Here is a 46398-nt window from a genome sequence, read left to right as displayed (position 1 = left end):
GCCGCGCCGCAACGCGCCCGCTAGCGCGCCCGCATGCCGCCCGCGCGCCCGCTAGCGGGCGCCGTCCTCGGGCATCTTCCACATGAAGGCAAGCCCCACGACGAACAGCACGGACACGGACAGCACGCCGATGGAGGGGTTGCCGGTGAGCTGGGTGAACAGGCTCACAAGGAAGGTTCCCATGACGGCCGCGTACTTGCCCAGGATGTCGAAGAAGCCGTAGTACTCGTTGGCGCGCTCCTTCGGGATGATCTTGCCGAACTCGCTGCGCGAGAGCGCCTGGATGCCGCCTTGGAACAGGCCCACGCACACCGCCAGGATCCAGAACTCCACCGCGCTGCGCAGGAAGAACGCCGCGAACAGCGTGATGCAGAAGTACGCGAACACGGCGATCATGAGCATGCGCCGCGTGCCGAAGCGCGCCGAGAGGCGCCCGTAGGCGATGGCTGACGGGAACGCCACGAACTGCGTCATCAGGAGCGCCAGCACGAGCTGCGTCGAGTCGATCCCCAGGTCGGTGCCGTAGCTCGTGGACATCTTGATGATGGTGTGCACGCCGTCGATGTAGAAGAAGTACGCCAGCATGAACAGAAGGATGCGCTTGTCGCGCGCGATGTCGCGCAGCGTGGCCAGAAGGCCCGAGAACGTCGCGCGCATCAGGTTCGGCACGCGCTCCTTGCAGTGCGTCTGGTGTACGTCGCGGATGATCGGCACCGAGAACGCCAGCCACCACGCCGCCGTGATGAGAAACGCGATCTTCATGCCGAGCATCATGTCGACGCCGATGCTCGGCCCGCCGAGCACCACCGCCAGACACGCGATGAACGGGATGCACGAGCCGATGTAGCCCCACGCGTAGCCCTGCGACGACACCTCGTCGAAGCGGTCCTCGGTGGTGGCGTCAACCAGGAACGCGTCGTAGAACACCATGGAGCCGTTGAGCATGACCGCCGAGATCACGTAGAGCACCAAGAACGCCAGCGCGTGGGTGGGCACGCCGAGCGCGGCGCACGCCACCACGCCCGTGCCGACGAACCCCACGAGGAACTTCTTCTTGTTGCCGCGCAGGTCAGCCAAGCTGCCGAGCACGGGCATGAGCAGAGCCAGGATGAGCGAGGCCACCGTCTCGGCATAGCCCCAGGCCACCACGACCGACGAGCCAGGCTCGGCGAGGGAGGCGAAGTAGATGGGGATGAGCGCCGTCGAGAGCATGACGAAGCCCGAGTTTCCCACGTCGTAGAGCACCCAGCTGCGTTCCTGCCTCGTCATCTTCTTGCGCCCCATGCGACCCCGTGCCCTTCCGTTTGCGGAAATTGAACGAAATTGATTTGATGCGCTGACTATTGTATATGATGTGACCCAGCACGCAGGTAAAGATACGGTCAGATGGGAGCCGCCATGCCCGCAATCATCACGCACGACACCTTCGGACACGAGATCTACTCGACGCTGTTCGAGTTCATCGGCGGCACTCGCGACGAGGCCGAGGCGTTCCTTCTGGGGAACCAGGGTCCCGACCCGCTGTTCTACTCCGTGGTGAACCCGCGCCTCGCGCCGGCTCATCGCCTGGGCTCGATCATGCACGACCAGATGCCCGCCGAGCTTCTGCTCGCGCTCAAGCGCTCGGTCGCCACGCTGCCGGAGGCCGACCGCTCCTGCGCCCGCGCCTACGCGCTGGGCTTTCTGTGCCACTACGAGCTCGACTCGGCGGCGCACCCCCTCGTGTTCTTCTGGCAGCACGCCCTCTGCGACGCCGGCGTCGAGGGGCTTGGCCGCGAGCACGGCTCCGACGTGCACGCGCTCATCGAGAGCGAGCTCGACGAGCTGGTGCTCACCACGCGGCGCGACGCCACCATCGCCACGTTCAACCCCTCGAAGGAGGTGCTGAAGGCGTCGCGGCACGTGCTCGACGTGGTCTCGACCATGTACGCCTACCTGGCACGCGACGTGTACGGCCTGGTGATCCCCGCCGACACGTTCAAGGCGAGCGTGCGGGCGTTCCGCAGCGTGCAGGCGCTATTCTACTCGCCGAGCGGGCTCAAGCACAACGTGATCGGGCGCGTGGAGACGCTCGTGCGCCCCCACTCGTTCTACCGCGCCATGAGCCACCGCAACCGCGCGCTCACCGCGTCGGCCTTCGACAACCGCGAGCACGCCGCCTGGGAGAACCCCTTCACGGGCGAGGAGTCGCGCGCGAGCTTCGTCGAGCTGTTCGAGGGCGCCCGCACCCGCGCGCTCGCCGACCTCGTCGCCTTCGACGCCCCCGCCCTCACCTTGGAGGGCGCGCGGAAGATCACCCGCGACCTCAACTTCTCCGGCCAGCCCGTGAACGCCCGGATCATAGCCGTGGAGGACGCACGGTAGCGGCGCCCTTGCGCGAAGCGGCCCGCGGCGCGCCCGCGCCCGCCGCGCCGCAAGAGCAAGCGAGGGGCGGCCCGGCGGGCCGCCCCTTCCCTTCGCATATCTGAGCTTGCCTGAGGGCCCCGCCGCGCAGGCGGGCCCGCGGCGCGCCTACATGTTCTTGAGCAGGATGGTGCTCACGATGTCGGCGGCATGCTCGGTGGCGTCGCAGCAGCGCTCCATGCGCTCGTAGACGCGCGACCACACGAGCACGTGCATGACGTCGTCGTTCTCCACGGTGTGGAGGCGGCGCATGGCGGCGCTGTAAAGGCCGTCGGCCTCTTCCTCGTAGTCGTTGATGTCGAGGATGAGCTGCTTGAACTTCTTCGACTTCTTGAAGTTGTGGAACTCGCCCATGGCGCGGTCGAGCGCCTTGCACGACTTCTTGATGAGATCGGCGAAGCGCAGGGCGTCCTCGGGCATGGTGCGGATGTCGTACATGTACATGTGCGTGACGACGTCCTCGATGTAGTCGAGCACGTTGTCGAGCGCATGCGCGAGCTCGACGATGTCCTCGCGGTCGATCGGCGGCATGAAGTCCGTCGCGGCGCTCGAGAACACGTCGTGGTTGATGCTGTCACCCTTGCGCTCGAGCTCGTGGACCGCGGGGATCACCTCGTTCAGGTCCTCCGAGCCCGCATAGCCGTCGAGCGCCTTGATCAGGAGGTCGGACTCCTCGACGGCGAGCGCCGTCAGCTTCTCATACGCCTTGAAGTAGTCGTACTTCTGCTTCTTTGCCATCTTCGTCTCCTATCGAAGAATCGACTTGCCTTAACACCCCTACAGGATGAAGAGGAACAGCTTCGCGCACGCGAACCCCAGGATGCCGCAGCCGGGGAAGGTCAGGACCCAGGTCTTCACCATGTCGATGGCGATGCTCCACTTCACGCCCTTGGGGTTCTTCGCCGCGCCCACGCCCATGATGGCCGTGGTGTTGGTGTGCGTGGTGGACACCGGCAGGCCGCCGAACGTGGCGAGCACGAGGCTCACGCACGTGGAGAGGCTTGCCGCGAAGCCCTGGAACGACTCGAGCTTCACCATGTCGACGCCGACGCTCTTGATGATGCGCTCGCCGCCGACCGCCGTGCCGAGGCCCATGTTCAACGCGCAGAACACCATGAGCCACACCGGCAGCACCATCGACTCGGCGCTCGTGCCCATGCCGAGCGCCAGCGAGATGGCCAGCACGAAGATCGACATGAACTTCTGGCCGTCCTGCGCGCCGTGCATGAACGCCACGCCCGCGCCCGCCGCGATCTGCGCCCAGCGGAAGAACTTGTTGGCGCTCCTGCGGTTCGCGTTGCGGAAGGCGCGGCTGATGATCTGGTAGAACAGCCAGCCCAGGCCGAAACCGAGAAGCGTGGAGAGCAGGATGCCGTAGATGACCTTGATCCACTCGGCGCCGTTGATGGCGTCGAAGCTGCCCTGCAGCGCGATGGCCGCGCCGGTGAGGCCCGCGATGAGCGAATGGCTCTGCGAGGTGGGGATGCCGAAGTACCAGGCCACCGTGCCCCACACGATGATGGCCACCATGGCGGCCATGAGCGCGATGAGCGACTGCTGGGCGTCGCCGCCGAAGTCGACCATGGAGAAGATGGTGTGGGCGACGGCCGACGTCACGAGCGAGACGAGCAGCAGCCCGAAGAAGTTGCAGATGGCAGCCATGACGATGGCGTGCTTGGGCTTCATGGCGCGCGTGGAGACCACCGTCGCGATGGCGTTGGGGGCGTCGGTCGCCCCGTTGACCACGATGACGCCTATGTTGAGCAGCGTGACCACCAGAAGAAGCGGGTTCTGCATGAGTTCAGAAAGGAAAAGGGTCCACTCGATGGTCACAGGCGTCCTTCCAACGGTTCGACTTCACGCAACAACTTTACGTGCAAGCAACTGAAGTTTAACAGTTACTTAACATTGTAAAGAAACAAACACCTCTGTTTTACGCAGACGGTGAGCCAGTTTCGTAAAGTTTAGGTAAAGTCAACCGAAAAGGACGTTCCGTTCGTTCCGCCAGGACGGGCGCCAAGAAGGATGCCAAGAATGGAAAGCCCGCTTGTCGTTCGTAACGTCAGCGAGAAGGGCTGAGGTGCCTGAGATAGCCCCGCCGCAGGGCCAAGTGGGCTCCGCCCACGCCGAGCCCTGCACAAGGGGCTAGGTCAGGTGCCGCAAGAAGCCGCAGCGTCGAGTAGTTCCGCCTGTCCCGCCAGGGCAAGCGGAACTACTCGGGCTCCCAGCCGAAGCGCGCGAAGATGCGGCGCCTCTCGGCCCCTATGGTGGTGAGGTCGTTGTGCCCGGGCAGCACCGCCACGTCGTCGGGGAGCTTCGCGAGCTTCCTCACGCTCGCCGCCATGTCGGACAAAGACCCGCCCGCGAAGTCGGTGCGCCCCACCGTGCCGGCGAACAGCGTGTCGCCCGAGACGAGCACGGGCAGCCCGTCGGCGTGGTTGCCGAACTGCGGCACCATGAACAGGCAGATCGAGCCCTTGGTGTGCCCCGGCGTGGAGATCACCTTCCACTTCATGCCGCCCACCTCGACCACGTCGCCGTTCCCCACGGTGCGGTCGACCTCGCACGGGACCGCCGTGTGCGAGGTGCCGGTGTCGTCGCGCGGCTGCTCCACCGACGGCGCGTCGACCGCCGACGCGATCACCGGCGCGCCCGTGAGCGCGCGCAGGTCGGCGGCGCCGTCGGTGTGGTCCCAGTGCGCGTGCGTGATGACGATGGCGTCGAGGCGCGCGCCGCCAAGGGCTTCCACGATGCGCTCGGCATCGCACGACGGGTCGACCACCATCGTGCCCCGCCCGTCCGAGATGATGTACACGTTGTTCTGGATGGGGCCCATCACCAGGTACCTCACGTCAACGCAGAGCCCTTGGACCTCATAGGTTCTCGCCATGGCGTCCTACTTCCTCTTCCCGATCGACTGCCCCGGCACCATGCGCCGCGCGTCGAACACGCCGTCTATCTCGCTCAGGCGCTTGAGGGCGTGCTCGATGCCCGACAGCGCCGACACCTGGAACAGAAAGCGCATCTCCACCATGCCGTCGCGGTGCGTGGTGGTGGTGCACGACAGCACGTTGGCCCCCACCTCCGACAGGGTGCGCGTCACGTCGAGCAGCAGGTTCATGCGGTCGAGCGCCTCGATGTAGATCTCCACCTGGAACGACGTGGCCGCCGAGGGCGTGCCCTCCCACGACACGTCGATGATGCGCTCGGGCTGCCTCTTGAGCTCGATGGCGTTGGGGCAGTCGGCCCGGTGCACCGACACGCCGCGCCCGCGGGTCACGAACCCCAGGATCTCGTCGCCCGGCACCGGGTTGCAGCAGCGCGACAGGCGCACGAGCACGTCGTCGACGCCCTTCACCACGATGCCGTTGGAGGAGTGCGTCTCGTGCTTCTTCGCGCGCTTCACGCTGGTGAGCATCGGCGGCATGATGCCCGTCGCGGAGGCGCTCATGCCGAAGCCCGGCTTCTCGGCGTCCTCGGTCCCCTTGTCGACGAGGATCTTCAGCAGGCGGTTCGCCACGTGCTGGGCGCTCTCCTTGCCCGTCCCGAGCTGCACGAACATGTCGTCGGGGTCGTTGAAGCCCATGGCCTCGGCCACCGACTTCAGCGCGCGCATCGACTGCGCGCTCGAGATGCCCAGGCCGTGCTTGCGCATCTCGCGCGTGAGCTTGTCGCGGCCGAGCTGCAGGTCGTCGGAGCGCGACACCTTGGAGAAGTACGAGCGGATCTTGCTGCGCGCCGACGGCGTCTTCACCATGGTGAGCCAGTCGCGCGAGGGCGTGGCGCTCTTCTGCGTGAGGATCTCCACGCGGTCGCCCACCTGCAGCTCGTAGCTCAGGGGCACGATGGAGCCGTTCACCTTCGCGCCCACGCAGTGGTTGCCCACCTCGGTGTGGATGGCGTAGGCGAAGTCGACCGGCGTGGCGCCGGCGCGCAAGCTCATGACCTCGCCCTTCGGCGTGAACACGAACACCTCGGAGTTGTCGAGGTCCATCTTGAGCGACTTGAGGAACTCGCGCGAGTCCTCCGTCTCGTCCTGCCAGTCCACCATCTCGCGCAGCCAGGCCAGCTGCTGGTCGAGCGCGTCGGCGCTCACCTTCCCGCCCGACTCCTTGTAGCGCCAGTGCGCCGCCACGCCGTACTCGCTCGCGCGGTGCATCTCCTCGGTGCGGATCTGCACCTCGAGCGGGCGGCCCGCCGGGCCCATCACCGTGGTGTGAAGCGACTGGTACATGTTGAACTTCGGCATGGCGATGTAGTCCTTGAAGCGCCCCGGCATCGGGTGCCACAGCGTGTGCACGGCGCCGAGCGCCGAGTAGCAGTCCTTCACCGACTTCACGATCACGCGCACGGCGATGAGGTCGTAGATCTCCGAGAAGCCCTTGCCCTTCTTCGTCATCTTCTGGTAGATGGAGTACAGGTGCTTGGGGCGCCCCATGATCTGCGCCTGGATGCCCACCTTCTCCATCTCCTCGTGGATGATGTCCACCACGCCCGCCAGGTACTCCTCCCGCTCGGAGCGGCTCTCCGTGACCATGCGGCTGACCTGCTTGTACTTGTTGGGCTCGAGGTAGAAGAACGACAGGTCCTCGAGCTCCCACTTGATGGAGTTGATGCCGAGGCGGTGCGCGATGGGCGCGTAGATCTCGAGCGTCTCGCGGCTCTTGAAGATGCGGCGGTCCTCCTTGAGCGCGGCGAGCGTGCGCATGTTGTGCAGGCGGTCGGCCAGCTTGATCACGATGACGCGGATGTCCTTGCTCATGGCCACGAACATCTTGCGGATGGTGGCCGCCTGCTCGTCGGAGAGGCTCTCCACCTCGATGCGCGTGATCTTCGTGACGCCCTCGACGAGCTGGCGCACCTGCGCGTTGAACTCGCGCTCCACGTCAGCAGCGGTGACCTCGGTGTCCTCCACGGTGTCGTGCAGAAGCGCCGCGCAGATGGTCTCGGCGTCCATGCGCAGGTCGGCGAGGATGATGCCCACCTCGATGGGGTGGATGATGAACGGCTCGCCGGACTTGCGGCACTGCCCCTTGTGCGCGGCGTTGGCGAACGCGAAGGCGTGCTCGAGCATGGCCTCCTCGTCGGCGGTCATGTACGGGCGCGTGAACTCCTGCAGCTCGGCGAAGCGCTCCTCGGGCGTGCGCGTGCGACGGTCCGCCTCGACGCCCGAGGCCATGGACCGCTCGGCAACGTAGGGCCGCCCCAGCATGAGGTCGACCGTCTGCCTGACGGCGACTCCCTTCCGAGCCCTGCCCAGCATCTCCTCGTTGTTGCCCTGCGCGCCCATAAGCGCCCCCTTCCGTACGTCAAGCTCAGCCGTCGCGGCGCGCAGGCGCGCCACGTGGCGGTAGGTTGTTTTTTCCCGCTAGTTTCCCCCGCGCCAGCCGCGCGGGACGATCGGGTGCGAGACCCTCACGATCAGGCCCTGCGAGTCCTGGGCCAGGGCCCAGTCGCGAAACGCGTCGAACACGCCGCGCTCGCCGAGCCCCTCGCGGTAGCGCACCGAGTCGGTGAGCTCCACCTTCGACGCGCCCTCGTTCACGCGGATCCAGCGCTCGGTCTGCCCCGCGTTGCATGATACACGCGTCTCGATGAGCCCGAGCTCGCGAAAGACCGCCACGCCGCAGGCGGCCGCCTCGGGCGCCACCACGTGCAGCTCGTCGGACGCGAGCGCGGCCAGGTCCCCGTTCTCCATGCAGAAGTAGCTGCCCGGGGTCTGGCGCTGCCGCGCGCGCAGGCGGCGGTACACCTGCGCCATCACGTCGTGGTCGGGCGTCATGTTCGCCAGGATGCGCTCGTTCAAGGCCACGTCCTGCCGCCCGTAGAGCAGATGGACGCACGCGGGCTTGCCGTCGCGGCCCGCCCGGCCCGCCATCTGGTTGAACTCCACCTCGTTGAACGGCAGGTGGTAGAGCACCACGTGGCGGATGTTGGGGATGTCGACCCCCTCGCCGAAGGCCGACGTGGCCACGAGCACCATGATCTCGTCGTTGCGGAACAGCTCCTCAACGCGCTTGCGCTCGGGGCGCGTGAGGCCCGCGTTGTAGAAGCCGATGAGCGGCGCGAGCTGCGGCACGCGGCGGCGCAGCAGGCGCGCCAGCGTGATGGACTGCTCGCGCGAGTTCACGTACACCACCGTCTTGCCGCCCGCCGCCACCAGGTTGGCCAGGTAGTCGTCGCGGTTGCGGATGTTGCGCTGGTCGTCGACGGAGAGGTTCTCGCGCGCCGTCTCGTCGATCACGCTGTCCTGGAGCGGGAGCGTGGCGTCGATGTCGGCGGCCACGCCGTCGGGCGCCGTGGCGGTGACGGCGAGCACCACGGGCGCGCCGAGCTGCGAGACGGCCATGCCGAGCTGCGTGTAGGCCACGCGCGAGCCCGCCTTCGCCAAGCCGATGTGGTGCGCCTCGTCGACCACCACGAACCCGATCCGCCCGCACGCGCCGATCTCGCCCACGTGGCGGATGAGGTACTCGGGCGTGGTGAGCACGATGTCCACCGTGCCCGCGGCCAGGCCCGCGCACACCCGCGCGCGCTCCTCCGCCGTGGACTCGCCGGTGAGGATGCAGCAGGAGAGCCCGAAGCGCTCGAACGCCGTCGTGAGGTGGAACGCCTGGTCGGCGATGAGCGCGCGCAGCGGGTACACGAACACGCTGGCCTCGCGGGCCAGAAGCGCCCGCAGCGCCGCGTGCACCTGGAAGGTGAGCGACTTGCCGCGCCCCGTGGCCATGACGGCCAGCGTGGAGGTGCCCGCGCGCAAACGGTCGAGGATCTCGCGCTGCGAGGGGTGCAGCGCGCTCGTCCCGATGATGGCGCGCACGATGGCCTCCTCGAGCGCGTCGGCGTCCTCGCGGGCGAGCGCCTCCCAGCGGGCGCGCGCCGCCGCGCGCTGCACGAGCGCGTCAGGCTCCTCGTCGGCCGTCGCGTCGGCCTGGGCGCAGAGCTCCTCGTCGCTCATGCCGAACAGGTCGTCGAAGAACGCGAGCGACGCGGGGTTCAGGCACGCCTTGAGCGCGCCGCACGAGCGCGCGGGCGAGAGCGTCTCGAGCATGGCCTTCACCGAGCGGCGGCCGCGCCACTCGTCGATCTGCACGGAGAACGCCGCGTCGACCACCGACTCGTTGTACAGCAGCGTGTCGATGTAGCCGCAGTGGAACATGATGCCGTTCACCGCGCAGCGCCCGTTGGTGAGCGTGCACGAGAAGTGGTTCTTCTCGGCGCCCACCGCGCGGCAGCGCTCGAGCGACACGTTGCGCGCGAGGAAGGTGGGCTGGGGGTTCTCCTGCCCGAACGGCGCGAGCATATCGAGCATGCCCACGGTCTCGAGCGTGAGCTCGTCGAGATCGACGCACGCGTCGATCTCGACCATGGGGTGGAAGTCGTCTTCGGGAAGCGCGTCCATGTACGCGCACAGGCGCCGCGCGAACGCCTCGAGGTTTGCCACGGGCAGCGTCACGCCCACGGCCGCCTCGTGGCCGCCGAAGCGCGTGACCAGGTCAGACGCGTTCTCCACCGCCGCGAACAGGTTCACCGAGCCCACGGAGCGCCCGCTGCCGCGCGCCTCGTCGCCGTCGACGGTGAACAGCAGCGCGGGCACGCCGTAGGTGTTCACCAGGCGGCTCGCCACGATGCCCTTCACGCCCTCGTGCCAGCCCGCGCCCGCCACCACGAGCGCCCGCTGACCGTGGTAGACCTCGGCGGCCTGCGCCTTGGCGATCTCGGAGAGCTCGGCCTCGATGGCGCGGCGCTGGTCGTTCACGCCCTCGAGCTTCTCCGCGAGCGCGCACGCCTCGCCGAAGTTGTCGCACATGAGCAGGTCGAGCGCGAGCTGCGCGTCGCCCATGCGGCCCGCCGCGTTGAGGCGCGGGATGAGCGAGAAGCTCAGCGAGGTGGCCGTGAGCGGCTTGCCCGCCGCGCCCGTGGTGCCCACGAGCGCCGCGACGCAGGGGCGTGGGTTGGCGTTCATGCGCGCGAGCCCGTCGGCCACGAGCGCGCGGTTCTCCCCGCGCATGGGCATGAGGTCGGCCACGGTCCCGAGCGTGGCGAAGTCGGTGTAGGAGCGCCACAGGTAGGGGTAGCCCATGCGCGCGCCGAGCATCTGCACGAGCTTGAGCGCCACGCCGACGCCCGCGAGGATGGAGCTCTCGCAAGCCGGGTCCATCTTGGGGTCGGCCACGGGCACGCCGCGCGGCACGAGGTCGGCCGCCTCGTGGTGGTCGGTGACGCACACGGGCACGCCGTCGGCCACGATGGCGGCCACCTCGTCCCTGCAGGCGATGCCGCAGTCGACCGTCACGATGAAGTCCGGCTCGAGCGCCTTCACGCGCGCGTACGCCGCCTGCGTGAGGCCGTAGCCCTCGTCGAAGCGGCGCGGGATGAAGGGCGTGGCCTTGCCGCCGAGCGCGCGCAGGCCGCGCGTGAGCACCGTGGTGGCCGAGATGCCGTCGAGGTCGAAGTCGCCGAACACCACCACGTGCAGGCGCCGGCGGATGGCGTCCTCGAGCGCGTCGGCCACCTCGGACAGGCCGGGGATGTCGTAGGGGTTGAGCCAGTCGCGCTCAAGCGAGGGCTGCAGGAACAGCCGCGCCGCATGCGGCGTGGCGACGCCGCGCGCAACCAGCGTTGCCGCGATGAACCGCGGGAGGCCGAGGTCCTGCATGAGGCGCGCGACCCTCGCCTTGTCGGCTGTGCGTATATTGAACTGCGCTGACATAACGGGTACCTAACAGGCTAAGCATGCTCTTCTTGTCTTGGAGCCTATTTTCGCACAAACCTCCCGCCCTGTCATGGCCCGCGCGGCGCCCGGACAATAGGCGAAGCGAAAGCAACGGGGGCCCGAAGCACCGACAACGCCCCTTTCTCATCCACAACTCGGGAAAGCCGGCTGGAAAACGCCCGTTATCGGCGATTCGAGCCCCGAGAACCACCGACAACGGGCCTTTCGCATCCACTTTTCCCAGGAAATCGCCGACAACGACCCCTTTCCATCCAGAATCACTTGGGAGGTGGATGAAAAAGCGCCGTTGTCGGTAACGTTGTCGGCTACGTTTTCGATAGCGCTGTCAGCAGCGTTGTCAGCTACGCCAGCGGCTACGCCGACGACGCATCCACGAACGCCATCCCCGGCTGAATTCGCGGCATGTTCGACCTGCGCTAACGCCCTCCTCTGCACGGTGCACTCCCCCTGTTTTGCAAATGTGCCATAATCAAAGCGCATGGCAAAGCCATGCGAGGCAACCTACTTGAGGAGGAGAAGATGGTTGACGCCAAGGTTATGGAAATGATTCAGACCCTCCGCGCCGGCGCGGACAAGATCGTCGAGAAGCTCGGCACCACGGGGGAGTACGCCCAGGTACCTGTGCGGTCAGGCCAGCGCCAGGTGGTCGTGTACAGGCCTGAGGACGCCGCCGAGGGCCCCCTGCCCGTCTTCATCAACGTTCACGGCGGCGGGTTCATCTACGGCCGCCCGGAGCTCGACGACGAGTTCTGCCGCAGGGTCGCCGACGAGCTGGGCGTCGTGGTCATCAGCCCGTCCTACCGCCTCGCCCCGGAGAGCATGTTCCCGGCCGACAAGGAGGACGTGTTCGACGTGGTCGAGTACGTCCACGACAACCCCGAGAAGTTCGGCGTCGACCCCGCTCGCATGGCCATAGGCGGCCACAGCGCCGGCGGGAACATCTCGACGGTGGTCGCGATGATGGCCAAGGAGACGGGCGCGTTCGAGCTGAAGTGCGTGATAATGGACTACCCGACGGTCGACCTCAACACCGACGCGCACGCCAAGCCGACCCCGGAGGGCTGCATCCCGCCCGACCTGGCCGCGGTATTCGACCTGTGCTACCGCGACCCCAAAGACGGCAAAAACCCGCACCTCTCGCCGCTGTTCGCCGAGCGGGACCAGCTGGTCGGCCTGCCCCCGCACCTCATCCTCACCGCCGAGGGCGACTCGCTCTGCTTCGAAGCGGAGGAGTACGCCAAGCACCTGATGGCAGCCGGTGTGACGACCACGGGCAAGCGGTTCTTCGGCGTCGGGCACGGCTACAGCATGCCCCGGTACGGGATGGGCAAGACCCCCGTCGCCGAGGCCGCTGCCGAGGAATGCCAGCTGATGATGATCGACGCCCTGCGCAAGTACCTGTAGCTGCCGAGCGCTGCGCTCCCCGTCGCACTCAACGGGGAGCGCAGCGAGACGCATGTGCGCCCGATCCACATGCAGGCACCTTCCCAGCCCCAACGCTGTTCCGCAGCTGCTCCGCCGCTCACCTGACGTCCCGCAGCCGCTCCACCGTCCTTCGGAGAAGGGTTGCCTTGATGCGCGACGACACTCCCAAGCATTCGGAATTATCAGCAGAGAAGCCTTCTCCCCCGCTCTCATCAGGCGTATCCTTAGAGCAGGCTCACGCGTCCCGCACGCGGAGCCAAGCATCAGCGAGCGAGAGGAGCTGAAATGGCGGAAGAGTCTTTCGTATACACCGCATGTCCTGGCTGGGGAGACCATGACTACTGCGCGCTCAAGACCATCGTGAAGGATGGCAAGATCGAGCGCATGGAGCGCATCGTCTACTCGGCCCCCGAGGAGCCCGACGGGCACATCTGCCAGAAAGGATGCCTTGCCGGGCGCCAGCCGTACGACCCGAAGCGCCTGCAAAAGCCGCTCAAGCGCGTCGGCGAGCGCGGAGGCGGCCAGTGGGAGGAGATCAGCTGGGACCAGGCGCTTGACGAAATCGGCGAGAAGCTGTGCCACGTCCGCGACACCTACGGCGCCTCCTCGGTGGTGCTGTGGAACCTCGGCGCCGGCGTGCCCGCGCAGTACAGCTTCGAGAACCTCATGCCGTTCCGCTTCGCCAACACGTTCGGCGTCACGGTGCCGCTCGGGTCCATCGGCCTCGACAACGGGCCGTTCTACGCCGAGTTCTACAACGCGGGCAGCGAGTTCCCGCGCACGGTGGTCGACCCGCGCATCATGGTGGGCACCGACCTCATCTACGTGTGGGGCTGCAACCCCATCGAGAACCAGATGCGCTGCGCCCAGAACCTCGTGCGTGCGCGCGAAGCGGGGGCACGCATCGTCGACCTGGGCCTCATCTTCGACGGCACGGCCGGGTTCGCCGACGAGTTCGTGGGCATGAAGCCGGCGAGCGACGGCTACCTCGCCATGGCCATGGTGAGCTACATCCTGCAGAACGACCTGCAGGCGAACGACTACCTGCTGGCGCGCTCCATCGCGGCCTACCTCGTCGACGACGAGACGGGCCAGCTCGCGCGCGACGCGGAGAACAACTTCCTCGTGTGGGACGCGACGTCAGGCGCGCCCGTTCCCGTTGCGCCCAAGCGCGGGGACTACCCCGAGGGCGCTGACGTGCAGCTGCTCGGCGCCTACCAGGTTGACGGGCGCGGCCTCACCACGGCGCTGCAGAAGCTGAAGGACTCCTCGGCGGAGTACACGTTCGAGCTGGCCGCCGAGAAGTGCGGCATCTCGGCCGCGGACGCCGAGCGCCTCGCGCGCGACTGGGTGGAGGCCGAGAACGCCTTCATCCTGAGCGGCTACGGCCTGCGCTACCGCAACTCCAACGAGACGTACCGCCAGTTCCTGCTGCTCGGGTGCTTGACGGGCCGCCTCGGCAAGCCGAAGAGCGGCGTCTTCGAGGCCCTGCAGCTGCAGAGCTGGCCCCTGGTGTTCAACGACGCGCCGATCAGCTGCCCCGACGGCGCGGCGAACGTGAAGTCGGTGCCCGTGCGCATGGCGCAGTGGTTCGCCGCCGCCGAGGCTGACGACAGCCCGTACAAGGCGCTCATCGTATGCAGCGGCAACCCCGTGCACCAGCAGCCCGACCGCCAGCGCTGGCTCGACGTGGTGCGCGACATGGAGCTGGTGGTGGACTACGACGTGTGGCTCACCGACACCGGTGAGATCGCCGACTACGTGCTGCCCGACCTCATGTCGTTCGAGCGCGAGGACCTCATCACCGGCGCGTGTTACAACCACCTCATCCTGCAGGAGCCGGCCATCGAGCCGCAGGTCGACGGCCACGAGCCCGTGTGGGTGTTCAGCGAGCTCGCGAAGCGCGTGGGCCTCGGCGACTATTTCACCCTGTCCATCCCCGAGTACATCGACATCCGCCTGCAGACGAAGTACCCGCTGGTGGCAGGCATCCAGCCGCCCGTCACCTACGCGCGCCTCAAGGAGGAGAAGATCATCCGTGCCGCCGCGCCGCCCGAGCCGAAGTACACGCCGTACCTCAACCCCGCGGAAGTGCTCGACAACGAGACGGGGCGCATGGAGATCATCTACGCAGAGAAGCTCGCCGACCTGGGCATGGCGACGACGCGCGTGCTTGAGCCGAACAAGATCGGCAAGTCGAAGGACTATCCGTACCAGCTGTTCACCGGTCGCCAGCGCTTCTTCATGCAGTCGAGCTTCACCGACGACCCCATCACCGTGAAGCTCTCGGGCGAGACGCCGGCCACGCGCCTGAACCCGGCCGACGCCGAGCGCGCGGGCCTGGCGCAGAACGACAAGGTGGAGGTGTACAACGACCGCGGGCACGTGGTGACGCGCCTCGACCTGGACGAGAGCATCCCCGAGGGCACCGTGCACGTGTGGTTCGGCTGGCGCCGCCGCCAGTTCGAGGAGGGCACGTACGCCGAGATCACGGCCCAGTGCGCAGGACAGGACTCGCAGGGGCCGCTCGAGGACAAGTGGTTCGCCGACTGGCTGGCCGCCGGGCATCACCCCAACCCCTACGTGGAGTCGATGAGCTCGCTCACGGGCTCGACCGACTGCTACTGGGACTCTTGGTGCAACATTCGCAAGTACGCTGGCAAGGAGGCATAGAGCCATGGCATGCAAGATGTTGGTCGACATCGACCGCTGCATTGGTTGCTGGACCTGCGCGATGGGCTGCAAGGTGGGCAACCACCTGGACGACGACGAGTATCGCGTGGAGGTGAAGACGCACGGCTCGGGCATCGGCATCGACCGGCCGGCCGGCGCCTACCCCGACCTGCACATGTGGTGGCAGCCGATCTACCTGCCGAGCTGCACGTTCTGCGCGCCCCGCGTCGCGGCCGGAGAGCTGCCGTTCTGCGTGATGGACTGCCCGACGCAGGCGCTCGCCCTCGGCGACGACGCGGACGCCGAGAGCGCCTATGCGCAGGCGAAGGCCCGCGTGGAGGGGCGCGGCGCCAAGGTGTGGTCGCTTGACGACGCCGGCGAGGCCACGCGCGCGGCCGTCGAGTACGCCACGGCACGATAGCGCAGAAGGCGTGGCAACGCCGTGGCATACAAGCGGCCTGGCATGACGGCGCTGTCGCGCACGAACGGCCCAACATGACGGCATGACGGCATAGCGGCGCCGTTGCGCTCTCGCGCCATGGCGTGACGGCGCGAGAGCGCAGGAGGCGAGAGCGCGACGAAGCGGGCGGCGGGAACATCCTCGCCGCCCGCTTGCTGTCTTTCCGCACGAGGGGGGCTGAGTAGAGTTTTCCCTATTGACAACTATACGCGTATAGCTATCATAACGTGAAAGCATATAGAAAACGACCCGAAAGGCTGGGCATGCCTCGAACCAAAAACCCTGAGCTGCGGAAGCGCTTAGAGGCCGTGATCCAAAAGAGCCTTGTCACCAGGGGCCTTGATGCGACCTCGTATCAGCTCGTGGCCGAGGAGGCCGGCATCTCACGGGCCCTCGTCCAGCACTACTACCCGCGCAAGATGGACTTCGCCGTCGAGTACCTGAACGGGCTCCTGTCGACCATCGCCGACATGCTCGGCATCGTCGAATACGGGGGCCCGACGCGCCTGAGCTACTTGGACGCGCACCGCATCGGCTGCCTTTACTACGGCTATCTGCTCAGCAAAAACGGCGGCCGCCTTCTCCTCTACGACATACTCAAGGACCGCGCCCTGGCAGATGAGCTGATGCGCGGGCACTACGAGTGGGGCTTGGAGAACCTAGACCCCAGCCGCCCGGAGTTCGAGTCCCGATCTCAGCACGTCATCGAAGTATGGGGCGGCTTCTACGAGCTGATGTACTACTCGATCAAGCAGGACTTCGACATAGACGTTCCCTTGAAGTCGATTCAGATACTCAAGGCGTTTCACGACGGCGTCGACGGGCCGTTCGACCCGAACGGGGAGCTCGACGACAGGAGCTCTGACGCCCCTTCGCTCGACGAGCTCAAGGCGAGGCTGTCCGACGCCATGGCAGCCAGCCCAAAGCAGAACCCGGCGAACCCGGCGCCGAGCGCGAAAGCGCAGCCGCGCGCATGAGAAGGAGCAGAACCGCTGATGCTCGATGAGGAGATCTTGGCCGAAGGACGGCTTTCCGAAGACCGCGAGGTGCTCCTGTACAACATCTCGCTCAGACAAGACAACATGCGCACGCAGTCGACCGACATGCCCCTGTCGGCGCTTGAGGGCAGCGAGGCGTACCAGGAGATGATCGCCCGCGGGCTTCTCGCCTGCGAAGTCCTCCATCACGGCAGCTTCCCCGTTGCGAACGTGCGCGCGACCCTCAAGGGGCTGAGGTACTGCGTCCTCTACTCCGAGGTGATAGAGCCGAACCGGCAATTCGACATCGCCGGCAACGTGCGAGCGAACGAGCAGGCGGCCCTAGAGCCGGACGAGTCCGCTGCCGAGCCCTATGCGGGGCCCCACGTCGTGGAGGAAGGCGACCGAAGCAGGCTGGTATTCCCGTCCATGATCCCGACGGGCTTCTCAGACAGCGGAGCCGCGATAGCGCTGAGCGACACCCAGCTCAAGGAGATCGCGGAGATCGGCGACAAGCGCGTCAGCTTCAGCCGCCGCGAGCGGGGGTCCGTGCGGGGAAGCAGGTCGGGCGAGCGCATGTTCGAGGCCCCGGACGGCGCCGTCTGGCGCTACGTGGTGATAGACGGCTCTTTCGCGCAGATCACCGGCATCAAGGCCGCGACGCGCGCGCTGAGCGTCCCGGCAGAGATAGAGGGCGCGCCCGTCCTCGCGATAGCGTCGAGCGCCCTTTCCGGCAACTCCCTGATAGAGGAGATCGTCTGCGCGGACGGCATCGACACGATAGGCAGCGGGGCCTTTCGGCGCAACGCGAACCTGAGAAGGCTCGTCCTGCCGAAGAGCGCCTCCGACTTTGACGCGAGCTGGATCGACCAATGCCCCCATCTTGAGGAGCTCGTGCTTCCCGGAGGGCTCGAGAGGATCAGGAGGGGCGTCCTCAGCAGCGGAAAGCTCAAGAAGCTCGTCATCGGGAGGGCCGTTCGAGCCGTCGACGCAGGCGCCCTCCAGGGGTCTGACCTCGCGGAGGTCGTCGTGAGCGCGGAGAACCCGTTCATCACCACCGACGGCTCCGCGCTCTACTCCGCCGACCTCAAGCAGATGATCGCCCTCGCATGCCCCCGGGAGGAGCTCTCCGTAGCGCAGGGATGCGAGGTCATAGGCGAGAAGTGCTGCCACGGATTCAAGAGCCTGGAGCGCGTCTCGCTGCCGGACTCGGTCACCACGATAGGCCCGTTCGCCTTCTCCGACACCGGCATGCGGAGATTCGTCGCGCCCTCGTCCCTCAAGAGCATCGAGGACAAGGCGTTCTTCTACTGCGCCCAGCTCCATGAGGCCGTCTTGAACGAGGGGCTCGAGTCAATCGGAGGCTCGGCGTTTCGAGGGTCGTCGCTGGACAGCCTGACCATCCCCGCCACGGTCAAGCACATCGGGGCCTCCGTGACGAGGGGCACCAACATCGTGCACTCGGGTCCTCGCTGCACGTTCTTCGTCGACGAGCGCTCGAAGGACCAGTTCTACGACGGAGAAGGGGGGCTTTACCGGAGAGAGGCCGACGGGATCCACCTCGTGCAGCTCATCGACGCGGAGAAGGAGATCTACAGCGTCTACGACGGCGCCGTCGCGATCGAGCCGATGGCCTTCGCCTTCCATGACCGCATAACGCGCGTGCGCATCCCGGACACGGTCCGCAGCATCGGGGAGTCGGCGTTCAGGGTGTGCAAGAACCTGCGGCACGTGAGCCTCCCCGACTCCGTGCAGACCATCGGGGACGAGGCGTTCTTCGACACGAACCTCGAGGAGGTCCGCATACCCGCGAGCTTGGAGTCGCTGGGAGACCGAGCCCTGGTGACGGAGGGGGCGCATTACGGGAGAGGCGTGCCGTCCCTTGCGCGCGTCGACGTGTCCCCCGCGAACGACGCCTTCTACCTGGCATGCGGAATGCTGTGCAGAAGGTCGGAGCGCGGCGACTCCGTCATCATCTACGTCGGCTCTGAGCCGGAGGTGGTCTTCCCCGACGAGATCGTGAGGGTCGAGGACTACGCGTTCAACAACGCCCGCGGGATAGAGCTCTTGTCCCTGAACCCCAGCCTCAAGGTCATCGGCTCGAGCGGCCTGTCGACAAGATGCTGGATAGAGCGCATCCACGTCGAGCTCGCGGAGCCCCTGGAGGGCAGGCGCGTCTTCGACTTCTGCTTCCCCAACACGCAAAGCGGCATCCGCGGGATCTCGGTCGGCCTTGGAGGCGCGAACTGGGTGAACGTGCCCGGCATCGTGGAGCAGCTCGACATATGCCTGGCGAACGCGCACAGCTTCGCCATCACGCGCGACAAGAAGGACGACATCAGCGCCTATGAGCAGGTGAGGCTGATCCTCGACAGGTTCGAGGACCCGTTCATGCTCACCGGCGCGAACAGGACGTCGCTGGAGCGGATCGTCCGCAACAACATCGTGGAGATCAGCGTCGACGTCGCCCTGCACGACGACCGAGCCACCTTCGACGAGCTCGTGGACCGAGGCTACGTGAACCCCGGCAACATCGACGAGATAATCGAGCGCGTCACCGCCCTGCGCGACGCCGCGACGTCAGCCCATCTCCTGGAGACGAAGCGCCTGATGTGCTCGGAGAGCGTATTCGACTATGACCTGTAGACAGATTGCCTGGTGATGCCATGACCGCCCCATCCAGCAGCTCTCCGCAGAAGCTGCAAGACGAAGAGGACCGCTTCGAGCAGGCCCAGCGCATAGCGCTGGAGATAGTCGACGAAGCCCGCGTCCAGCTCATGATGAAGTTCCGCTTCCTCGACGTCGCGCTCTGGAAGATGGAGCCCCGGCTCACGGAGAACATCGGACGGTACGCGCTGGCCGTTGACGGGACGTACGTCTACTACGACCCCTACACGGTGATAGGGCGCTTCGACGCTGGGTTCAACGAGGTCGTGCGCGACTACCTGCACTCCATCATGCACTGCCTCTTTCGCCACCCCTACGACACGACCCGCGGGAACACCGAGGCATGGTGGCTCGTCTGCGATGTCTTGGCGGAACATGCCGCCATGGAGCTTTGCGGGAAGCGGTTCGCGAGCCCCCTCGACGGGGAGCGCAAAGCCGCCCTGGAGGAGCTGCGCGGCCTCTGCGGGGGAAAGCTCACGCCCGGCAACCTGTACGGCCTCTTCACGCGTTCGCTCAGGTGGGCCCGGGGCCCGGCTGAGCTGAGGGTGAGAGGGGCCCGGCTGAACGAGCTCCACGCGCTGTTCGAGCGCGACTACCACCGCGGATGGCCCTCGTACAAGCCGCAGCTGAAGACGGAGCTCCCCGACGATGACAGCTGCACCGTCGAGAGCTCCGACGACAAGCGCGAGTCCGACGGCAGGGACAGCGGCTCGGGCGGGGACTCGTCGTCGCAAGACGAGCAGCGCCAGGACGTGTACGACCTTTCCGAGGGGCAGGACGACAGCAGCACGTCAGACGACGACGCCGACGGCATGGACGGCGAAGACGCCCCGAACACCTCGGAGAGCTCCGATTCCGGCGCAAAGGACGAGGATGGCGAGCGCGGCGACGCCGAGGCGGGCGAGGCGGACGATCCTCGCGACGAGGTCGACGAGTCAACGCGAGACCCCGAGGAGAACGAGGAGGAGCGCAGCTGGGAGGAGCTGGCCAAGCAGGTGGAGACCGACTTGGAGACCTTCTCGGCGTCGTGGGGCTGCGAGGCGGGCGGCTTCACCAAGCTGCTGTCCGCAGCCAACAGGAAGAAGACCGACTACTCCGACTTCCTGCGCCGCTTCGCCTCCCTCTCCGAGGAGATGAAGATCAACGACGACGAGTTCGACTACGTCTTCTACACCTACGGGCTCAAGCTGTACGGGAACATGCCGCTCGTCGAGCCCCTCGAGTACAAGGAGACGAACCGCATCCGCGACTTCGCCATCTGCATCGACACGTCCGAATCATGCGAGGGAGAGCTCGTCAAGAAGTTCGTCGAGCACACGTTCAACATCCTGAAGAAGCAGGAGGACTGCTCGCACGAGGTGAACATCCACGTCATACAGTGCGACGCGAAAGTGCAGTCCGACACGAAGATAGGCGACTTGCGCGACGTCGACAGGCTCATGGAGAGCTTCACCATACGGGGAATGGGCGGCACCGACTTCCGCCCCGCCTTCAGCTACGTCGACAAGCTGAGGCGGGACGGCGAGCTGTCCGACCTGAAGGGCATCATCTACTTCACAGACGGGATCGGCGACTTCCCCGAGAAGGTGCCCGACTACGACACGGCGTTCGTGTTCCTCGACGAAGGCGACAACTACATCCCCAAAGTGCCCCCTTGGGCCATGCGCGTCCTGATCGACAAAGAAGGAATCAACCGCTTCAAGAGCAAACTGAGTTAAGGAGCCCCCATGGACATCGCCACAGCGAAAAAGCAGATCAAGGAGACCGTGAACGCCTACCTCAGGCGAGATGACGCGGGCATGTACATCATCGAGCCGGAGCGGCAGCGCCCGATGTTCCTCGTCGGCGCCCCCGGCATCGGGAAGACCGCCATCATCGAGCAGATCGCCCAAGAGCTGCAGATCGGCTTAGTCTCGTACTCTATGACCCACCACACGCGCCAGAGCGCGCTCGGCCTGCCCCACATAGTCCACCGCAAGTTCAAGGGGCTGGAGTACGACGCCTCGGAGTACACGATGAGCGAGATCGTGGGCGCGATATACGACTACATGGAGGCCACCGGCGAGGAGCGCGGCATCCTCTTCCTGGACGAGATCAACTGCGTGTCGGAGACGCTTTACCCCTCCATGCTGCAGTTCCTCCAGTTCAAGACGTTCGGGCGCCACAAGGTGCCCGACAACTGGGTGGTGGTGTGCGCCGGCAACCCGCCCGAGTACAACAGGTCGGTCCACGAGTTCGACATCGTGATCCTGGACCGCCTGCGCGAGCTGGACGTGGAGCCCGACTACGCCGTCTGGGGGCGCTACGCCGCCGAGAAGGGCATCCACCCCGTCGTCACGTCGTTCCTGCAAGCCAAGCCCGACTGCTTCTACAAGGTCGAGTCGAAGCCGGGCGGAGGCAAGAGCTTCGTCACCGCGCGCGGGTGGGAGGACCTCGCGAAGGTCATATCGCTCTACGAGGAGTCGGGGGTCGCATGCAACGACGTCCTCTTCTCCCAGTTCCTGCGCGACGAGGACATCGCGGACCGCTTCTCCGTGTACTACACCCTGTTCGAGAAGTACCGCTCGGACTACCAGATCAGCCAGGTGCTTGACGGGGACGCGAGCCTGGACGTGGTCAACCGCGCCAAAGACGCCCCGTTCGACGAGCGCGTGGCCCTCCTCAGCTTGATCCTGGACGCGCTCTCCGCGCAGTGCTCGAAAGCGCTCGACCAGCAGAAGCTCGTGCTGGCGCTGCGCGACGAGCTGAGGACCGCGAAGCCGAAGCTGCTGGAAGGCCAGACGGTGGAGACGGCGGTGCTCGCGCCCTTGCGCGAGCGCGAGGCCGAGCTTGAGCGCAAGGTCGCGGCGGGCACCGCCGTCAAGGACTTCGTGCGCGGCGAAAAGCTCTTCTTCCGCAAGATCCGCAGCATCGCAGGAGCGTGTTCCGTGGAGGGAGTCGAGTCGGGCAGCGCGGCGTTCGCAGTGGTGAGCCAAACCTACCGCGAGGAGGTTGACGCCATCGAGCCGCTGGTCAAGCAAGCCCAGCAGAAGCTCGAGAACGGCATCAAGTTCGTGGAGGAGAGCTTCGGCAACGGCCGCGAGATGATCATGTTCCTTGCCGAGCTGAGTACGAGGAACATCACGACGCAGTTCATCTCGTACTTCGGAAGCGACGCGTACTACGAGAGGAGCGGCGAGCTCAAGGTGGACGAGGCCCGCGAGAACCTGAGGACGCGCGTTCGCGACCTGACCGACATCATGAGCGAGATCAAGGAGGCGCAGCTCCTCGAGACGCAGGCGCTCGACATGGGCAGCGCCGTCGGAATGGGGCTGTCCGACTCGAACGCCCAGGGCAAGAAGCACTAGCGCGGTCTCTTCGAGTCTTTGGGGCCCGAGCAACCGACAACGACCCCTTTTCGTCCTGAGCACCGACAACGCCCTTTTTTCATCCACGATTCTGGAAAGCTGGATGCAAAACGCCCGTTATCGGCGATTCGAGCCCCGAAAACCATCGACAACGGCGCTTTCGCAGCCACTTTCCCCGAGAAATCGCCGATAACGGGCGTTTTGCATCCAGGATCACCTGAGAGGTGGATGGAAAAACGGCGTTGTCGGTATTGTTGGCACTCGCCCATACCGGACGGCTTTCAGCGCTCTTCGTCCCCCATACCGGACGTAAAATGCTGAAACTGTCCGATATGGGGGACGAAACGACGGTAGTATGCTATGTTACTATACATGTAAAGGATAATGTGAAGGCTTGAATCGCGGTCCTTTGCGCGGGAGGGACGTCGCCATGGATCTCAAGAATCGGATAAAGGAGCGGGCGGAGGAGCTGGGCTTCTGCAAGATCGGGTTCACGTCAATGGACGACCTGCCCCGCGTGTGCGAAGAGGCGCGGAGGCGAGAGTATCCTGAGTTTCTGCTCGGCTTGGCGGAGCGCGGATCGCATCCAAGGCAGATCGCGCCGGAAGCGCGCTCGATAATCGTGCTGGCATACGACTACTCGGAGATCGACTACCCGGAGAGCCTGTTGCCCTACATAGGAAGGTTCTACCTTTCGCACAGCTTCATGCCCCGTGAAGGCACGCCGGCCCGAGGGCGGCTCGACGCGTTCGAATCCTATCTTGCGGAAGAGGGCGTCGACTTCGAGCCGGATCGCATACAGCTCATGATCCGCCCCGCCGCCTTGAGGGCGGGAGTCATCTCGTTCGGACGCAACAACTTCGCCTACGTCGACGGAGTGGGCTCTTTCGTCACGTTGTACGGATATTTCACCACTTGCGAATTCGAGCCTGATGAGCCAGCGCCTAACTGCCTTTGCCCGCCCCATTGCCATGCCTGCATCGATGCGTGTCCGATGGACGCGATGGGCGAGCCCTTCAACCTCGATGCGAGCAAATGCATGGTCTGGGTCAACGCCCTGTCGTACTCAAGGGCAGGCGTTCGCGACATTCCCGAAGGCTTGCGAGACAAACTGGGATTGCACGTTCACGGCTGCGATGCATGCCAGGCGGTATGCCCGCGCAACCAGAAGGCCTTGCGCCGCGAAAAGACCTCGGATCCCCTGCTGGAGCAGATCTCATCGGAATTCTCCCTGGAAAAGCTCCTCCACATGCCTGATGGATTCTACCAGCGCTGCGTCCGCCCGATCATGTACAACTACGTCGACGATCCCGTCGCCTTCCAGCGCAATGCCGCTATCGCGATGGGCAATTCCGGAGATGCGCGTTATGTCCAGGACCTGAGGATGGAGCTCGGCAATCCTGACGAGACGATTCGCTCCCATGTGCTCTGGGCCCTCAACAAGCTCGAAGGCCAGGTCGAGGATGGGGAGACGACTTCTGTCTGAGCTGCGGCGAGGAGGGGCTGCTCACGATTCGCTCGACGAGCCCGCAATTCCGTATCGCCCCCATAAGTGCGCGTACCGACAATACGCTAGGAGCGCGTCCGATGGACGTGAAGCAGATGCGCCTCATGGATTTCTTCGAAAATCCCGCCTTGAAGCTGGATATCCCGCCCTATCAGCGCGTTTATTCATGGACGCCTAGGCAGTGCTCTGAGCTTTGGCTTGACGTCAATCGGGCGGCGCGAGATGAGAGGGATCATTTCTCCGGAATCGTGATACTCACAAGGGAGGAGGACCTCGGAGAAGGGGTCGAAAGGCTGTCGGTCGTCGATGGGCAGCAGCGCATCACGACGATCACTCTTCTTCTGGAGGCGCTTGCGCGATATGCGGACTCGCATGAGATGAGTGGCGGGATTCCGACTCCAGCCGATATCCGCTCCATGCTTTTCCTCGACGATGCCGCCGGCGAAGGCGTCCGAAAGCTCACCTTGTCCCGCGATGACGATGCGACGTTAGAGGCGGTGCTTCTAGCGACATGCGAGCGGAAGCCGCCTCAACTGAGCACCGACAACGCCCTCTTTTCATCCACAACTCGGGAAAGCTGGCTGGAAAACGCCCGTTATCGGCGATTCGAGCCCCGAAAACCACCGACAACGGCGCTTTCGCATCCACTTTTCCCAGGAAATCGCCGATAACGACCCTTTTCCATCCAGAATCACTTGAGAGGTGGATGGAAAAGCGCCGTTGTCGGTAACGTCATCAACTGCGAATCGGGCGCCATCGAGGAGGGCGGCATCCCGATAGAGGTGAAGCCCGCGTGGAAGTTCGTGCTCCAAGACCTCATCGGGTAGGGCAAGCCGAAAGGCAGCAGGCGCCCGAAAGCGCCGCCCGCTTGCCTTCACGCGACGGATGCCGCCGTTTCGTCCCCCATATAGGACGGCTTTAAGCGCTTTTCGTCCAGCATGGAGAACGAAACGGCGTCCCAAGCGCAAGAGGGCCCGCAGCTCACGTGAGCTGCGGGCCCTCGCCTCAGCGCGCGCATCGTGCGCGCCATGCGCGTTGCTCACGCGTGGCGCGCGTGCGTGTTGCCCGCGCGTCGCGCGCCTCGCACGAGCGCACGGGCGCAAGCGCGGCGAACGCGTCCCTATGCCAGCAGGTTCTCCTCGGCCATGTAGGCGCGCAGGTCGTCCTCCCAGGTGGGCAGGTCGGCGCCTACCATCTCGAGCATCAGGCTCTCGAGCACCACGTTCTCGGCCGTCTTCGGGTCGGTCTCGGGCACGAGCACCTTGCCCGGCTCGTAGCCGGCGTACTCCAGGATCTTCGCCGCGAAGTCGTAGCGGCTCGCGCGGCCGCGGCTCACGATGTGGAACGTCCCCTTCGCATGCCGCTCGATGGCCTTGAGCATGAACGCCACGTACGTCGACACGCTCGTCGGCGCCGCGAACTGGTCCATGCGCGCGACGTACTTCTCGCCCGCGCGCGCCGCGTCGAGAATGTCCTTCATGCGGCCGCTCTGCGCGTGGTAGAGCCACGACGACCGGATGATGATGTGGTCGTCGGTGGTGTTGCGCACCATCATCTCGCCGGCGCGCTTGGACTTGCCGTAGGGCGTGTTGGGGTGCGGGCTGTCGAACTCGTTCACCGGCTCGTCGAGCTTGGAGGAGTACACGTCGTCAGACGACACCTGCACGATGGTGGCGCCGATGGTGTTCGCCGCCAGCGCGATGTTGCGCGCGCCGAGCGCGTTCACCTCGTACGCCTTCACGCGCGTGCCCAGCGTGGTCGCGTCGCGGCGGATGCCCGCGCAGTTGACGATCACGCCCGGCTGGATCTCCTCGGCGAACGCCTCGAGGCGCTCGGGCTCGCACACCGACAGCTCCACGTCGGTGCCGACCACGTTGTAGCCCGCGCGCTCGAAGCGCTCGGAGATCACGCCGCCCACGAAGCCCTTGCAGCCCGTTACCCACACGATGTTTCTATCTGCCATGATTCTCCTCACTCGACGGCTTGGCCCGAGACGCCCTACGCGGCGGCCTCGGTCGGCTCGTCATCAGCTGAAACCTCAACGTCCTTCGCCTTGTCCCTGCGCGCCAGCATCCACTGGACCAGGCACATGCCCACGATAACAGCAAGGCCGACGACGTCGGTGAACGTACCCGGAATCATCATGCACAGGCCGCCCACGGCGAGCACCACGCGGAACAGCGGGTTGAGGTGGCGGTGGAACAGCGTGTTGGTGAGCGCGCACTGCAGGCCGAACACGCCCACGAGCGCCGTCGTGGTGTTCAGCACCACCGTGACCGGGGTCACGTTGTCGCCCACGAGCAGAAGCACGGGGCTGAACGCGAAGATGTAGGGCACCACGAACTTGGCGATGCCGAGCTTGGTGGCGTTGACGGCCGTGGCCATCGGGCGCGACTTGGCGATGGCGCTCGCGGCGTAGGCGGCCAGGGCCACCGGCGGCGTGATGTCGGCTGCGATGCCGAAGTAGAACACGAAGAAGTGGGCGCACACCGGGTCGATGCCGAGCTGCATGAGGATGGGAGCGCAGGTGGAGGCCATGATGCAGTAGTTGGCCGTGGTGGGCACGCCCATGCCCAGGATGAGGCAGCACACCATGGTGAACACGAGGCCGATGATGATGAAGTCGCCCGCCATGAGCACGATCACGTTGATGATGGTGGAGGCCAGGCCCGTCACCGTGATGCAGCCGGCGATCATGCCGGCCATGGCGCAGGCAACCGCCACCGCGATGGTGTTCTTCGCGCCCGCGGCGAAGGCGTCGGCGCAGGTGAACAGCGCGATCTTCACCGTCTCGGCGAGCACGGCGCCGAACGTGGCACCCTCTTCGCGCTCACGCCAGTTGGTGAGCAGGAAGTTCACGAAGCCCACGAGGAAGGCGCCCAGGATGGAGATGGCAGCCGAGGCGGCCATGGTGCGCGTGCCCGAGGCCACGAGCCACACCAGGAGCACGAGCGGCAGCACCAGGTAGCAGTTCTTCGCCAGATAGCCGAAGGTGGGAAGCTCGCTCTTCGGCACGCCCTTGAGGCCGAGCTTCTTCGCCTCGAGGTGCACGGCGATGAAGATGCCCGCGAAGTACAGAAGCGCCGGGATGATGGCCTTCGTGGCCACCTCGAGGTAGGGGATGCCCATGTACTCGGCCATGAGGAAGGCGGCCGCGCCCATGATGGGGGGCATGATCTGGCCGCCCGAGGACGACGCGGCCTCGACGGCGCCGGCGAACTCGGGCTTGTAGCCCACCTTCTTCATCATGGGGATGGTCACCGAGCCGGTGGTCACGGTGTTGCCCACCGACGAGCCCGACACCATGCCGCACAGGGCCGACGCGATGACGGCCACCTTCGCCGCGCCGCCGCTCGACCAGCCTGCGATGCGGTTGGCCAGCGAGATGAAGAAGTTCGAGATGCCCGTGCGCTCCAGAAACGCGCCGAAGATCACGAACAGCACGATGTAGGTGTAGCACACGTTGATGGGCGTGCCGATGACGCCCGAGGTGGTGTAGAACAGCTTCTGCACGATCTTGCGCACCGAGGCGTACAGGTCAGCCGACGAGGACGACGTGAACTGCCAGTAGAACGCGTAGATGACCAGGCACCCCACCACGATGATGATGGGCAGGCCCACGCAGCGGCGGCACAGCTCCACCAAGACCAGGATGCCCACGATGCCGAGCGCCACGTGCAGAGGCTCGATGCGCGCGCCCATGAGCAGGATCTCGGTGCAGTTGATGGCGTAGTACATGAACGCGCCGAAGCCCGCCAGCATGAGGACGATGTCGTACCACGGGATGTGGTTCACCTTGTGGTTGGTCTTGCGCGCCGGGTACATCATGTACCCGATCACGATGACGAACGCCAAGAAGCGCGCCAGGCGCGCCTCGGCCTGCTCGGTTGACAGCAGCGTCATGGCCAGGCAGTACACCGAGAACAGCACCATGACGGCCGTGACCACGATCTTCGGGATGCCCTCCCAGATGCGCGTGTTCGACTCCTTGTCGTACTTGCGCATGACCTCCTCGGCGTCGATGTCGCCGGCGGGGCTTGCCGCCACCATGGCATCGGCCTCCTCGGCGTCCTTCTTCCTCTTGAAAAGAGCCATGCCTACCCTCCTTGCCTTCTGAAAACCATGAGAAGGGCTGCGACGAACATCTCGTCCGCCACAGCCCTTCAGGGCGAAGCTCGCTTCGGCCAGCTTCAGATCGCGGCGCATGCGGTCACGCCGCGCGGATCACGCCGTCAGAGCCTTACTTGGACTCGACCGTGATGTTCTGCTCAGCGTAGTACTTGGCAGCACCCGGGTGATACGGCACGGTGGTGATGGCGGCCGCGTCCTCGATCGCGAGCTCCTTGTACTTCGCATGCGCGTCGACGTTCTTCTCGGCGCCCTCGAAGATGGACTTCGTCAGGCCGTAGATGGCGTCCTCGGACACGTTGTTGTTGGCGATGACCACGGCGCCCACCGACACGGTGGTCACGTCGGACTCGAGGCCGTAGGTGTCAGCGGAGATGACGGCCTTGGCGTAGTACGGGGAGGCCTCGAGCAGCTTGGCGACATGCTCGTCATCCATGGAGACCAGGTAGGCGGTCTTGGTGGTGGACAGGTCGGTGATGGCCGTGGTGGGGGCGCCGGCGACGATGAAGGCAGCGTCGATCTTGTTGTCCTTCAGGGAGTCAGCGGAGTCGCCGAAGGACTGGTACACCGGGCTGATGTCGTCGAGCGTGAGGTCGTAGGCGGCCAGCACGTCAAGCGCGTTGAAGTACACGCCCGAGCCAGCAGCGCCCACGGAGACCGTCTTGCCCTTGAGGTCGGCCACGGTCTTGATGCTGGGATCGCAGGTCACGATCTGCACCTGCTCCTGGTAGAGGTCAGCCACGATGGAGAAGTCCTCGTAGCCGGCGCCCTCGAACAGGTTGGTGCCCTCGTAGGCGTAGGCGAGCACGTCGGACTGACAGAACGCGATGTCGGCGTCGTCGTCCTGGAGCGCCTGCACGTTGGCCTGGCTGCCGTTGCCGGCAAGCGCCGTCACGGCCACGCCGTAGTCGCCGTTGGTGGCGTACTGGGCGAGCACGTTGCCGTACGCGTAGTAGGTGCCCGACTCGCCGCCGGTCACGAAGCGCAGGTTGGCCGTCTCGGCCGCAGGCGCGCTGCCGCCGTCGGACTTGGCCGTATCGCCGCCACCGCCGCAGCCGACGAGGCCCATGGCCATCACGCCGGTGAGCGCGACGGCGAAGAGCGCGAGAAACTTCTTCTTCATGTCTTCTTCCCTTCCCCGTTTGATAACAGAAAACTCGTGTAAAGAGTCTGTGGGCATTTTATGCGAAAAAAGGCGGCGAATATACACTTACGGCGACATTTAACAAAAAATTTCGGTGAGATCACAAGTTTTCACGGTAAAACTGGGGCGTTTTGGCTTACCTTTGTAAGCGTTGCGCAAGGGTGCGCGGATGCGCGGGTGCGAGCGACGCGGGCGCGAGCGCGCAAACGAGTGCGTGGCGCGATCGAGAGCACGTGGGCGTGTGGGCGCGCGGGCGCATATGAATGCCTGCGCCCGCGTCGAGAGCGCAGGCGCGCACGCGCGAGGGTCGCCGAGATGAGCTGGGGAGGTCAGCGGTGCTTGAGTCTTGGGATTGGTTCGTCGGGCTGGTGGAGGCCGGGTCGTTCACGCGCGCTTCCGACGAGCTGCAGATCTCGCAGCAGACGCTGAGCTCGCGCGTGGCCGCGCTCGAGCGCGAGCTGGGCTGCAAGCTGGTGGTGCGCAGCACGCCGCTCGCCCTCACGCGCGCTGGCGAGACCTTCCTCGCCTACGCCCAGGAGCAGGACCTCGCGCGCTCGGCCATGCTGCGCCACGTGGGCGAGGCCACCATCGGCGGCTCGGGCAAGCTCAAGGTGGGCATCTCGAACATGCGCGGGCGCGTGCTCATGCCCTACGTGATCGACCAGTTCCACCGCAGCCTGCCCGGCGTGAGCGTGAAGCTGATCGAGGGCACCAACGAGGAGCTCGTGCGGCTCGCCGAGCGCAACGAGGCCGACGTGGTGGTGGCGCACTTCGACAGCACGCACCCCGGCGTGACCACGCGCCCGCTGTACCGCGAGGAGGTGGTGCTCGCCGTCCACCCGCGCCTTCTGGAGAAGCACACCGGGCTTGCGTGCGACGAGGCCGTGCCGCTGCTCGAGTCGGAGGGGCTTGCGCGGCTCTCGAGCTGCCCGTTTCTACTCGAGACCATCGACGACATATCGGGGCGCGTGGCGCGCAGCGAGCTGCAGAGCGCGGGCATCAAGCCCAGCGGGCTCGTGGAGTCCGAGAACCTCATGACGCTGCTCGCGCTCAGCGTGGCGGGGATCGGCGGGGTGTTCTGCCCGGCCAACATGCTCGACGCCACGTCGAGCCTCACCGGCGACCTCGTGCGCGTGCGGCTGTCGGATGCCGCGACCTACGACATCTCGCTCGGCATGCCCGCGAGCGCCGAGCCCTGGACGCCCGCGCAGATGTTCGAGGACGTGATCGGCGCGCTGTTCGGCGAGAGCTTCGAGCAGGGGTGACGCAGGCCGCGCAGCGGGCGGCTGACGCGGAGCCGGCGCACAGTCGGCGCGCGGTTCGATGCGCGCGGCTCGATACGAAGCCGATGCGCGGTCGACACGCGGCGAAGCGAGCAGCTGACGCGGAGCCGGCGCGCCGCTTGCGGCGCTCCCCCGCCGTCGCCCCTCCGCCATATCGGGTATCATGGACTCGTTACCGAAACCCTACCCGAGGAGGCACCACCATGCGCAACTGTCTCGTCGCTCAATCGGGCGGCCCCACCGCCGTCATCAACGCGAGCCTGGCCGGCGTCATCCGCGCCAACCAGCTCAACCCCGTCTTCGACCGCGTGCTCGGCGGCATCCACGGCATCGAGGGCGTGCTCGAGGGCAAGCTGTACGACCTCACCGAGCTCTCCGGCCGCGAGATCGAGATCCTGAGGCAGACGCCGTCGTCGGCGCTCGGCACCTGCCGCTACAAGCTCAAGCGCGGGAACGACGCCGACTACCAGCGCCTCGTGGAGGTGATGAGCGCCCACGACGTCGACGTGATGTTCTACATCGGCGGCAACGACTCCATGGACACCGTCGACGCGCTGTCGGAGTGGGCCGCCGCCAACGGCCGCCCCGAGCGCTTCGTCGGCATCCCCAAGACGGTCGACAACGACCTCGTGCCCGTCGACCACTGCCCCGGCTTCCCGTCGGCCGCCAAGCTCGCCTGCCAGGTGACGCACGCCACGCGCCTCGACTACGACGCCTACACGCGCCCCGAGGTGTTCGTGCTCGAGACCATGGGCCGCGACGCGGGCTGGCTCGCCGCGAGCTGCTGCGCCACGGGAGACGTTGACCTGCTCGTGCTGCCCGAGGTCGACTTCGACCGCAACGCCTTCCTCGCGCAGGTTCAGCGGAAGATGGACGAGACGGGCGAGTGCTACATCGTGGTGTCCGAGGGCGCGCACTACGCCGACGGCACGTACGTCTCCGCCGGCGACACGGCCCATGACGGCTTCGCACACGCGGTCCTGGGCGGAGCGGCGCTCACCATCAAGCAGATGATCGTGGACGCGGGCATCGCGCCCCGCGGCGTGGTGCAGGACCTCTCGCGCGCGGCGCGCTCCTCGAACTTCGCGCAGTCGCTCGTCGACGTCACCGAAGCCTACGAGCTGGGCATGAGCGCGCACATGCGCGCCGCCGACGCCGCGTTCACCGGCCAGGTGGTCGGCGTGGCGCCGCGCACGCCCGAGCAGATCGCGAGCGGCGCGTACGACGCGCGCTTCTTCGCCGCGCCCGCAAGCGAGTTCGCCAACTACGTGCGCCACTTCCCGCAGGAGTGGATCCTGCCCGACTACCAGGGCATCAGCGACGAGGCGCTCGCCTACTTCCGCCCGCTGATCGCCGGCGAGCCCAAGCTCGTCTACGAGGACGGCCTCCCCGCCACCCTCAAGCCCTTCAACAAGCGCTAGGGCAACCCGCAGCGGCGCCCTTGCCACCCCGCCCACCGTCCCCGCTGCCCCAGGCAGCGGGGCATCGTCCGCGTCTGCGCTCCTCGTCGGAAACCGCAAGGGCGCAGACCGGCAAGCTCGCGAGTATTCGCAGGTCAAAGTCTCGTATCAAGGTTTTTCCATGACCCGGAAAACGCAGGGGCATGCTGTTTCGTGGATGCGGAGAACCTCCCTCGGCATTACCTTCTTCTCAAGAGGAGCAGCGTCCAAAGGCGGATCGCGCCGGCCGAACCGCCTCGCTGCCACCTCCCTAACGAGGAAAGAGGAGAGGAGAATCCGTATGGACGAAATGCCCGGAAGGCCATTGACCAAAAAAGAGGAAATCATCCAGGTTCCTCACGTGCACAAGGAGCACCAGTGGCAGGAAGGCGACCTCACCGTCACGCGCGGCAGCGGCTGGTCGGGCCCCGGCTGCCATGACGGCTGCGGTGTGCTCATGTACACCGACAAGGACGGCAAGCTCGTCAAGGTGGAGGGCGACCCCGAGAACCCCTACAACCAGGGCCGCCTCTGCGTCCGCTGCCTGAACCTCCCCGAGGTCGTCAACAGCGAGTACCGCCTGAAGTACCCCATGAAGCGCGCCCGCGACCAGCGCGGCAACCCCGACGCGTGGGAGCGCATCAGCTGGGACGAGGCCATCGACATCGTGGTCACCAAGCTCAACGAGATCAAGGAGACCTACGGCCCCGAGACCGTGTGCTTCTACCAGGGCACCGGCCGCGACATCAGCGCCTACCTCACCCGCATCTGCTACGCCTACGGCAGCTCGAACTACTGCTACGCCCTCGACGGCCAGTCCTGCTGGATCCCGCGCATGGCCGCCGGCTTCGCCACCGCGGGCGGCTTCTACGTCATGGACTGCTCCCAGCAGTTCCCCGACCGCTACGACAACCCCGAGTGGCGCAGGCCCGAGACCATCATCCTGTGGGGCAACAACCCCGTCGTCGCGAACGCCGACGGCTTCTACGGCCACTGGTTCACCGACGTCCTCAAGCGCGGGAGCAAGCTCATCGTGGTCGACCCGCGCATCACGTGGCTCGCGACCAAGGCCGACATCGTCCTGCAGATCCGCCCCGAGACCGACGCGGCGCTCGCCCTCGGCATGCTCAACGTGATCATCAACGAGGACCTCTACGACCATGACTTCGTCGACCGCTGGACCTACGGCTTCGACGCCCTGAAGGAGCGCGTCCAGGAGTACCCCGTCGACAAGGTGGCCGAGATCTGCTGGGTCGACCCCGAGAAGATCCGCGCGGCCGCCCGCATGTTCGCCACCCAGGGCCCCGGCGCCATCCAGATGGGCCTGGCCATCGACATGTCCCGCGTGGGCATACCCGCCGCGCACGCCGTCAGCGCCATCTACCAGATCTGCGGTTACGTCGACGTCCCCGGCGGCATGACCCCCGTCGTCACCTTCCTGCTCCCCGACCAGTCCTCCGGCAACGAGTGGGTCACCGAGAAGGCCGCCAAGGCGCGCCTGGGCATCGACAAGTACCCGCTGCTCTCGTTCGGCGTGCAGCTGGCCTCCACCGAGGAGGTGCTCAAGGCCATCGAGACGGGCGTCCCCTACAAGCCCCGCGCCGCGTGGTTCATGCAGACGAACATCCTGACCTGCACCTCCGCCGAACCCCAGCGCGTGAAGAAGGCCTACGAGACGCTCGACTTCATCCTCGCGAACGAGCTGTTCATGACGCCGTCGGTCCAGGCCCTGTGCGACCTGGTCCTCCCCGCGCAGACCTACCCCGAGCGCAACGGCATCGTCGCCGGCTGCGGCATACAGCGCGCCGAGGCCATCAACAAGGCCTGCGACGCCATCGGCGAGAGCAAGTCGGACCCCGAGATCGTCCTCGAGATCGGCCGTCGCCTGAACCCCGCCGCGTTCCCGTGGGACACCGTCGAGGAGATGTTCGGCGGCATGTGCGTCGAGGGCGGCCGTGACCTGACCTTCGAGGACCTCCAGGAGGTCTCGCCCGGGTTCCTCCCCTTCACGTACCGCAAGCACGAGAAGGGCCTCGCGCGCCCCGACGGGCAGCCGGGCTTCATGACCGCGACGGGGCGCCTCGAGCTCTACTCGAACTTCTTCGAGCAGGCCTGCCGGATCGACCCCATGCCCTACTACGAGGAGCCGACCTTCTCGCCCATCTCCACCCCCGAGGAGTTCGAGAAGTACCCGCTGATCCTCATCACCGGCGCCCGCAACGCGGCCATGTTCCACTCGGAGCACCGGCATCCGGGACGCCTGCGCGACATGAACCCCGACCCGCGCGTCGAGATCAACCCCGAGACCGCCGAGAAGTACGGCGTCAAGGACGGCGACTGGGTGTGGCTGGAGAACTCCATCGGCAGGGCCCAGAGCAAGGTGAAGGTCGTCCCCACCATCAAGCCCGGCATCCTGAGCGCCGACCACGCGTGGTGGCGCCCCGAGGGCGATCCGAACGACCTGTACGGCATCGAGAAGCTCAACATCAACAACCTTCTCGTCCACCATCCCGGCGACTCCGGGTTCGGCGCCGACTACAAGGCGCTCATCTGCAAGATTTACAAGCTCGAGGAAGGTGAGCAGCATGCCTAAGGGAATTCTTGTCGACTACGAGTGGTGCTCCGGCTGCCGCGCCTGCGAGATGGCGTGCCGCGTCGAGCACGACTTCCCGAAGGGGGAGAACGGCGTCATGATGGTCCAAGCCGGCCCCTACCAGCTCTCCGAGGGTGAGGACAAGTGGGTGTGGATCAACATGCCGATCTTCACCGACCAGTGCGACCTGTGCGCCGAGCGCCAGGGGAAGGGCAAGCTGCCCACCTGCGTGCAGCACTGCCAGGCGGCGATCATGAAGTACGGCGACCTCGACGAGCTGCAGGCCGAGCTTGCCGCCAAGCCCAAGCAGGTCCTGTACTCGCTCGGGTAAAACGCGTCACACGAGACCCCGGCTTCACTGCGATGCCGGGGTCTCCTCATCTGCAAAGGAAGGCAGCAGACCATGTGCTTGTTCTGCATACAGTGCGGGCAATGCGGCAAAGAGGCATCCCCTGCGATGAGGGCGTTCTTCAACTCGCCGACGCGGCGCTGCCTCTCCTGCTCGGCCGAGTACCGCAAAGAGGAGCCGGCTTGCCCTTACTGCGGCGCGAAAGCCCCCGCTCCCGCAGGGGTCGCCTCCGACGCGCCCGAGAGCAAGGGCTAGCCGAGAGCAAGGGCTAGGCCTGCTGACCACCTTCGAGAACTGCCGCAACGAGGTCGATCAGCTCCTGTCGCGACCTCACGCCCAGCTTCTGGTAAACGTGACGCGCATGCGTATCCACGGTGGCGCTCGCGATGAACATCTTCTCCTGAATGGTCTTGCGGCTGTGGCCCTTCGCAAGGTAGGCGAACACGCGCGTTTCCTGGGCAGAAAGACCGCCTTCGCGCGCCACCTGCACAATCACCTCGTCAATGGTCAGAACTGTCGCTTGCCTCGGCGCCTCGCAGGCAGATTCCGCCTTCGCGCCGCCTGACAGGCGCAGCTCGTCCGGGAACAAGTCCCTCTCGAGCAGGGTCAGCGAAGACACCGTGACAACCACGCAGGCGACGACGAGGCACAAGCCCGACTGCGTGAGGCCAAAGGGAAAGGAGCCGATCGCAAACAGCAGGCCGAGAGCCCAACCGCCCGAGAGGCCGAAGACGTTGACAAGCCTTCCCATGATGAACGACCTGATCGACAGATGCTCAAAATGACGGGATCCGCTGAACAGCACCACCATGACAACCACATCGAAGCACAGAAAGCCCATGATGGCGATGAAAGCCACTGCCGTATACGCGGACCCTCCGAAATACGAGAGAACGAGGAAGCCGGCGACGAACATGGGCATGGCGAACCGGTAGAGAACGCTGAGCGCCCTGTCGTCTTCTCCCCTGAAATAGGCGAAGAACGCGAGAACCGCGCCGACGATGACGGGCGAGGCCAGGGCCATCCTGTTGGCCAAGTCGAAGCCGCCTTCCCCATGGCTCGCCATCATTCCAAGCATAAGGCCAAGCGCCAAGGAGTAGGTCAGCACGCCGATCAGGATGCGAAGCAGGGGTCGTGGGACGATGGCGGGATCCGTCACCGGCGCCGGAGGGATCTTGCCGACGAAGTCATCGCTTCTGATGACGTTCCTGGCGTGATGGGCAGACAGCGTGGAGAGGAGCGGGAGGCTTACCGCTGCCAGGCAGACGAAGCCCGTGGGCATGTAGGTCAGGACGTACACGACGGCAGCCCCCAGGGCCATAGACCCTGCCAGATAGAAGCAGATGCCCGTCGCACTCAAAGAGTCGAGGATTCTCCCCCAGATGACCGTGAGAAGCGCGCCGGCAACGCCCCAGGCAACCCAGCTTGCCGCATAACCGGCAAAGCCGCCGGCAAGATCGAAAGACCCGCAGGCGATGATGCCCGCCGTACCCAACGCTCCCAGCACGCAGATGACGGAGTTGCTCACCCCGTACTTGAGCACAAGCGGATCCTTGCGAACCAGATTGAGCACAGCGGCAAAGAACGCCACGCCCTCAACAGCGAGGCAAAGCGAGCGCATGGCGTTGACCTCAACCGCAGCGCGAGCAGCGGCAGGGACGAGATCGACCGTGAAGAACATGAGCCACAGCCAAGCCCAGTACAATCCGAACCCGAAAAACGACGGATACACGCGCAGGCGAGACGGGGCAGACGCGTCGAAAACGTTGCTCTGATCGCTCTCCATCTGCGCCCGGCCCCCTCACGCTGCGCGTCAAACCCTTCACTCTCACGACAAATCATAGCACGACCAGCTGCCGCAGGCGCCTGCCTCTTCCTGGAAGTATACTTATATGATATACTTGTTTCGTTCAAATCAGAGAGGAGACGCGATGCCGCAGCTTTCCCTTTACCTTGACGAGCCCACCATGGCGAGCTTGCGCGAGAGCTCCGCGCTGGCAGAGCTGTCGCTCTCGAAGTACGTGTCCAACCTCGTGCGCGACCACCATGAGAGCGGCGGATGGCCTGCGGGTTACTGGGACGTATATGGCGCGCTCGAAGACGACACGTTCACGGCCCCGCCCGACGTCGACCCCGCGCTTGACGGCGCCCTCCCCACGTTCTGAGGCGGTCACCATGTACTTCCTCGACTCATGCACCTGCATCGACCTCATGCGCGGAAAGCTGCCCTGCACCTACGACCTCATGCGCGCGAGCAGCCCCAAGCTCTTCGCCATCCCGGCCATCGTGGAAGCCGAGCTGCACGTCGGAGCGGAGAAGAGCGCCCGCCCCCGGGAAAACCGGCTGCTGCTCGAGCGCTTCCTGACTCCCTACGCCATCATCCCCTTCGACGGCACCTGCGCCGCGGCTTACGGCCGCATCCGAGCTGACCTTGAAAGCCGGGGGCTCACGATAGGCGGCAACGACATGCTCATAGCGGCAACGACCATCGCGCACGAGGCCGTGCTCGTCACGGGCAACGTCCGTGAGTTCCAACGCATCCCAGGGCTGTCAATCGAATGCTGGGACGAAGTAGAGTTCTGAGCATTGGGGTTTTCTTCTTTTCGCTATCGCTCTATAAGGCAAGGTGCTTCACTATTCCCCGAGTATTTCGCGAATGCGAACCGATGGGAGGCAAGCATGGACGATAAGCAGCTGGAAGTGATGTTCGACATCAGCGAAGAGGCCATCGCGCGCAGGAGCGAGCCCTACGAGACGGGCGACTGGAAGCCCGGCAAGACGACCTCTTTGGACAGATCCGCGCCTAGAAGGCGGCTTCGAAGGGGGCGCTTACCAAAAGCTCGCTTTGACCGCGGGTGAGCTCGGTGAGGGCCGCCACCAGGGGGTCCTGGGTGCCGTCGAGCAGGCGCAGGGTCACGAGCACCTCGGCGCCGAAGTCGGCGCCCATCACGCGTGCGCCGCTCGCCTCGGCGAGGCGCACCGTCTGCTCGTAGAGCGCGTAGGGCACCTCGGCCACCACCTCGACGCACTGCGAGATGACCACCACCCGCGCCGCCTCGATGGCAGCCTGCGTGGCGGCCGTGTACGCGCGCACGAGCCCGCCCGTGCCCAAGAGGATGCCGCCGAAGTAGCGCGTGACCACCACGGCCACGTCAGCGAGCCCCGCGTGCTGGACGGCCTCGAGCGTGGGCATGCCGGCGGTCTTGGCCGGCTCGCCGTCGTCGGAGTAGCGCACGCGCCCCGTCGCGCCCCCTTCCGCGCCCTGCCCGCGCAGCACGTAGGCGTACACGTTATGGCGCGCCATGCGGTGCTGCGCGCGGATCTCGGTCAGGAAGGCGAGCGCCTCCTCCTCCGTCTCCACGTGGGCGATCTGCCCGATGAAGCGGCTCTTCTTCTCCACGATCTCCGCCGTCGCGCGGCCCTCTACGGTGCGAAACGACGCTCCCTCAACCATGCAGTAACCCTCCCTTCGGCAAAAAAGCCGGCGCAAAGCGCTGACGTGCGTGCGGCGGACATGCCGAGCGGCTGAGCGTGCTTCATACGCGAAGGCAAGCGCAAGAGCATCCGCCGTGCGCACGTCAGCGCTTTGCGGCGCCGGCCCGCTCCGCTCGTCCCGCGCACGCAAGCGGAGCCCTCACTCCCCCAGCGCCTCCGCAGCTTCGAGCCACTCGAGCTCAAGCTCCTCGATCTGGGACTCGAAGGCGGCGATCTCCTCCTGGATGGCCGTGAGCGCCAGGTAGTCGGACGGGTCGGCCGTCGTCATCTCGGCGCGCTTGGCCTCGATCTTGCCGCGCAGCGTGTCGGCCTTCTTCTCGTTGGAGGCCATGAGCTTGCGCAGCCGCCGCTGCTCGCCCCCCGAGAGCCTAGGGGCGGCGTCCGCGTCGCCTCCGGGCGAGCTCAGTCGCTCGGACAGTCCTGCTCGCACGGAAGCGCCACCGGCGCTTCCGGCTCGTGCGGAACTCGCTTGGTGAGCACGCCCGGAGGCGACGCTCCTTGGAGAGTCAGAGTCCCTGCCCTGAGCTCGCCCGGAGGCGGAGGCCCCGCGCCCCCCAACGCCAGAGCTCACGCCAGCGCCAGCCCCCGCATGCGGCGCCCTGTCCTCCTCCCCCACCAGCCTCAGGTACTCGTCCACGCCGCCGGGCAGGTGGCGCACCTTGCCGTCCAAGATGGCGAACTGGTCGTCGGTCACGCGCTCCATGAGGTAGCGATCGTGCGTGACTAGAAGCAGCGTGCCCGGCCAGCCGTCGAGCAGGTCCTCCACGGCAGCCAGCATGTCGGTGTCGAGGTCGTTGCCCGGCTCGTCGAGGATGAGCACGTTGGGCTCGTCGAGCAGGATGAGCATGAGCGCGAGCCGGCGCTTCTGCCCGCCCGACAAGTCGCACACCGGCTCGTTCTGGTCAGCGGCGGAGAAGCCCAGGCGCTCGAGCAGCTGCCCGGGCGTCATCTCGCGCCCGTCGAGCATGGTGCGGCGCGTATAGCGGCCGATCACCTGGCGCACGCGGTCGTCGCCGAACCGCGTGAGCTCGCTCAGGTGCTGCGAGAGCACGGCGAAGCGCACCGTGGCGCCGATCTTCACGCGCCCGCGCGTGGGGGCGAGCGCCCCCTGGACCACGCGCAGGAGCGTGGTCTTGCCGATGCCGTTGCCGCCCACGATGCCGATGCGGTCGCCCGGGCCGATGATCCACGACACGTCGTCGAGCACCACGCGGTCGCCGAACTGCACGCTCACGCGCTCCAGGTCGACCACCTGCTTGCCGAGGCGCGCCATGGCCATGCGCTTGAGCTCGAGGGGGTTGCGCAGCTCGGGCACGTCGGCGATGAGCTCGCGCGCCGCCGCCACGTGGAACTTCGGCTTGGTGGCGCGCGCCCGCGCGCCGCGCGAGAGCCACGCGAGCTCGCGGCGCAGCTGGTTTCTGCGCTTCTGCTCGGCGAGGTCGGCCAGGCGGTCGCGCTCGACGCGCTGCATGATGTAGGCTGAGAAGCCGCCCTCGAACGGCTCGATCACGCGGTCGTGCACCTCCCACATGCGCAGGCACACCTCGTCGAGGAACCAGCGGTCGTGCGTGACCACCAGAAGCGCGCCGCAGCCGGGCCGCCAGCGCGCCTTCAGGTGCCGCGCGAGCCACGTGATGGCGCGCACGTCCAGGTGGTTCGTGGGCTCGTCGAGCATGAGCACGTCCCACTCTCCCACGAGCAGGCGCGCCAAGTCCACGCGGCGGCGCTGCCCGCCCGAGAGCTCGCCGATGCGCGCGTGCCAGTCGACGTCATCGAGCAGCCCGGACAAGACGTCGCGCACGCGCACGTCGCCGGCCCACTCGTACGCGGGGCGGCTGCCCACGACCGCATGCTCCACCGTCGACGCGTCGTCGAGCTCGTCGGCCTGCCCCAGCACGCCCACGCTCACGCCGCGCGTGCGGATCACGCGCCCCGCGTCCACCTCCACCTCGCCTGCCAGAAGCCTCAGCAGCGTCGACTTGCCGTCGCCGTTGCGCCCCACGATGCCGATGCGATCGCCCGCCTCCACGCCGAGCGACACGCCCTCGAACACGGTCTTGGTCGGGAACTCGACGCCGACCTTCTCACATCCCAGCAGAAACGCCATGCGCTACCGCACCTTCCACACGGCGCACGCCAGAACGCAGACGGAGAGCGCCGCCGAGAGCGCGAACGCCAGCTGGTATCCCAGGGCGCCCGGCGCGGTGAGGGACACCGCGGCGATCACGAGCACCATGACGGCCGTGCCCAAAGACGCGCACGCCTGGCGCACGCAGGCCACGAACGCGCTCGCGTCCATGGTGATCTCCCGCGGCAGGCCCGCCATGCCCCACGAGTTCAGAGGCCCGATGAGCGCGCTCACGCCCAGGCCGCGCACGGTCTGCATGAGCGTGAGCAGCCACAGCGGCGTGTCAACGCCGACGAGCGCCATGGACGCCGCGCCCGCCGTCAAGAGGACCCCCGCCACGATGACCACCGGGCGGGCGCCGAGCTTGTCAGTCAGGATGCCCGCGAGCGGGTTCACGATGATGGCGAAGATGGTGGCGGGGATGAACACGATGCCGGCCTCGAGCGCCGTGAGGCCCATGGGCCCCTGCACGAGGAGCGGCACGATGAGCGTGATGCCCATGAACGACGCGAACAGGCAGCACTGCGCCGCGAAGCTCGCGCGGTAGCGAGCCGACTCGAAGATGCGCATGCTGATGAGCGGGCGCTCCACGAGCTTCTGGCGCCGCACGAACAGCACGAGGCACACCGCGCCGAGGACGGCCGGCGCCCACACCGCGGGATTCGCCACCGGCATGTTCGCCGCGTTCGAGAACGCCAGCAGAAGGCCGCCGAAGCCGAGCGTCGAGAGCAGAAGCGACACGCCCTCGAGCGTGGCCTTGCTCGAGGGCGCCTCCTCGCGCGCGACCAGAAGCGCGTTGGCCGCCAGGAGCACCACGAGCAGCACCGCGAGGATGACGAAGAAGCTGCGCCAGCCCCAGGAGTCCACGAGCGCGCCGCCGATGAGCGGGCCGATGTTCGGCGCGAACCCCATGGCGATGCCGGCGATGCCCATGGCCGTGCCGTTCTGCCCCGCCGGGAAGCGCATCATGGCGATGGACTGCACGAGCGGCAGCGTAATGCCCGTGGCCACCGCCTGCAGCACGCGGCCGAGGATCAGCACGAGGAAGCTGTCGGCCACGAAGTCGACCACGGCGCCCGCCGCGAACAGCCCGAGGGCAAGCGCTATCAGGTCCTTCGAGCACATCTTCTGCGCCATGAAGGTGACGGCGGGAACGGTGATGCCGATTCCCAACATGTAGACGGTGGTGAGCCACTGGCCCACGCTCGCGTCGATGCCGAAGTCGGCGCCTACGCCGCCGAGCATGGCGTTCATGACCGTCTGGGTGAGCGACCCGAGCGCGCATCCCAGAACCACGATGGCGAACAGCGCGTACGTGTTGCCTCTCTCGCTGAGCTTGATCACGTCATCTCTCCCTTCAAACCAAGCCTTCCTCGTCGCCCGCAGCGAGGGAGTCCTCCTAGTTGAATTCCTGCTGCGCCTTCTCCAGGCCGTGCTGGATCAGGAAGAGCGCGGCCTGGGCGGCGCGGCCCACGGCGTACTCGAAGTCGTCCTTGGCCTCCTTCTTAGGAAGCGAGAGCACGTAGTCGGCCACGTTCATGCGCCCCGGCGGGCGCCCGATGCCCACGCGCACGCGGTACCAGTCGCGCGTGCCCGTCTTGTCGCAGATGGAGCGCAGGCCGTTGTGCCCGGCGTGCCCGCCGCCGAACTTCACGCGGATGGTGCCCGGGTCGATGTCGAGCTCGTCGTGGATGACCACGAGGTGGTCGGCGCCGACCCCGTAGGCGTTCATCAGCTGCTTCACCGGCCCGCCCGAGGTGTTCATGAAGCTCTGGGGCTTCGCGAGCACCACGTCGACGTCGCGGTAGGCGCCCTTGCCCGTGAGCGAGCCGCACTCGGTCTTCCAGTAGCGCACGCCGATCTCCTCGGCGATGGCGTCCACCGCGTCGAACCCCGCGTTGTGGCGCGTGTGCGCGTACTCCTCGCCGGGATTCCCCAGGCCAACGATAAGATACACGTGCTTTCCTTTCAGCTTCGCGCGCCAGGCGCAGCGCGGTCCCTCCGCCTGGCGCGCCTCCATCCAGACGCCTCGGGCGCCCCGAAGCCCTTGGCGCCCCTGATGCAACGCGGCTCCCGCCGGTTTCGGGAAACCAGGCGGAAGCCGAGGTTGACGAGCAAATCATCCCTCGCGCGCGGCGGGGCCCCGCGCGCACGCCTACTCGAACAGGCTGGAGACCGAGCCGTTGTCGTAGACGTTGCTGATGGTCTGGGCGAACAGCGGGCCCACCGAGAGCACCTTGATCTTGCCGGTCTGGCGCTCGAGCGGCACGGGCACGGCGTTGGTGACCACGACCTCCTCGATGCAGGAGTTCTCGATGCGCTCGTACGCCGGGCCGCTGAACAGGCCGTGCGTGGCGCAGGCGTACACCTTCGCGGCGCCCTTGGCCTTGAGCGTTGCCGCCGCGGCCACGAGCGAGCCCGCCGTGTCGATCATGTCGTCGTTCAGAACGCAGATCTTGTCGGTGACGTCGCCGATCAGCGCCGTGATCTCGGCCTGGTTGTGCTTCGGGCGGTCCTTGTGCATGATGGCGATGTCGCAGTCGAGCATGGTGGAGAACTTCTTGGCGGCCTTCGCGCGCCCCACGTCAGGCGACACCACGCACAGCTCGTCGGTGTCGAGCCCCATGGACTTGTAGTAGTCCACGAAGATGGTCATGGCCGTCATGTGGTTCACCGGGATGTCGAAGAAGCCCTGGATGGCGTCCTGGTGCAGGTCGATGGTGATCACGTTGTCAACGCCGGCGGCCGTGAGCAGGTCGGCCACGAGCTTCGCCGTGATGGGCTCGCGCGGGGCGGCCTTGCGGTCCTGGCGCGCGTAGCCGTAGTGCGCGATGACGGCCGACACGTTGTGGGCGCTCGCGCGCTTGGCGGCGTCGGCCATGATGAGCAGCTCCATGAGCGCGTCGTTCACGTCGTAGCCTTCGCCGGCGCACACCGACTGGATGAGGAACACTTCCTTGCCGCGCACGCTCTCCTGGTAGCGCGCGTAGATCTCGCCGTTGGCAAACTTCTCGAGCTTGACGTTGCCCAGCGACACGCCCAGCTCCCTCGCGATGCTGTCGGCAAGCTCGGGGTTCGACGTGCCCGTGAACACGGCCATGGGCCTTTTCGTTTCCATCATGAAGGCTCTCTCCTTCGTTCGCATGGGCTGAAACAGCACGCGCCGCCCCGGCGCATGCGACTTACCATTGTAGTATCTCGCACGGCGATCCGGCGCCTGAAAACGCCGAATACTTGCGGCCGCGACCTGCGGCCTGCCAGCGGACCCGCCGACGCGACCCGCCAGCGCGGCAGCAGCCTGCCAGCGGCCCGGCAAGCTGCCGACGCGGCAGCGGCCTGGCGAGCCCGCCAGCGCGGCAGCGGCCTGGCAGCGGCCTGGCGAGCCCGCCGACGCGGCAGCGGCCGCCCGTCGCCGCGGCCGCTGCCCATGGCGTCTGCTACTCCTTGACCTTGCGGTTCTCGTCAGCCCAGCCAGCGATCTCCGTCTGGCGCGCGCGGCCGAGGCCGAGGGCCCCCGCCGAGACGTCCTTCGTGATCACCGAGCCGGCCCCGATGATGCAGCCCTCGCCAAGCGAGACGGGCGCCACGAGCATGGTGGAGGACCCCACGAACGCGCCGTCGCCGATGTGCGTGGGCCACTTGTTCGCGCCGTCGTAGTTGCAGGTGATGGTGCCCGCGCCGAGGTTCACGCCCTCGCCGATGGTGGCGTCGCCCACGTAGCTCAGGTGCGGCACCTTCGAGCCCCTGCCCACCGTGGACTTCTTGATCTCCACGTGCGTGCCGGCCTTCGCGCCCTCGCACAGGTGCGCCTTCGGGCGCAGGTAGGCGCGCGGGCCGCAGGTGGCGCCGTCGTCGACCTGCGCCTCCACGGCCACCGTCTCGTCGACCACGCAGCCGCGCCCGATGCGCGTGTCAGTCAGGCGCGTGTTCGGACCTATCACGCTGTCCTCGCCGACGGAGGTCTTCCCCATGAGGATGACCTGGGGCAGAAGCTCCACGTCGCGCTCGATCTCCACGTCGGGGCCGATCCACACCTGCGCGGGGTCCCACATGGTCACGCCGTTCGCCAGGTGCCGCGCGTTGACGCGCCGCTGCATGATGCCCGCGGCCTCGGCCAGCTGCATGCGCGAGTTCACGCCCAGGCACTCGGCGGCGTCGGTCGCCGGCAGCGCCAGCACGCGGCGGCCCTCGGCGCGGCAGATGCCCAGAACGTCGGTGAGGTAGAACTCGCCTTGCGCGTTGTCGCTGCTCACCTGCTTGAGCGCGCCGAAGAGCGCGCGGGCGTCGAAGCAGTAGAAGCCCGAGTTGCACTCGGTGACGGCGGCCTCCTCGGGCGTGGCGTCCTTCTGCTCCACGATGCGCGCCACCTCGCCGGCCTCGTCGCGGATGATGCGGCCATAGCCGAAGGGGTCGTCGAGCTGCATGGTGAGCACCACCACGGCGGCGTCGTTCTCGTCGCGCATGCGCACGAGCGCGGAGATGGTGTCGGGCGTGATGAGCGGGCAGTCGCCCGAGAGCACCACGAGCGAGCCCTCAAAGCCCGCGAGCGCGCCCTCGCACGCCGCCACCGCGTCGGCCGTGCCGCGCTGCTCGGCCTGCACCACCACCTCGGTGTCGGCCTCCACGAGCGGAGCCACCTGCTCGCGCGCGTGGCCCACCACGCTCACGATTCGCTCGGCGCCCGCGTCCTTCGCGGCGTCAACCACCCATCGGACGAGCGGCTTCCCCAGGATCTCGTGCGCGACCTTGGGCTTCTTCGACTTCATACGCGTGCCCGCGCCAGCGGCAAGCACAACAGCGGCGGTGTTCATGTCAGACCTTTCGTCAGCGGACCAAAGCGAGCGGCGCGGCCCCTGACGGGGTGCGCCCATTAGGCGAAAGTATAGCACTGGCGCGTTTCGCCCCGCGCGGGCAGCCGGAGAGGGGCGCGCGGGACGCGGCCGGGGAAGATCACGCGACACGTCAGCGCATACCAACATGCGAGAAACACGCGATCCGATACCGCGAAGAGCGTCCTAGGCGCTGCCTTTAGGCTGTCACGGGGCAAAACCCCTGATGGGGTTTTGCCGTTTTGTGCGACAACATGCCTCAGACACGAAGATCGGTATCAGATCGCGTGTTTCTCGACGGTTTGGAGAGGAGAACGTGTCGCATGCTGCCGGGGAGGGGCGGCGAACGTGCGAGCGCGCCCCTCCCCGCAGGCAAGCCCTACTTGAAGCGCTTGAGGAGCAGCGAGTTGCTGACGACGCTCACGCTCGAGAACGCCATGGCGGCGCCGGCGAGCGCCGGGGCCAGGATGCCCGCCGCCGCGAGCGGGATCATGACGCAGTTGTAGACGAGCGCCCAGAACAGGTTCTGCTTGATCTTGCGCATGGTGGCCGCCGAGAGGCGCAGCGCCGTCACGAGGTCGCCCAGGCTGTTGCGCATGAGCACCACCTGGCCCGCGTCGAGCGCCACGTCGGTGCCTGACGCCATGGCCACGCCGATGTCGGCCGCCGCGAGCGCCGGGGCGTCGTTGATGCCGTCGCCCACGAACGCGGTGACGACGCCGGCGCCGGCTTGCGCGTCGCGCCCGCGCGCACCCGCCGCGCGACCTGCACCCGCGCCCACGCCCGCTCCGGCGCCCGTGCCCGTGCTCGCTCC

General features: G+C 66.6%; 34 protein-coding genes and 1 pseudogene. 18 read left to right on the top strand and 17 right to left on the bottom strand.

Annotation, left to right across the window (positions count from 1 at the left end; genetic code table 11):
- Positions 1-51 precede the first annotated feature (51 nt).
- Positions 52-1269, bottom strand: a complete 1218-nt coding sequence (locus HRL41_RS04305; protein WP_371808792.1) for an MFS transporter — start codon at positions 1267-1269, stop codon at positions 52-54.
- Between the two features lie 129 nt (positions 1270-1398).
- Here HRL41_RS04305 and HRL41_RS04300 point away from each other — a divergent pair, with 129 nt between their 5' ends.
- Complete coding sequence (locus HRL41_RS04300) at positions 1399-2364, top strand: zinc dependent phospholipase C family protein (protein ID WP_172135710.1); 966 nt, start codon at positions 1399-1401, stop codon at positions 2362-2364.
- A 147-nt stretch (positions 2365-2511) separates the two neighbouring features.
- On the opposite strand, the gene HRL41_RS04295 is transcribed toward HRL41_RS04300, so the two are convergent.
- From HRL41_RS04295 to recJ, 5 genes are all read right to left on the bottom strand, one after another.
- The gene (locus HRL41_RS04295) at positions 2512-3141 is read right to left on the bottom strand and encodes a DUF47 domain-containing protein (RefSeq protein WP_165172212.1); all 630 of its coding nucleotides are present in this window, start codon (positions 3139-3141) and stop codon (positions 2512-2514) included.
- Positions 3142-3180: 39 nt separating this feature from the next.
- The gene (locus tag HRL41_RS04290) at positions 3181-4236 is read right to left on the bottom strand and encodes an inorganic phosphate transporter (protein ID WP_165172214.1); all 1056 of its coding nucleotides are present in this window, start codon (positions 4234-4236) and stop codon (positions 3181-3183) included.
- Positions 4237-4615: 379 nt separating this feature from the next.
- On the bottom strand, positions 4616-5293 hold the full coding sequence (locus HRL41_RS04285; RefSeq protein WP_172135709.1) for an MBL fold metallo-hydrolase: 678 nt from the start codon (positions 5291-5293) through the stop codon (positions 4616-4618).
- A gap of 6 nt (positions 5294-5299) precedes the next feature.
- Positions 5300-7693, bottom strand: coding sequence for a bifunctional (p)ppGpp synthetase/guanosine-3',5'-bis(diphosphate) 3'-pyrophosphohydrolase (locus HRL41_RS04280; protein WP_165172218.1), 2394 nt, complete (start codon positions 7691-7693; stop codon positions 5300-5302).
- Positions 7694-7771: 78 nt separating this feature from the next.
- Positions 7772-11116 (bottom strand): single-stranded-DNA-specific exonuclease RecJ, encoded by a 3345-nt coding sequence (gene recJ, locus HRL41_RS04275; RefSeq protein ID WP_172135708.1) that lies wholly within the window; start codon positions 11114-11116, stop codon positions 7772-7774.
- Between the two features lie 567 nt (positions 11117-11683).
- On the opposite strand from recJ, the gene HRL41_RS04270 reads away from it, so the two are divergent.
- The 10 genes from HRL41_RS04270 to HRL41_RS12310 all read left to right on the top strand — a co-directional run bounded on the left by HRL41_RS04270 (position 11684) and on the right by HRL41_RS12310 (position 25023).
- The gene (locus HRL41_RS04270) at positions 11684-12544 is read left to right on the top strand and encodes an alpha/beta hydrolase (protein ID WP_172135707.1); all 861 of its coding nucleotides are present in this window, start codon (positions 11684-11686) and stop codon (positions 12542-12544) included.
- A 306-nt stretch (positions 12545-12850) separates the two neighbouring features.
- Positions 12851-15238 (top strand): molybdopterin-dependent oxidoreductase, encoded by a 2388-nt coding sequence (locus HRL41_RS04265; RefSeq protein ID WP_172135706.1) that lies wholly within the window; start codon positions 12851-12853, stop codon positions 15236-15238.
- 4 nt (positions 15239-15242) lie between these two features.
- A complete protein-coding gene (locus HRL41_RS04260) occupies positions 15243-15659 on the top strand; it encodes a 4Fe-4S dicluster domain-containing protein (protein WP_172135705.1) in 417 nt (138 codons plus the stop codon).
- Positions 15660-15961: 302 nt separating this feature from the next.
- Entirely contained in the window at positions 15962-16675 is a 714-nt protein-coding gene (locus HRL41_RS04255) for a TetR/AcrR family transcriptional regulator (RefSeq protein WP_172135704.1), read from the top strand.
- 18 nt (positions 16676-16693) lie between these two features.
- Positions 16694-19321: a leucine-rich repeat domain-containing protein gene (locus tag HRL41_RS04250; RefSeq protein ID WP_172135703.1), complete on the top strand. Its 2628-nt coding sequence runs from the start codon at positions 16694-16696 to the stop codon at positions 19319-19321.
- Positions 19322-19341: 20 nt separating this feature from the next.
- The gene (locus HRL41_RS04245) at positions 19342-21060 is read left to right on the top strand and encodes a VWA-like domain-containing protein (protein ID WP_172135702.1); all 1719 of its coding nucleotides are present in this window, start codon (positions 19342-19344) and stop codon (positions 21058-21060) included.
- Positions 21061-21069: 9 nt separating this feature from the next.
- Entirely contained in the window at positions 21070-22689 is a 1620-nt protein-coding gene (locus HRL41_RS04240; RefSeq protein WP_172135701.1) for an ATP-binding protein, read from the top strand.
- A 430-nt stretch (positions 22690-23119) separates the two neighbouring features.
- Complete coding sequence (locus HRL41_RS04235; protein ID WP_172135700.1) at positions 23120-24175, top strand: epoxyqueuosine reductase; 1056 nt, start codon at positions 23120-23122, stop codon at positions 24173-24175.
- Positions 24176-24276: 101 nt separating this feature from the next.
- Entirely contained in the window at positions 24277-24867 is a 591-nt protein-coding gene (locus HRL41_RS04230; RefSeq protein ID WP_172135699.1) for a DUF262 domain-containing protein, read from the top strand.
- A 24-nt stretch (positions 24868-24891) separates the two neighbouring features.
- The gene (locus tag HRL41_RS12310; protein WP_256368270.1) at positions 24892-25023 is read left to right on the top strand and encodes a hypothetical protein; all 132 of its coding nucleotides are present in this window, start codon (positions 24892-24894) and stop codon (positions 25021-25023) included.
- A 293-nt stretch (positions 25024-25316) separates the two neighbouring features.
- Here HRL41_RS12310 and HRL41_RS04225 read toward each other — a convergent pair whose 3' ends face one another.
- From HRL41_RS04225 to HRL41_RS04215, 3 genes are all read right to left on the bottom strand, one after another.
- Positions 25317-26159, bottom strand: a complete 843-nt coding sequence (locus tag HRL41_RS04225) for an NAD(P)-dependent oxidoreductase (protein ID WP_172135698.1) — start codon at positions 26157-26159, stop codon at positions 25317-25319.
- A 35-nt stretch (positions 26160-26194) separates the two neighbouring features.
- Positions 26195-28291 (bottom strand): TRAP transporter fused permease subunit, encoded by a 2097-nt coding sequence (locus HRL41_RS04220; protein ID WP_216662501.1) that lies wholly within the window; start codon positions 28289-28291, stop codon positions 26195-26197.
- A gap of 145 nt (positions 28292-28436) precedes the next feature.
- On the bottom strand, positions 28437-29447 hold the full coding sequence (locus HRL41_RS04215; RefSeq protein WP_172135697.1) for a TAXI family TRAP transporter solute-binding subunit: 1011 nt from the start codon (positions 29445-29447) through the stop codon (positions 28437-28439).
- 356 nt (positions 29448-29803) lie between these two features.
- Here HRL41_RS04215 and HRL41_RS04210 point away from each other — a divergent pair, with 356 nt between their 5' ends.
- From HRL41_RS04210 to HRL41_RS04190, 5 genes are all read left to right on the top strand, one after another.
- The gene (locus HRL41_RS04210; RefSeq protein WP_172135696.1) at positions 29804-30733 is read left to right on the top strand and encodes a LysR family transcriptional regulator; all 930 of its coding nucleotides are present in this window, start codon (positions 29804-29806) and stop codon (positions 30731-30733) included.
- A gap of 221 nt (positions 30734-30954) precedes the next feature.
- Positions 30955-32172 carry a diphosphate--fructose-6-phosphate 1-phosphotransferase gene (locus tag HRL41_RS04205; protein WP_172135695.1) on the top strand — a complete coding sequence of 406 codons (1218 nt, stop codon included), beginning with the start codon at positions 30955-30957 and terminating at the stop codon, positions 32170-32172.
- 343 nt (positions 32173-32515) lie between these two features.
- The gene (locus HRL41_RS04200) at positions 32516-34783 is read left to right on the top strand and encodes a molybdopterin-dependent oxidoreductase (protein ID WP_253904691.1); all 2268 of its coding nucleotides are present in this window, start codon (positions 32516-32518) and stop codon (positions 34781-34783) included.
- Positions 34776-35114, top strand: coding sequence for a 4Fe-4S binding protein (locus tag HRL41_RS04195; protein WP_172135694.1), 339 nt, complete (start codon positions 34776-34778; stop codon positions 35112-35114). The genes HRL41_RS04200 and HRL41_RS04195 overlap by 8 nt, the downstream gene beginning before the upstream one ends.
- 126 nt (positions 35115-35240) lie before the next feature.
- Positions 35241-35387 (top strand): hypothetical protein, encoded by a 147-nt coding sequence (locus tag HRL41_RS04190; protein ID WP_172135693.1) that lies wholly within the window; start codon positions 35241-35243, stop codon positions 35385-35387.
- A 13-nt stretch (positions 35388-35400) separates the two neighbouring features.
- On the opposite strand, the gene HRL41_RS04185 is transcribed toward HRL41_RS04190, so the two are convergent.
- Positions 35401-36918, bottom strand: coding sequence for a response regulator transcription factor (locus HRL41_RS04185; RefSeq protein WP_172135692.1), 1518 nt, complete (start codon positions 36916-36918; stop codon positions 35401-35403).
- Positions 36919-37063: 145 nt separating this feature from the next.
- Between HRL41_RS04185 and HRL41_RS04180 the strand changes: the two genes are divergently transcribed.
- Positions 37064-37297, top strand: coding sequence for an antitoxin (locus HRL41_RS04180; RefSeq protein ID WP_172135691.1), 234 nt, complete (start codon positions 37064-37066; stop codon positions 37295-37297).
- A gap of 10 nt (positions 37298-37307) precedes the next feature.
- Positions 37308-37715, top strand: a complete 408-nt coding sequence (locus HRL41_RS04175) for a type II toxin-antitoxin system VapC family toxin (RefSeq protein WP_172135690.1) — start codon at positions 37308-37310, stop codon at positions 37713-37715.
- A gap of 220 nt (positions 37716-37935) precedes the next feature.
- Here the strand turns inward: HRL41_RS04175 and HRL41_RS04170 are convergent, their stop codons facing one another.
- The 7 genes and pseudogenes from HRL41_RS04170 to HRL41_RS04140 all read right to left on the bottom strand — a co-directional run.
- Positions 37936-38586, bottom strand: coding sequence for a YigZ family protein (locus HRL41_RS04170; protein ID WP_172135689.1), 651 nt, complete (start codon positions 38584-38586; stop codon positions 37936-37938).
- 180 nt (positions 38587-38766) lie between these two features.
- Complete coding sequence (locus HRL41_RS04165; protein ID WP_172135688.1) at positions 38767-40734, bottom strand: ABC-F family ATP-binding cassette domain-containing protein; 1968 nt, start codon at positions 40732-40734, stop codon at positions 38767-38769.
- 3 nt (positions 40735-40737) lie between these two features.
- Entirely contained in the window at positions 40738-42099 is a 1362-nt protein-coding gene (locus HRL41_RS04160) for a DHA2 family efflux MFS transporter permease subunit (RefSeq protein WP_172135687.1), read from the bottom strand.
- A gap of 55 nt (positions 42100-42154) precedes the next feature.
- Entirely contained in the window at positions 42155-42712 is a 558-nt protein-coding gene (gene pth / locus HRL41_RS04155) for an aminoacyl-tRNA hydrolase (protein ID WP_172135686.1), read from the bottom strand.
- A gap of 198 nt (positions 42713-42910) precedes the next feature.
- Positions 42911-43876 (bottom strand): ribose-phosphate pyrophosphokinase, encoded by a 966-nt coding sequence (locus HRL41_RS04150; protein WP_165172242.1) that lies wholly within the window; start codon positions 43874-43876, stop codon positions 42911-42913.
- 316 nt (positions 43877-44192) lie between these two features.
- On the bottom strand, positions 44193-45566 hold the full coding sequence (glmU, locus tag HRL41_RS04145) for a bifunctional UDP-N-acetylglucosamine diphosphorylase/glucosamine-1-phosphate N-acetyltransferase GlmU (protein ID WP_172135685.1): 1374 nt from the start codon (positions 45564-45566) through the stop codon (positions 44193-44195).
- A 397-nt stretch (positions 45567-45963) separates the two neighbouring features.
- Positions 45964-46398, bottom strand: a pseudogene (locus HRL41_RS04140) (cation-transporting P-type ATPase); the annotation flags it as partial.

The sequence above is a fragment of the Adlercreutzia sp. ZJ473 genome (assembly GCF_013185065.1).
GTDB lineage: Bacteria > Actinomycetota > Coriobacteriia > Coriobacteriales > Eggerthellaceae > CAAEEV01.
This window is presented reverse-complemented; position numbering and strand designations above follow the sequence as displayed.

Coding starts and splice junctions, on each gene's coding strand:
- HRL41_RS04305 (WP_371808792.1), bottom strand. CDS start 1,269: ATGACGAGGCAGGAACGCAGCTGGGTGCTCTACGACGTGGGAAACTCG.
- HRL41_RS04300 (WP_172135710.1), top strand. CDS start 1,399: ATGCCCGCAATCATCACGCACGACACCTTCGGACACGAGATCTACTCG.
- HRL41_RS04295 (WP_165172212.1), bottom strand. CDS start 3,141: ATGGCAAAGAAGCAGAAGTACGACTACTTCAAGGCGTATGAGAAGCTG.
- HRL41_RS04285 (WP_172135709.1), bottom strand. CDS start 5,293: ATGGCGAGAACCTATGAGGTCCAAGGGCTCTGCGTTGACGTGAGGTAC.
- HRL41_RS04280 (WP_165172218.1), bottom strand. CDS start 7,693: ATGGGCGCGCAGGGCAACAACGAGGAGATGCTGGGCAGGGCTCGGAAG.
- recJ (WP_172135708.1), bottom strand. CDS start 11,116: ATGTCAGCGCAGTTCAATATACGCACAGCCGACAAGGCGAGGGTCGCG.
- HRL41_RS04270 (WP_172135707.1), top strand. CDS start 11,684: ATGATTCAGACCCTCCGCGCCGGCGCGGACAAGATCGTCGAGAAGCTC.
- HRL41_RS04265 (WP_172135706.1), top strand. CDS start 12,851: ATGGCGGAAGAGTCTTTCGTATACACCGCATGTCCTGGCTGGGGAGAC.
- HRL41_RS04260 (WP_172135705.1), top strand. CDS start 15,243: ATGGCATGCAAGATGTTGGTCGACATCGACCGCTGCATTGGTTGCTGG.
- HRL41_RS04255 (WP_172135704.1), top strand. CDS start 15,962: ATGCCTCGAACCAAAAACCCTGAGCTGCGGAAGCGCTTAGAGGCCGTG.
- HRL41_RS04250 (WP_172135703.1), top strand. CDS start 16,694: ATGCTCGATGAGGAGATCTTGGCCGAAGGACGGCTTTCCGAAGACCGC.
- HRL41_RS04245 (WP_172135702.1), top strand. CDS start 19,342: ATGACCGCCCCATCCAGCAGCTCTCCGCAGAAGCTGCAAGACGAAGAG.
- HRL41_RS04240 (WP_172135701.1), top strand. CDS start 21,070: ATGGACATCGCCACAGCGAAAAAGCAGATCAAGGAGACCGTGAACGCC.
- HRL41_RS04235 (WP_172135700.1), top strand. CDS start 23,120: ATGGATCTCAAGAATCGGATAAAGGAGCGGGCGGAGGAGCTGGGCTTC.
- HRL41_RS04230 (WP_172135699.1), top strand. CDS start 24,277: ATGGACGTGAAGCAGATGCGCCTCATGGATTTCTTCGAAAATCCCGCC.
- HRL41_RS04225 (WP_172135698.1), bottom strand. CDS start 26,159: ATGGCAGATAGAAACATCGTGTGGGTAACGGGCTGCAAGGGCTTCGTG.
- HRL41_RS04220 (WP_216662501.1), bottom strand. CDS start 28,291: ATGGCTCTTTTCAAGAGGAAGAAGGACGCCGAGGAGGCCGATGCCATG.
- HRL41_RS04215 (WP_172135697.1), bottom strand. CDS start 29,447: ATGAAGAAGAAGTTTCTCGCGCTCTTCGCCGTCGCGCTCACCGGCGTG.
- HRL41_RS04205 (WP_172135695.1), top strand. CDS start 30,955: ATGCGCAACTGTCTCGTCGCTCAATCGGGCGGCCCCACCGCCGTCATC.
- HRL41_RS04195 (WP_172135694.1), top strand. CDS start 34,776: ATGCCTAAGGGAATTCTTGTCGACTACGAGTGGTGCTCCGGCTGCCGC.
- HRL41_RS04190 (WP_172135693.1), top strand. CDS start 35,241: ATGAGGGCGTTCTTCAACTCGCCGACGCGGCGCTGCCTCTCCTGCTCG.
- HRL41_RS04185 (WP_172135692.1), bottom strand. CDS start 36,918: ATGGAGAGCGATCAGAGCAACGTTTTCGACGCGTCTGCCCCGTCTCGC.
- HRL41_RS04180 (WP_172135691.1), top strand. CDS start 37,064: ATGCCGCAGCTTTCCCTTTACCTTGACGAGCCCACCATGGCGAGCTTG.
- HRL41_RS04175 (WP_172135690.1), top strand. CDS start 37,308: ATGTACTTCCTCGACTCATGCACCTGCATCGACCTCATGCGCGGAAAG.
- HRL41_RS04170 (WP_172135689.1), bottom strand. CDS start 38,586: ATGGTTGAGGGAGCGTCGTTTCGCACCGTAGAGGGCCGCGCGACGGCG.
- HRL41_RS04165 (WP_172135688.1), bottom strand. CDS start 40,734: ATGGCGTTTCTGCTGGGATGTGAGAAGGTCGGCGTCGAGTTCCCGACC.
- HRL41_RS04150 (WP_165172242.1), bottom strand. CDS start 43,876: ATGATGGAAACGAAAAGGCCCATGGCCGTGTTCACGGGCACGTCGAAC.
- glmU (WP_172135685.1), bottom strand. CDS start 45,566: ATGAACACCGCCGCTGTTGTGCTTGCCGCTGGCGCGGGCACGCGTATG.